This is a genomic window from Streptomyces sp. NPDC088194, from assembly GCF_040702025.1.
Taxonomy (GTDB): domain Bacteria; phylum Actinomycetota; class Actinomycetes; order Streptomycetales; family Streptomycetaceae; genus Actinacidiphila.
Window position 1 is genome coordinate 1 of sequence record NZ_JBFBIV010000067.1, and the last position, 49,787, is coordinate 49,787.

At 72.6% G+C, this 49,787-nt stretch carries 48 protein-coding genes and 2 pseudogenes; 26 read left to right on the top strand and 24 right to left on the bottom strand.

Annotated features, from left to right (window positions below):
* Positions 1 to 420 precede the first annotated feature (420 nt).
* On the top strand, positions 421 to 1,083 hold the full coding sequence (locus AB0399_RS29245; protein ID WP_366413393.1) for a PHB depolymerase family esterase: 663 nt from the start codon (positions 421 to 423) through the stop codon (positions 1,081 to 1,083).
* A gap of 24 nt (positions 1,084 to 1,107) precedes the next feature.
* Here AB0399_RS29245 and AB0399_RS29250 read toward each other — a convergent pair whose 3' ends face one another.
* Together AB0399_RS29250 and AB0399_RS29255 are read right to left on the bottom strand one after the other, a co-directional pair.
* The gene (locus AB0399_RS29250; RefSeq protein ID WP_329373537.1) at positions 1,108 to 1,290 is read right to left on the bottom strand and encodes a hypothetical protein; all 183 of its coding nucleotides are present in this window, start codon (positions 1,288 to 1,290) and stop codon (positions 1,108 to 1,110) included.
* A gap of 784 nt (positions 1,291 to 2,074) precedes the next feature.
* The gene (locus AB0399_RS29255) at positions 2,075 to 2,275 is read right to left on the bottom strand and encodes a hypothetical protein (protein ID WP_329374585.1); all 201 of its coding nucleotides are present in this window, start codon (positions 2,273 to 2,275) and stop codon (positions 2,075 to 2,077) included.
* Positions 2,276 to 2,742: 467 nt separating this feature from the next.
* On the opposite strand from AB0399_RS29255, the gene AB0399_RS29260 reads away from it, so the two are divergent.
* The 5 genes and pseudogenes from AB0399_RS29260 to AB0399_RS29280 all read left to right on the top strand — a co-directional run bounded on the left by AB0399_RS29260 (position 2,743) and on the right by AB0399_RS29280 (position 6,426).
* Complete coding sequence (locus tag AB0399_RS29260; RefSeq protein WP_366413394.1) at positions 2,743 to 3,348, top strand: hypothetical protein; 606 nt, start codon at positions 2,743 to 2,745, stop codon at positions 3,346 to 3,348.
* A gap of 110 nt (positions 3,349 to 3,458) precedes the next feature.
* On the top strand, positions 3,459 to 4,157 hold the full coding sequence (locus AB0399_RS29265) for an HAD family hydrolase (RefSeq protein WP_366413395.1): 699 nt from the start codon (positions 3,459 to 3,461) through the stop codon (positions 4,155 to 4,157).
* Positions 4,158 to 4,383: 226 nt separating this feature from the next.
* Positions 4,384 to 4,596: pseudogene (locus AB0399_RS29270) on the top strand (IS5/IS1182 family transposase); the annotation flags it as partial.
* A gap of 334 nt (positions 4,597 to 4,930) precedes the next feature.
* A complete protein-coding gene (locus AB0399_RS29275; RefSeq protein ID WP_366413396.1) occupies positions 4,931 to 5,854 on the top strand; it encodes a CDP-diacylglycerol diphosphatase in 924 nt (307 codons plus the stop codon).
* 296 nt (positions 5,855 to 6,150) lie between these two features.
* Positions 6,151 to 6,426: a hypothetical protein gene (locus AB0399_RS29280; protein ID WP_366413397.1), complete on the top strand. Its 276-nt coding sequence runs from the start codon at positions 6,151 to 6,153 to the stop codon at positions 6,424 to 6,426.
* Between the two features lie 88 nt (positions 6,427 to 6,514).
* Here AB0399_RS29280 and AB0399_RS29285 read toward each other — a convergent pair whose 3' ends face one another.
* Positions 6,515 to 6,796: a DUF2087 domain-containing protein gene (locus tag AB0399_RS29285; protein WP_366413398.1), complete on the bottom strand. Its 282-nt coding sequence runs from the start codon at positions 6,794 to 6,796 to the stop codon at positions 6,515 to 6,517.
* A gap of 230 nt (positions 6,797 to 7,026) precedes the next feature.
* Here AB0399_RS29285 and AB0399_RS29290 point away from each other — a divergent pair, with 230 nt between their 5' ends.
* Positions 7,027 to 7,416, top strand: a complete 390-nt coding sequence (locus AB0399_RS29290; protein ID WP_329373527.1) for a peptidase inhibitor family I36 protein — start codon at positions 7,027 to 7,029, stop codon at positions 7,414 to 7,416.
* Between the two features lie 43 nt (positions 7,417 to 7,459).
* Here AB0399_RS29290 and AB0399_RS29295 read toward each other — a convergent pair whose 3' ends face one another.
* From AB0399_RS29295 to AB0399_RS29315, 5 genes are all read right to left on the bottom strand, one after another.
* The gene (locus tag AB0399_RS29295; protein WP_329373525.1) at positions 7,460 to 8,014 is read right to left on the bottom strand and encodes a hypothetical protein; all 555 of its coding nucleotides are present in this window, start codon (positions 8,012 to 8,014) and stop codon (positions 7,460 to 7,462) included.
* Between the two features lie 14 nt (positions 8,015 to 8,028).
* Complete coding sequence (locus tag AB0399_RS29300; RefSeq protein WP_366413399.1) at positions 8,029 to 10,605, bottom strand: DNA/RNA non-specific endonuclease; 2,577 nt, start codon at positions 10,603 to 10,605, stop codon at positions 8,029 to 8,031.
* A gap of 411 nt (positions 10,606 to 11,016) precedes the next feature.
* Positions 11,017 to 12,177 carry a bifunctional 2-methylcitrate synthase/citrate synthase gene (locus AB0399_RS29305; protein ID WP_366413400.1) on the bottom strand — a complete coding sequence of 387 codons (1,161 nt, stop codon included), beginning with the start codon at positions 12,175 to 12,177 and terminating at the stop codon, positions 11,017 to 11,019.
* A 33-nt stretch (positions 12,178 to 12,210) separates the two neighbouring features.
* Entirely contained in the window at positions 12,211 to 13,116 is a 906-nt protein-coding gene (gene prpB / locus AB0399_RS29310) for a methylisocitrate lyase (protein WP_329373521.1), read from the bottom strand.
* Positions 13,116 to 14,726 (bottom strand): MmgE/PrpD family protein, encoded by a 1,611-nt coding sequence (locus tag AB0399_RS29315; protein ID WP_366413401.1) that lies wholly within the window; start codon positions 14,724 to 14,726, stop codon positions 13,116 to 13,118. Before AB0399_RS29315 ends, prpB begins: the two co-directional genes overlap by 1 nt.
* Before the next feature lie 284 nt (positions 14,727 to 15,010).
* Between AB0399_RS29315 and AB0399_RS29320 the strand changes: the two genes are divergently transcribed.
* Positions 15,011 to 16,468 carry a short-chain fatty acyl-CoA regulator family protein gene (locus tag AB0399_RS29320; RefSeq protein ID WP_366413402.1) on the top strand — a complete coding sequence of 486 codons (1,458 nt, stop codon included), beginning with the start codon at positions 15,011 to 15,013 and terminating at the stop codon, positions 16,466 to 16,468.
* 61 nt (positions 16,469 to 16,529) lie between these two features.
* Here the strand turns inward: AB0399_RS29320 and AB0399_RS29325 are convergent, their stop codons facing one another.
* A complete protein-coding gene (locus AB0399_RS29325; RefSeq protein WP_366413403.1) occupies positions 16,530 to 16,970 on the bottom strand; it encodes a hypothetical protein in 441 nt (146 codons plus the stop codon).
* 432 nt (positions 16,971 to 17,402) lie between these two features.
* Between AB0399_RS29325 and AB0399_RS29330 the strand changes: the two genes are divergently transcribed.
* Positions 17,403 to 17,759: a hypothetical protein gene (locus AB0399_RS29330; protein WP_366413404.1), complete on the top strand. Its 357-nt coding sequence runs from the start codon at positions 17,403 to 17,405 to the stop codon at positions 17,757 to 17,759.
* On the opposite strand, the gene AB0399_RS29335 is transcribed toward AB0399_RS29330, so the two are convergent.
* Entirely contained in the window at positions 17,743 to 18,594 is an 852-nt protein-coding gene (locus tag AB0399_RS29335) for a mannitol dehydrogenase family protein (RefSeq protein ID WP_366413405.1), read from the bottom strand. The genes AB0399_RS29330 and AB0399_RS29335 overlap by 17 nt on opposite strands.
* A gap of 113 nt (positions 18,595 to 18,707) precedes the next feature.
* On the opposite strand from AB0399_RS29335, the gene AB0399_RS29340 reads away from it, so the two are divergent.
* On the top strand, positions 18,708 to 19,523 hold the full coding sequence (locus tag AB0399_RS29340) for an amidohydrolase family protein (protein WP_366413406.1): 816 nt from the start codon (positions 18,708 to 18,710) through the stop codon (positions 19,521 to 19,523).
* Between the two features lie 295 nt (positions 19,524 to 19,818).
* Positions 19,819 to 20,967: an aminoglycoside phosphotransferase gene (locus tag AB0399_RS29345; RefSeq protein WP_366413407.1), complete on the top strand. Its 1,149-nt coding sequence runs from the start codon at positions 19,819 to 19,821 to the stop codon at positions 20,965 to 20,967.
* A gap of 129 nt (positions 20,968 to 21,096) precedes the next feature.
* Here AB0399_RS29345 and AB0399_RS29350 read toward each other — a convergent pair whose 3' ends face one another.
* The gene (locus AB0399_RS29350; protein WP_366413408.1) at positions 21,097 to 21,696 is read right to left on the bottom strand and encodes a TetR/AcrR family transcriptional regulator; all 600 of its coding nucleotides are present in this window, start codon (positions 21,694 to 21,696) and stop codon (positions 21,097 to 21,099) included.
* Positions 21,697 to 21,754: 58 nt separating this feature from the next.
* On the opposite strand from AB0399_RS29350, the gene AB0399_RS29355 reads away from it, so the two are divergent.
* Entirely contained in the window at positions 21,755 to 22,174 is a 420-nt protein-coding gene (locus AB0399_RS29355) for a VOC family protein (protein ID WP_329373488.1), read from the top strand.
* Here AB0399_RS29355 and AB0399_RS29360 read toward each other — a convergent pair.
* Positions 22,158 to 23,159: a LysR family transcriptional regulator gene (locus AB0399_RS29360; protein ID WP_366413409.1), complete on the bottom strand. Its 1,002-nt coding sequence runs from the start codon at positions 23,157 to 23,159 to the stop codon at positions 22,158 to 22,160. The two genes, AB0399_RS29355 and AB0399_RS29360, sit on opposite strands and share 17 nt — an antisense overlap.
* 242 nt (positions 23,160 to 23,401) lie before the next feature.
* On the opposite strand from AB0399_RS29360, the gene AB0399_RS29365 reads away from it, so the two are divergent.
* Entirely contained in the window at positions 23,402 to 24,154 is a 753-nt protein-coding gene (locus tag AB0399_RS29365; RefSeq protein ID WP_366413410.1) for a hypothetical protein, read from the top strand.
* A gap of 146 nt (positions 24,155 to 24,300) precedes the next feature.
* On the opposite strand, the gene AB0399_RS29370 is transcribed toward AB0399_RS29365, so the two are convergent.
* Positions 24,301 to 25,740: an FG-GAP and VCBS repeat-containing protein gene (locus tag AB0399_RS29370; RefSeq protein ID WP_366413411.1), complete on the bottom strand. Its 1,440-nt coding sequence runs from the start codon at positions 25,738 to 25,740 to the stop codon at positions 24,301 to 24,303.
* Positions 25,741 to 25,875: 135 nt separating this feature from the next.
* Here AB0399_RS29370 and AB0399_RS29375 point away from each other — a divergent pair, with 135 nt between their 5' ends.
* Positions 25,876 to 26,439, top strand: coding sequence for a dihydrofolate reductase family protein (locus tag AB0399_RS29375; protein ID WP_366413412.1), 564 nt, complete (start codon positions 25,876 to 25,878; stop codon positions 26,437 to 26,439).
* On the opposite strand, the gene AB0399_RS29380 is transcribed toward AB0399_RS29375, so the two are convergent.
* On the bottom strand, positions 26,421 to 26,960 hold the full coding sequence (locus tag AB0399_RS29380) for an MATE family efflux transporter (protein ID WP_366413424.1): 540 nt from the start codon (positions 26,958 to 26,960) through the stop codon (positions 26,421 to 26,423). The two genes, AB0399_RS29375 and AB0399_RS29380, sit on opposite strands and share 19 nt — an antisense overlap.
* Positions 26,961 to 26,966: 6 nt before the next feature.
* Here AB0399_RS29380 and AB0399_RS29385 point away from each other — a divergent pair.
* Both AB0399_RS29385 and AB0399_RS29390 read left to right on the top strand, forming a co-directional pair.
* A pseudogene (locus AB0399_RS29385) lies at positions 26,967 to 27,376 on the top strand (transposase family protein); the annotation flags it as partial.
* Between the two features lie 284 nt (positions 27,377 to 27,660).
* The gene (locus AB0399_RS29390; RefSeq protein ID WP_366413413.1) at positions 27,661 to 28,689 is read left to right on the top strand and encodes an aminoglycoside phosphotransferase family protein; all 1,029 of its coding nucleotides are present in this window, start codon (positions 27,661 to 27,663) and stop codon (positions 28,687 to 28,689) included.
* A gap of 169 nt (positions 28,690 to 28,858) precedes the next feature.
* Here the strand turns inward: AB0399_RS29390 and AB0399_RS29395 are convergent, their stop codons facing one another.
* The gene (locus tag AB0399_RS29395; protein ID WP_329373477.1) at positions 28,859 to 29,212 is read right to left on the bottom strand and encodes a hypothetical protein; all 354 of its coding nucleotides are present in this window, start codon (positions 29,210 to 29,212) and stop codon (positions 28,859 to 28,861) included.
* A gap of 350 nt (positions 29,213 to 29,562) precedes the next feature.
* Between AB0399_RS29395 and AB0399_RS29400 the strand changes: the two genes are divergently transcribed.
* Positions 29,563 to 30,270, top strand: a complete 708-nt coding sequence (locus tag AB0399_RS29400) for a 2-phosphosulfolactate phosphatase (RefSeq protein ID WP_366413414.1) — start codon at positions 29,563 to 29,565, stop codon at positions 30,268 to 30,270.
* A 12-nt stretch (positions 30,271 to 30,282) separates the two neighbouring features.
* Here the strand turns inward: AB0399_RS29400 and AB0399_RS29405 are convergent, their stop codons facing one another.
* Positions 30,283 to 30,552: a hypothetical protein gene (locus AB0399_RS29405; protein ID WP_366413415.1), complete on the bottom strand. Its 270-nt coding sequence runs from the start codon at positions 30,550 to 30,552 to the stop codon at positions 30,283 to 30,285.
* Positions 30,553 to 30,802: 250 nt separating this feature from the next.
* Here AB0399_RS29405 and AB0399_RS29410 point away from each other — a divergent pair, with 250 nt between their 5' ends.
* Complete coding sequence (locus AB0399_RS29410; RefSeq protein ID WP_366413416.1) at positions 30,803 to 31,582, top strand: class I SAM-dependent methyltransferase; 780 nt, start codon at positions 30,803 to 30,805, stop codon at positions 31,580 to 31,582.
* Positions 31,583 to 31,705: 123 nt separating this feature from the next.
* Here the strand turns inward: AB0399_RS29410 and AB0399_RS29415 are convergent, their stop codons facing one another.
* The 6 genes from AB0399_RS29415 to AB0399_RS29440 form a co-directional block, all read right to left on the bottom strand.
* Positions 31,706 to 32,242, bottom strand: a complete 537-nt coding sequence (locus AB0399_RS29415; protein ID WP_366413417.1) for a hypothetical protein — start codon at positions 32,240 to 32,242, stop codon at positions 31,706 to 31,708.
* A gap of 90 nt (positions 32,243 to 32,332) precedes the next feature.
* Positions 32,333 to 33,241 (bottom strand): class I SAM-dependent methyltransferase, encoded by a 909-nt coding sequence (locus tag AB0399_RS29420; RefSeq protein WP_329373466.1) that lies wholly within the window; start codon positions 33,239 to 33,241, stop codon positions 32,333 to 32,335.
* A 180-nt stretch (positions 33,242 to 33,421) separates the two neighbouring features.
* Entirely contained in the window at positions 33,422 to 34,522 is a 1,101-nt protein-coding gene (locus AB0399_RS29425; protein WP_366413425.1) for an NAD(P)-dependent alcohol dehydrogenase, read from the bottom strand.
* Between the two features lie 8 nt (positions 34,523 to 34,530).
* The gene (locus AB0399_RS29430) at positions 34,531 to 35,934 is read right to left on the bottom strand and encodes an aldehyde dehydrogenase family protein (protein WP_366413418.1); all 1,404 of its coding nucleotides are present in this window, start codon (positions 35,932 to 35,934) and stop codon (positions 34,531 to 34,533) included.
* A gap of 8 nt (positions 35,935 to 35,942) precedes the next feature.
* The gene (locus tag AB0399_RS29435) at positions 35,943 to 36,704 is read right to left on the bottom strand and encodes a (5-formylfuran-3-yl)methyl phosphate synthase (RefSeq protein ID WP_328459473.1); all 762 of its coding nucleotides are present in this window, start codon (positions 36,702 to 36,704) and stop codon (positions 35,943 to 35,945) included.
* A 282-nt stretch (positions 36,705 to 36,986) separates the two neighbouring features.
* Positions 36,987 to 37,547 carry a hypothetical protein gene (locus AB0399_RS29440; protein ID WP_329373461.1) on the bottom strand — a complete coding sequence of 187 codons (561 nt, stop codon included), beginning with the start codon at positions 37,545 to 37,547 and terminating at the stop codon, positions 36,987 to 36,989.
* 175 nt (positions 37,548 to 37,722) lie between these two features.
* Here AB0399_RS29440 and AB0399_RS29445 point away from each other — a divergent pair, with 175 nt between their 5' ends.
* Complete coding sequence (locus AB0399_RS29445) at positions 37,723 to 38,424, top strand: TetR/AcrR family transcriptional regulator (protein ID WP_329373459.1); 702 nt, start codon at positions 37,723 to 37,725, stop codon at positions 38,422 to 38,424.
* A 16-nt stretch (positions 38,425 to 38,440) separates the two neighbouring features.
* Here AB0399_RS29445 and AB0399_RS29450 read toward each other — a convergent pair whose 3' ends face one another.
* A complete protein-coding gene (locus tag AB0399_RS29450; RefSeq protein ID WP_366413419.1) occupies positions 38,441 to 38,974 on the bottom strand; it encodes a hypothetical protein in 534 nt (177 codons plus the stop codon).
* Between the two features lie 264 nt (positions 38,975 to 39,238).
* A complete protein-coding gene (locus tag AB0399_RS29455) occupies positions 39,239 to 40,336 on the bottom strand; it encodes a lipase (protein ID WP_366413420.1) in 1,098 nt (365 codons plus the stop codon).
* Between the two features lie 494 nt (positions 40,337 to 40,830).
* On the opposite strand from AB0399_RS29455, the gene AB0399_RS29460 reads away from it, so the two are divergent.
* The 7 genes from AB0399_RS29460 (at position 40,831) to AB0399_RS29490 (ending at position 49,752) form a co-directional block, all read left to right on the top strand.
* Positions 40,831 to 41,769 (top strand): sugar ABC transporter permease, encoded by a 939-nt coding sequence (locus AB0399_RS29460; RefSeq protein WP_328459507.1) that lies wholly within the window; start codon positions 40,831 to 40,833, stop codon positions 41,767 to 41,769.
* Between the two features lie 3 nt (positions 41,770 to 41,772).
* On the top strand, positions 41,773 to 42,717 hold the full coding sequence (locus tag AB0399_RS29465; RefSeq protein ID WP_366413421.1) for a carbohydrate ABC transporter permease: 945 nt from the start codon (positions 41,773 to 41,775) through the stop codon (positions 42,715 to 42,717).
* A gap of 97 nt (positions 42,718 to 42,814) precedes the next feature.
* Entirely contained in the window at positions 42,815 to 44,158 is a 1,344-nt protein-coding gene (locus AB0399_RS29470) for a sugar ABC transporter substrate-binding protein (RefSeq protein WP_329373445.1), read from the top strand.
* 387 nt (positions 44,159 to 44,545) lie between these two features.
* Entirely contained in the window at positions 44,546 to 45,541 is a 996-nt protein-coding gene (locus AB0399_RS29475) for a LacI family DNA-binding transcriptional regulator (protein WP_366413426.1), read from the top strand.
* 281 nt (positions 45,542 to 45,822) lie between these two features.
* Positions 45,823 to 47,592, top strand: a complete 1,770-nt coding sequence (locus AB0399_RS29480; protein ID WP_329373443.1) for a beta-galactosidase family protein — start codon at positions 45,823 to 45,825, stop codon at positions 47,590 to 47,592.
* 109 nt (positions 47,593 to 47,701) lie between these two features.
* Positions 47,702 to 48,403, top strand: coding sequence for a hypothetical protein (locus tag AB0399_RS29485; protein WP_366413422.1), 702 nt, complete (start codon positions 47,702 to 47,704; stop codon positions 48,401 to 48,403).
* Positions 48,400 to 49,752, top strand: coding sequence for a nucleotidyl transferase AbiEii/AbiGii toxin family protein (locus AB0399_RS29490; RefSeq protein WP_366413423.1), 1,353 nt, complete (start codon positions 48,400 to 48,402; stop codon positions 49,750 to 49,752). The genes AB0399_RS29485 and AB0399_RS29490 overlap by 4 nt, the downstream gene beginning before the upstream one ends.
* Positions 49,753 to 49,787: the final 35 nt, after the last annotated feature.

Below are 49,787 nucleotides of genomic sequence, written 5' to 3' on the forward strand. Positions count from 1 at the left end.
ATCATCCGACAACACCAACTCGGCCTTCGGCCGACCCGTCCGCACCACAGACACAGCCTACCGTTATGAACAGAACTCCCGACTCAGAACACTAGACGGCGTGCCTCATTCGAGGTCGTGCCCGCATCATGATCGGTCCAGCGTGCCCCCGACTCGTCGTCAGCCCTGACGGCCACGGGGTCGTCGGCCGCGCCGGCTCGCGCCTCCTCGCGGACCTGGCCGACGCCGCCACCTGACCCAGCACGTTCTGCGAGGCCGCGGGCCAGGTACGGCCGTGCGGAACCGGCGCAGTTGACCTGCCCTGCCGAACGGGCACGAGGGGACCGGCCCTGGCCGATTGTCTGAAACGCTGCCACATCAGATTGAGGTGCATGTGATGCGCAGCTCCGAAGCGTCACCCCGGCTGCGCACAAGCCCGAGTTGCTCGACGGCGAGCCCGCCCCGGCCCCCGCTGACGCCCTGCCCTACCTCCTCCACCTGCCGGAGGAGTACGACTCCGACGCCGAGCGCAGGTGGCCGCTGGTGCTGTTCTTGCACGGCGCCGGCGAACGCGGCTCCGATCTGGACTCGGCGATGAGCCACGGCATCCCGAAACTGGCGGAGGCCGGCCACGGGTTCCCCTTCGTGATCGTCACCCCGCAGTGCCCCGAATCCAGCCAATGGGTCGCCGAGGTGGACACACTGGGCGGGCTCCTGGACGACGTCGCCGCCGACTACCGCATCGATCCCTCCCGCATCTACGTCACCGGCCTGAGCATGGGCGGCTTCGGCACCTGGAGCCTGGCCGTCCGCCATCCCGAGCGCTTCGCCGCCATCGTCCCGATCTGCGAAGGTCTGCGGGACCAAGGCGTCGACCGCATTCGTCACCTACCGGTCTGGACCTTTCACGGCGAGGAGGACACGACCGTCCCGATCAGGTTCACCGAGGAGATCGTGGCAGGGCTTGAGGCCCTCGGCTCGGACGTCCGCTTCACCCGGTACCCGGGGGTCGGGCACGACTCCTGGACCCGGACCTACGACGACCCCGATCTCTACGACTGGCTCCTCGCCCATCACCGCACCGACCGGGCTGGTGAGAGCTGACCGCGCGGCCATACGGAACAACCTTCAGGCGTCCACCGACTTGGTGGACGGCCGCACCACCACGGCAGCGATGGTGCGGGTGGCGACGTCGACCAGTCCGTTGTCGAGGTGGCTGGGAGCTGACCGTTGACCGGTGGTCAGGGTCTTCTGGTTGCGGGTAGCCGGGCTGGTGCTGTCATTCCCTGCCGGGCATCCGCTGACTGTCACCGTGAGCCCTGGCATGATGGGTGCCATGACGCTGACCCGAAAGGCCGATGGCGCGTAGGCCGCCCGGCGCCGTCCGCGCTCAGCGGTGGCCGGCCCGCACCAGCATTCGTCCCGTCCGTCAGATTCCGGGCATTCCCCGCCGGACTCAGACAGCCATCAAGCAGATCGAAGCCCGCTATCTGGGGCACGGTGTTGTTGCTGACGCCCTGCACCAGTACGAGAGTTTTCTCCGCAGGCCCGGCCGGCACCTGTATCTGCCCTGGCACGATTGCCCTTGTTGCGACCCGTTGGACGCTCGGGACACCCTCGAAGAAGCGCTCCGTCGGCTCCCGCCCGCAGCGCGGGGAGGGCTGGGCGGTATCGTCGCCCGACTCGATGCGGAGTTCCTGCGTCGCACACTGCCCGATCCAAGGGCTGCTTCCCTGAGTTCATGGCATGCGGCAGCGTGGTGGCGGCAGCGGATTCGGGAAATGTGACCGTCGTTCCATTCCCGGGCGACGTCCTCCTTGCCTGGGACGAGACGGACATCATCGAGCGCGTGCTTGTCATCGCCCTCTATCACCGCCAACGGCCTGCGGACGGGAAGCCGTTGGCGGACACGTGCCGACCTCTCTTCGACGAGCTCCGTCGCGTCAGCTCGACGGAGCAGCCCGCGGTACCCGATCCTCGCGGGCTCGTCGCCGACAGCGTGCGGCTGCGGCCGGGCGGGTAGACCGCGTCCTGGTCTCGGGGCTCTGCACGTCCGCTGCCCGGTCTTCCGCCCGGTTCAGAGCGCTTCCCGTTCCTAGTCACCGCCGCCAGTGGTCCCCTTCAGGCTCCGGCGCCGCTTCCTGTCCGAATCCGAACGACGCACCAGATCGCCCGCAGCAAGCGTCACGGTCGCCACACCGCGGACCCAGCGGGGCCCGCCGCGCTCCGCCCACACCACACATACGCACCCGCCAACGGCAAGCACCAGAACTCCGAGCAGCACCAGACCGACCACGATCTCCCCCTCTGTTGCGGTCATCCGCATGGTCCCGTCCATCGTCTCAGACCGGCCAGGAGACTGGCTGACACGCCGTTCGGGTCGATCGCGCGGAGCGGCCCCTATCCGATCCCAGCCGTTCCGCCGAGCAGGTCCGGAGCGGGTAAGCGAGGTTGTGGAGTTCGTTCACCTGCTCGTAGAAGTTCACGTTCTCCCGCGTCGGGCGGGCTCGCCCCCGGTTGGGCCCGTGGCCGACCACGGCGTACCGAAAGGACTCGACCGTCCGACCGTCGCGTCCTCGCTGTCCGGCCGGTCCAGTTGTCACCAGGAGCCCGGACAGCAGCACGTCACAGGGGTTCGGCTTCTCCTTGCTCGCGCCGGCGCGCTCGATCCGGTTGGTCCAGGCTCCCCTCGTCCGGGTGCACGCAGGCACTCCACCTGAACAGGGAGTGGGTCGGCAGGCAGCCGGTATACGCTCCGGCGTCATGGGGACCGACATCACCGTCATGCTCGTCGACTGGGGCCGGGTGACAGCGGTCCCCGCCGCGGAGCGGCTCAGCCTGCTCAACGACGCCGCGTTGGACGACATCGACTGGCTGCCCGTCCCCGGCACCGGCCTGCTCCTGCCGCCGCAGGGCGCGGACTGGCGGATCGGCTTCGACTTCCGCGGAACCATGTCCCTCTACAAGGCCCACTTCTGGGCCGTGGAACGCTGGGACAAGGTCCGCCGGTACTTCCCCGGGTGGCCGCTGCGCGCGGCCCTGGACGACTTCATGGGGCGGCTGGATCTGCTTTACGACTTCTACGGCCTGCCGGAGAACACCGACGGGGCCCGGCTGCTGGGGACCGACCCCGAAGCTCCCCCGGACTTGCTCACCGCCTGTTCCCCGGACAGTGCCGTAGTCGCAGCCGGTCTCTGGCGCCGGGTATCACCGCGCCTGGAGGAGCTGCGGCCGTGCTTCGACCGTCACGCGGCCGAACCTGGGCGTTGGAGCGGCACCTTCGAGGAGTGGACAGACCTGCTGTCCCAGTGGGGCGAGGCGACCGCCGAGGCCCAGCGCCGCGCCTGGGGCATCATCGGCGTGAGATAGTCCGCCGGCCGTTGAGGATGAGCGCGTCGGGAGACGTCCCGGGATTGACTCGTTGGGGTGCGGGTGGCAGCCTGCCAGCGATCGCAAACCGTCTGGTCAGGGGGGAGACCATGCCCTGCTTCAAAGCCGTCCTCCTCGACTGGGTCGGAACTCTCATCGTCCCGAAGTGGGGTCCGGGCCAGATACGGCCCAGGGGCGCCCAGTGGATCGAGCGGTCACTGCGGCACCTTCAACGCGATGTATCCGAGTCGGAGGTGCAGCGGATCAGCGCAGCCCTGAGTGTGGCGGGCCAGCTGTCGGAGGTCGAGCAAGGCTGGGCCGGAGCGGACCTTTCAGCCGCGGCACACTGCGAGAGCTACCTGCGGTGGGTGGACGCCGCGGGTATCGACTCGGACCTGGCCGACCAGATGTACGCGGCGCTGTCCGACGCCACCGACAACCCCTTTGCGGTCGATGCCGAGCCGACCCTCGCGGCGCTGAAGGCGGCCGGACTGAAGGTGGCGATCGTCAGCGACATCCACTTCGACATCCGCCCCGGCTTCATGAAGGCCGGCCTGGAGGAGTACGTCGACAGCTTCGTCCTCTCCTTCGAGCAAGGCGTGTGCAAACCCGACCCCGCTGTCTTCCGCGTTGCCCTTGACCAGCTTGGGGTGCGACCCGACGAGGCACTGATGGTCGGCGATCGCTCCAGCCATGACGGCGCGGCCGTCGAAGCCGGAATCGCGACGCTCCTGGTCCCGCCCTTGACGCACGTCACCGAGGAGCGGCTGCACCTCGTCCTCGCAGCCTGCGGCCTTCCCGTGCGTTGACGGGGCGTTGCCCGTGGCATGGCATCGAGCGACCCATCGCGGATCGGCTACCGCGGGTCCGGTTGCGATCAGGCGTGAAGCCCCTGGTAGGGCAGGTCTCACCACAAGATCATGTCCGCAACCACCAGAGGCTTCGCGTTGGTCAACTATGGTGCCACGCTCGACGTTCCGCGCCACGTCGTGGAGTACCTGTCCCGCCTGCTGGCAGCGAACCGGCGGCGAATCGGCACTCCGCGCGGCAGTCCTGGAGCGCTGCCGACGCCAGGGCATGGCCCACGTGGTCCTCGACGGCACCCTGATCGAGTCAGACCGCCTCGCTGGGGTCCGCGACAACGGCAACGACCTGTGGTTCAGCCAGAAGCACAAGGCATTCGGTGGCCACGTGCAGTTCCTGGCCGCTCCGGACGGCACCCCGCTGTGGGTCTCCGACGTCGAGCCGTTCCACGCCCGATCGTCGCTGAGAAACCGTCACTGACTACCTGGCTTCCAATCCCAAGAAGCACGAGAACGTACGGCGCTGCTTCCACGTCGAACACGGCTCCCCGAACTCGGTCCGAAAGAGTTTCTCTCGGCGAACCGCCCAGCGTGTCGGCCGCCCTGACGGGCCGACAGTTCGATCGCGTCACGCGAAGCTCACTCATTCAGTCGATGGGCAGATTTCTCCCGGCCGCATATCCTGTGAGCGAATCAGTGCAGGGCAGGTTCCGGCCGGCTGTTCCGTTTCGCTCACCGCCACGAGCGAAATCATCGGCCACCACCAAGGGAGATCGCGCATGAACGACTCCGGCAACGCGCGCGAGGTGCCGCGCCGTCAATTCGTCGCGCTCTCCGGGGCCGTCGGTGCGGCGGCTCTCCTGGCCGGTGCGGGGCCGCTCGGGGGCGCCGCCTCGGCGGCCGACCCGGCGCACGCGGAGTCGCCGGCCGACTCCTGCTCCACTTCCCCTCCCGGGGCAGGTCCGAGCTCCTGCCCTCCGGCCCAGTTCCAGCCCCTCTGCGGTAAGCCCACCGACAAGGACCCGCTGTGGAACGACGTGCAGTTCTGCGTGCACGGGACCGTTCCGCCCCCGCCGCAACTCAAGCCCAACTGCCTCAAGATGAGCGCGGATTACATCATCCTGCACGGCATGCCCGAAACCCGGCACAACTATCTCCTGGTCCCCACGTGCCGGATCACCGGTATCGAATGCCCGTTTCTCGAGACCTCCGGTGCGGCGAACTACTGGGACGACGCGTGGCAGAACGCCCGGAGCGGCGGGAGCGTTCCGGTGCAGTACCCGAATATCGGATTGGGGATCAATTCGGCGCTCTCCCGCCAACTCCAGCAGTTGCACATCCACATGGCCGGCATCCGGCCGAGTACGCAGGCGCGGCTGCAGGACCTGGAAAAGATGTCCCGTATCGCCACTCAACCCTCACACTGGGGTTCCCCGCAGTACCAAGCTGCCATCACCGGGGCCGAGGGCTCCGGAGACCGCACGTACCGGGTGCTCAAACTGCCCGACCTCGGGCAGAACCTCTTCACGCTGCTGTACCGGTACGTGGTGAACCCGGCTGGGCTGGACATGGCGAAGCAGACACTGATCGTGGTGCCGAAGATGACGGCCGCCGGGTTCGCCGGGTCCTTCTACGTCCTCAGCAGCGACGACTCGCTCCACGACGGCACGACCACGTGTGACCACCTGCTCGTGTACCGCTGACGCCGCTTCGGCAACGGCCTGCGGCCGGGCAGCGGCGGCCGTGGCCCTCGGGTCCGTACGGACGTGTGACGATGACGCGTATGTCGCGGTGGTGAGGCGGGCGGGTCGGCGTCGGTCGGTCGGTCGGTCCACCGTACGCTCGGCCGACCGCCCGCGGCCCTACTGCGAGTTGTACGGTTCGACGCTCACGGCGGGACCGACAGCTTCCCCACGTACGGACGCGCGCACGCGAACGCAGGTGCCCCAGCACGCCGATCATCTCGACAAGGGAAACCAGGGTCGCCTACCGTGCGCGCATGGCCCTGCACATCACCGCGGACGACGTACAGCGCCTCATACGGGCCGACCCCGGCGAAGACCCCGGCCTCTACATCGTCACCGACGACGACGGCACCGAACACATCGCGGTATGCCCCTGCGAAGGAACCCACTACGGCGCGATCATCAGCCGGACCGAGCTCATGGACCGCACCTCAGGGCACTCCGACACCACCGCCATCACCCAGTTCCTACCAGAACTACAAAACCGCACTGAAGCGATACACTCCGGCAAGACAGCCGACGCTTGGTGAGCCCACACCCGCAACGCCCCCACCGGAAGCCCTCGTCACCGGCCCATGTCAACGGATGCGGCGGCCGGCTGCTGCCGGCGGGGTTTGCTCAGCGCAGGCGATGGTAGACCGCGCCGTCTTTGGTGCGCCCGAGGAAGCCCGCCTCGATCAGGTAGCGGCGCAGCGCGGAGGTGTCCTCGTGCACGGTGGCGATGGCCTCGTTCACCTCTTGCTCGGTGTAGTCACGGCCGGCCGTGAACAGGCGGGCGGTGAGGTAGTCGAGCAGTTGCTCGCGTCGGACGGGGCGACGCGGGATGGCGGTCAGCCGCCCGTGCGCGAACAGGTCGGCCACGCCGTGGGCCGCTTGGCGGACTTCGTCGTCGGTACTCACCAGGCCACCCTGCTGCCACCCGCCGCCGTCGGCAACGCATTTCCGAGCCGGCTCACGAACCGCGTCCGAACGCACACACGCCGCTCATCCGCCGCAGCCGCATGGGCAGAGCTCGGGGTCGGCAGCCGCACGCTCGTTGCGCTGGGGGCCAAGAGGTGTGCGCTGTCGGCGAATGAGGATTGAGGTGGGGGCGCTCAGAATCGGCTGGTGAGTCGATCGGAAGGAAAGAAATGCGCATTCGATCACGCGCGGCGCGGTGTGCCGCGGCTGCCGCTGTCACCGTCGGGGCAGTGACCGCCGCGACCGTCGCTCCGGCTTCGGCCGCGCCGTCCGGCATCAGCACGGGCGCCTGTCCCAGCAAGTACTTCTGCGCCTATCAATCCAGTGGTGACACCCATCCGTGCAAGTGGGAGGACGACGCCCCCGACTGGGACAACTGCTCCTGGGTGCAGGACGGGAAGTTCACGTACGCCGTCTTCAACAACGGCACCTCGGGCGCGGGTGTCACCCTGTATCGGAACCACAACTACAGCAGTCGCATCGGGAGTTGCGTTCCCCGAGGGAAGGTTGTCTACCTCGCCGACAACTACAGCCCCGGCTCATCGAAGTGGAACTGCTGACCGGCTGCCGAACGGTTGCCGGAGGGGGGACCCGGGGGGCGGATCAGGGTTCGGGGTTCCACAGGGGGTGACCGGGCCTGGGGCCGACCAGTTCGTCGAGGAACGCGTCATGCCCGCTGAGGGCGCGGTTCAGCAGGGCGACCATGCCCATGTCGTAGCGGTGCCAGTCCGCCTTGTCCCAGACCACGACCGGCCAGGTGTCCGGGTCCGCGGGCTGGGTCAGCCAGAAGCACTGCTCGCCGCCGACGCCGCCGCCCCAGGCGAGCAGGCCGCCGGGCTCGGGGTGGAAGGGGTACGGGAACGCGTCCGGGTACTTCTCCCGTAGGCCGCGCAGGAGGGCGCCGATCTCGGCGGCCGCGTCCAGCACGGGTCCCAGGGCGGCGATCCCGGTCCCGGTGCCGCACGGGGGCAGCGGGATCAGGGGGGTGAGCCGGCTGCCCACCGTCCCGGGCCCGTAGGCGTCGACGAACGCCCGGTAGTCGGCGGGCAGGTCGAGGCCGTACGCGGCCCGGGTGTCGGCCCAGGGCAGCGCCGGCCCGGCCGTCCCGGGCGCGGCCCCGGTGATCCGCGCGAACGCGGCGATGTCGTCCCGCACCACCGGACCACCACCTGTCAGGGACTGAGGTTCTTTCCGCCCTTCACATTCTGGACCGTGCCGCCGCCGGGTACCGCGAGCGGGTACGGATTCCCGCGGGAGTCCCAGGCGGTGATCTGGAAGGTGAACGCGTACGGGATCACCGCCGCGGTGTCCTTGTACTGGGCGGTCACCGTCATCCGCACGGTTCCGCGCTTGTTGAGGAAGGCGCGGACCGCTGTCTGGATGTCCGTCATCTCACCGACGTTCACGGGCGTGGCCCAGCACGGCGTGAGGTTGCGTTGGATGCCGCGGCCGCCGAACTCCTTGGGTATCAGGTGGCAGCTGTTGACCAGGACCCCCGGCACTCCTGGGAGCAGTGCCTTCGCGCGGCTGCGGGCCGTGGTCATGCCGGGGCTGTTGGAGTTGGAGGCGGTGCCCGTGCCCAGCGGATTCTTCAGGCACGCGGTGGCCGCGGTGGCCCGCTGGTGCGACCCGGTGGGGGCGTAGTAGATCCAGCCCGCCCCGCTGGACTCGGCGACGCCGGCCGGCGGACGCTGCGTCAGGCAGGTCGGCTTGCTGTCCGGCGTGGTGCTGGTCGACGGGGAGGGCGACGGCGAGGTCCCGCCGGAGCCGCAGCGGGCGCCGACCTGGCTCGGGTCGGTCCACTGGTGGGTGCCGGAGCCGTTGACGATGACGAGTCGGTCGACGCGGGGGCCGCCGCCGTTCGCCTCGCAGAGGCTGTCCCGCAGCTGCTGGAACTGCTGTCCTGTCGACAGGAGATGCTCCAGGTCCTGCGTGGTGGCCAGGTCCAGCAGCGGGCCCACGAACGGTTCGAGGTCGAGGCGCAGCACCCGTTCGTATCCGGACCGTACCCGCTGGCCCCCGCCGGCCGAGGAGTCCGGCTGCTCGCCGTTGAGTTGCGCGGCGCCGATGCGTGCCTGCGATCCGAGTTCGGCCGGGCTGCGGACCGTTTCCGTCTTCACGGCGCGTTTGGCCGGCCGGCCCTGCTCGGTGGTCGTGTAGAGGTAGTCAGCCGGGGGTGCCGCTCCTGCGGTCGTGGACGGCACGCTCCAGGTGACGTGTGCCTGCGGGTCGGCCAGCAGCAGAGCCGCGATCTGCTCCAGCACGCGCTGGTTCTCGACCTTGTCGGTGGTGGGGAGGATCGTCCGCAGGTCCTGCGGGTTGTCCAGCCGGCCGGAGTCGACGATCTCCCCCAGGTCGGGCAACTCGCCCTGGTCGTCGGCCCCTTCGAGCGCGTCGACCGACTTGCTGCCCGCCTCGGTGTCGCTCGTCGGCCGGTCCTTCGTCATCTGGTCCAGCAGTTTCGCCACGGTGGGCTTCAGGGGCGTGCCGACCGAGACGTCGTCCGGCTGGAGGCTGCGTGCGTGCAGCCGGCTGCCGACCTTCGGGTCGGAGCCGTACTCGGCGGCCGAGTACACCCAGGCGTAGTCGGTGTGGGTCACCGTCTTGCCGGGCGGGGCGATGTTGGGGCGGGAGCCGCTGACCGTCTTGGACTGCTTGGGCTGCAAGGTGCCCAGCGGGTGGGGCTGGTCGGGCACCTGCGGAAGGGTCAGGTAGAGCGTGGCCGCGCCCGCCTGGTCACCGCTGTTGGTGACCGTGAAGGAGTACGCGCACGGGTCGGTCGTGCACAGGTACGGCGAGTTGCTGGTGATCGTGAAGTCGGGCCCCATCGTCTTGGACGTCGCCTCGGCCGACGTGGCGGGCGGGACGGCGGTCGCCACGGCCGAGGCGGTGGTGGCGGGGACCGAGCCGGCCTGCTCGGTGGTGGCCGGCTTCGGCTCCAGCAGGAGGTAGCTGCTGTAGTCGCTGTCGTCGGCCGGCACGGCGTCCGTACGGGGGCCCGCCGGCACCGCCGCGTCCCCGGTGCGCCGGGCGGAGTGCCAGGTGGCGGACTTGACGGGGCTGTCGCCGCCGGGGTCGCCGCCGATGGCGAGGACGGAGTAGGGGGCCGCACTGGCGAGGACGACCGTCCAGCCCTGGGAGGTGTACGAGACCGCGTTGCGGCCCTGGAACGTCGCGCCGTCCTCCCGCACCGCCTCGGGGTCGGAGGTGACCTGGCGGACCAGCGCGGCGAGCGAGGCCGGCGTCAGCGAGCCGGCGTCCACCCCGAAGCCGTCGAGCATGTAGTAGCCGGAGCGCTTCTGCGGTGCCACCCAGTGGCCGGTGCTCGTCAGGTCCGTGCCGAACAGGGGTTCCTGCTGTGCCCAGAACGCCGAGTCGCCCTTCAGGTAGAGCTGGTCGCCGGACCACGCGAGGGTGGATTTCCCGGCCACCGGTTCGCTGAGGGTTCCCGACGCCTGTCCTGTGCTGTTGACCGTGAGGTTCGCCCGGGTCATGGACCGGTGCTCGGCCGGGGCGTAGACCATCGACAGGTTCACCGCGGGCAGGGCGCTCAACTCCCGTGCCGCAGACGCGCCCTGCCGGGCCGGTGACACGTGGGGAGCCGATGCCTCGTGCTTGGCGTCCCCGGACCCGCCCGATCCGTTGGACCCGCCCGGCCACAGCACGTAGAGCAGGCTCGCCAGTACGGCCAGCGCGACGCCCGTAGCCGTGAGGGACCGGGCGCGCGACTGCCGTAACCACCCGGCCACCGCGCGCGGGGGCCGAGCCGGCGCGCCCGCCGTGGGCGGCCGGGCCGGCGGTGGAGGTATCGCGGGTGGCTGCGGCGGAAGCGACGGCCAGGGCGGCGTGGTGGCCGACGGCGGGTGCGGCGGGTGGGGCGGCCGGGGTGGCGGCGGAGCAGCGGCGGGCGGCTGGGAGGGGAAGGGCGGCGGAGGTGGGGGCGGCGCACCGGTCTCGTCCCGCGCACCGGACTCCGGCTGCTGCCCATGGTCATCCGTCACAGCGACACCCCCAGTTGCTTCCGCCGACCCTGGAATCCGGGTACTCCACGTTACCGACGGAAGCACCCTTGGGGATGAACTTCCTTATGTTTCAGTTGACGACTTGAGTGACGACTCGCGTGCCGATCCGGCGGGGGCTGCCCCCGTCGTCGTGCCCGGTCAGGAGGCGCTCGGGACGGGGCGCTGGGGGCGGCCATCGTAGGAGGCGAGGGGGCGGATCAGCGCGTTGTGGGCGAGCTGTTCGGTGATGTGGGCGGTCCAGCCGGTGATGCGGCTCATCACGAAGATCGGGGTGAAGGCCGGGATGTCGAAGTCCATGAGGTGGTAGGCGAGTCCGGCCGGGTAGTCCAGGTTGGGGTGGATGCCCTTGCGGTCGGCCATGGCCTGCCGCAGCGCGGCGTGCAGGGCGGCCAGGCGCGCGGCTTCGGGGTCGGTGGTGCGGGCGACGAGACGGTCGGTGGCCTCCTGCATGATCGGGACGCGCGAGTCGCCGCGCTTGTAGACGCGGTGGCCGAATCCCATGATCTTGCGCTTCGAGGCCAGGGCGTCGTCGAGCCAGGCCCCCGCGCGCTGCGGGTCGCCGATCTCGTTGAGCATGTGCATCACCGCTTCGTTGGCGCCGCCGTGCAGCGGCCCCTTGAGGGCGCCGATGGCCGCGGTGACCGCGCTGTAGAGGTCGGAGAGCGTGGAGGTGACGACGCGGGCGGTGAACGTCGAGGCGTTGAAGCTGTGTTCGGCGTAGAGGATGAGGGAGATCTCGAAGCAGCGGACCACTTCCGGCTCCGGTACCCGGCCGAAGCACATGTGGAAGAAGTTCTCGGCGTAGTCGAGAGCCGGGTCGGGCTGGATCGGGTCGAGGCCGCGGCGCCTGCGGTGGTCGGCGGCGACCACGGTCGGCAGTTTCGCCAGCAGGGCCAGGGACTTGGCGCGGTTGGCGGCCGGGCTGCCGTCGTCCTCGGTGGGGTCCTCGGCACCGAAGAAGCTGACGGCGGTGCGCAGGACGTCCATGGGATGGCAGGTCTCGGGCAGCCGGAGCAGGAGTTCGGCGGTGGTGCGGTCCAGCGGGCGCAGGGCACGCTCGCGGGCCCGGAACTCGCGCAGTTGCGCGCTGTCGGGCAGATCGCCGTACCAGAGCAGGTGGGCGACCTCTTCGAAGGAGCGGTTCGCGGCAAGGTCCTGGACCGGATAGCCGCGGTAGGTCAGGGAGTTCGTCTCCTGGATGACCGTGGAGATCTCGGTGGTGTCGACGACGACACCGGCGAGACCGCGGTGGATGTCCGGGACCGCGGACGAGGTCGCGGGCGGTGCGGTGCGGGGCATGGGGCCTCCAACGAGGGTGCGGCCGGGCGGGGTTCAGGTGCCGGGCGGGAGGGTGAAGTCGAAGACGGCCGAGTCGAAGGCCGTGTAGTCCTCGTAGCCGAGGACTTCGTAGAGCCGGGAGCGGGTCTGCATGCGGGGCAGCAGGGACTCCTGGGTGCCCTCGGCGGCCAGCGTGCGCAGGCCGTCCTCGATGGCGCCGCTCGCGAGGCGGAAGAGGGTGACCGGGTAGAGGGCGATGTTGTACCCGAGGTTCTCCAAAGTGGCCGCGGTCAGCAGCGGGCCCTTGCCGAACTCGGTCATGTTGGCGAGCAGCGGCACGTCGAGGGCTTCGCGGAACGCGGCGAACTCCGCCTCGCCGGCGAGGGCTTCGGGGAAGATCGCGTCGGCGCCGGCGTCGACGTACGCCTTCGCCCGGTCGATCGCCGCCTGGATGCCCTCGACGCCACGGGCGTCGGTACGGGCCATCAGCAGGAAGTCGCCGTCCCGCCGGGCGTCGGCGGCGGCCCGTACCCGCTGCACCATCTCCTCGCGCGTCACCAGTGTCTTGCCGTCGAGGTGGCCGCAGCGCTTGACGCTGATCTGGTCCTCCAGGTGCATTCCGGCCAGGCCCGCGTCCTCGAAGAGCTGGATGGTGCGGGCGGCGTTGACCGGCGCGCCGAATCCGGTGTCGGCGTCGATCAGCACCGGCAGGTCGGTGACGCGGGTGACCTGCTGGGCGCGGGCGGCGACTTCGGTCGAGGCGGTCAGGCCGATGTCGGGCAGGCACAGTTCGGCGGCCAGCACAGCGCCGGAGAGGTAGACCGCTTCGAAGCCGTGTTCCTCGATCAGCTTCGCCGAGTAGGGGTTGATCGCGCCCGGCATCCGCAGCAGCCGGCCGGAGGCGAGGTGCTGCCGCAGCGCGCGGCGGCGCTGGGCGGGTGTGGTGCGGGTGTGCAGCATCAGAACAGGCCCTTCGGGAGCTGCGCGTCGTAGGCGGCGACCGCGTCCGTGTCGACCGCCGGGAACAGGCCGGTCAGCCCGGCGCTGTCCAGATCGGCGAGCCGGCCGGCGGCGTCCAGGAACGCCTCCTGCGCGCCCGGCGTGGCCACGCCCTCGGTGAGGGCGCGGAACTTGCCCGTGTAGCCGGCCCGGTCGAAGGGGCGGGCGCCGGCGGGGTGGGCGTCGGCGACGGCGAGTTCGTCCTCGATCACCGTGCCGTCGGTGAGCGTGATCACCATCCGCCCGCCGAACGCCCGGCGCTGCGGGTCGGGGTCGTGGTAGCGGCGGGTCCAGGCCGGGTCCTCCACCGTGGAGACCTTCTGCCACAGCTCGACCGTCTCCGGCCGCCGGGCGCGCTCGGGCGCGTACGAGCGCTCGTGGTGCCAGGTGCCGTCCTCCAGGGCGACCGCGAAGATGTACGGCACGGAGTGGTCGAGGGTCTCGCGGCTGGCGTGCGGGTCGTACTTCTGCGGGTCGCCGGAACCGGAGCCGATCACCTGGTGGGTGTGGTGGCTGGTGTGCAGCACGACGCCGGCCACGTCCCTCGTCGAGCCGATCCGCTCCCGCAGCCGGCGGGCGAGGTCGATGACCGCCTGGGCCTGGTACTCGGCCGAGTGCTCCTTGGTGTAGGTGTCGAGGATCGCCCGGCGCGCCTCGCCGGGCTCCGGCAGGGACACCGTGTACGACGCCTTGGGCCCGTCGAGCATCCAGGCGAGGAAGCCGTCCTCGCCCTCGTAGATCGGGGAAGGGGCGCCCTCGCCGCGCATCGCCCGGTCCACCGCCTCGATCGCGGCCTTGCCGGCGAAGGCCGGCGCGAACGCCTTCCAGCTGGAGATCTCGCCCTTGCGGGACTGCCGGGTCGCGGTCGTGGTGTGCACCGCCTGCCCGACCGCCTGGGACACGACGCCGGTCGGCAGCCGCAGCATCGCGCCGAGGCCGCAGGCGGTGGCGGCGCTGAGGTGCGCCACGTGGTCGATGCGGTGGGCGTGCAGGCAGATGCCCTTCACCAGGGCGACGTGGATCTCGTAGGCGACGATGATCCCGCGCAGCAGGTCGGCGCCGGAGCGTCCGGTGTGCTGGGCGACCGCGAGCAGCGGCGGGATGTTGTCGCCGGGGTGGGAGTACTCGGCGGCGAGGTAGGTGTCGTGGAAGTCCAGCTCGCGCACCGCGGTGCTGTTCGCCCACGCCGCCCACTCGGGTGACACCCGCCGGCCCGGGTCGGTGCCGAAGACGCAGGCGCCGGGCGCCGCCGAACGCGCTGCCGCCCCTGTTCCGGCCGCCGCAGCCGCCGCCACCCCGGTTCCGGCCGCCGCACCCGCTGCCGCCCCCGTTCCGGCCACCGGGTGCGCGGCCGCCTGGGACCGGGCCACCGCAACCGGGCGGCGGCGCAGGGACGCGACCGCGACCGACGCGTTGTCGATCACCCGGTTGACGGCCATGGCCGCGGCCGCCGGGTCCAGGTCGGCGGTCTCCTGGGTGCCGGTCGCGACGGAGGCCAGCTTCCAGGCGAGCTGCTCCTCGCGCGGCAACCGGTCGGCGCTGGGATGGACACGTACCTGATGGTCGATCACGGGACTCCTCACGGTGTTCGTCGGTACGGGACCGACGACGCCCGGGAACTCGCTCGTCCGGCGCGGGTCCCGTCGGCCTCCACCGCCGAGCATTCACCCGGCCCGCGGTCCGGGCGAGCGCTCCACATTGCTGAATCCGTACAGCCGCACCTTGCGGATCTGCGAATTCTGCGAAATGTGCGGATGATATCTTCACAAGGACGACAGGGACGACAGGGACGACAGGGACGGCGCAGCGGCACCCGGCACGCGTCCGCCGCGGCGGAGAAGCGGGCGGAGGGCACATGGCGCGAACGGCCGGACGGAAGATCTACGCGCACGCCAAGCTGCGGCGGCTGCGTGCCGAGCGCGGCATGAACCAGGTCGAACTGGCCCGCGCGCTGGGCATCTCGACCAGCTACCTCAACCAGATCGAGCACAGCCAGCGGCCCCTGACCGCCCCTGTGCTGCTGCGGATCGCCGAAGTCCTGGGCGTGGAGCCGGAGTTCTTCTCCGAAGCCGCCGAGGAGCGGCTCGGCACCGACCTGCGGACCGCGCTCGGCGACGAGGCCACCGATGTGTCCGTCCCCGCCGAGGAGGTCGCCGAGGTCGTGCGCGACCATCCGGAGGTGGCCCGCGCCCTGGTGGCCCTGCACCGCCGCTACCGGGACGCCGCGGAACAGGTCGCCGCCCTCGCCTCCGCCGACGCCCCCGCCTCACGGATCAGCACCCTGCCGCCGGCCGAACCCCACGACGAGGTCCGGGACTTCTTCTACGCGCACCACAACCACTTCGGGCAACTCGACAGTGCAGCCGAACGCGCCGCCCGATCCTGGGGGCTGGACTCCGCGCGTACGGCGGCGGACGTCCTGCGCCGGCGTCTGGCCGAGCGCCATCACGTCACGGTCGTGCAGGCGACCCGCCGGCGGTCGGCGGACGTGCGGCACTTCGACGCGGCCCGCGGCCTGCTGATCCTCTCGCCGTGGCTGACCGACGGCAGGCAGGCGTTCCAACTCGCCACGCAGATCGCGCTGCTCGAACACCGCCCGCTGCTCGACACCCTCATCGACTCCGCCGACCTCACCTCCCCTCAATCCGAGGACCTGGCCCTGATCGGACTGGCCAACTACTTCGCCGGTGCGCTGCTGATGCCGTACACGGCGTTCCGCGCGGCCGCCGAGGAGGTGCGGTACGACATCGAACTGCTCCAAGCACGCTTCGGGGTCGGCTTCGAGACCGTCTGCCACCGGCTCAGCACCCTGCAACGCTCAGGAAACCGCGCCCGCGGAGTGCCGTTCTCCTTCCTCCGCGTCGACCGGGCCGGGAACGTCTCCAAACGCCAGTCCGCCACCGACTTCCACTTCTCCCGCTTCGGCGGCACCTGCCCGCTGTGGACGGTCTACGCGGCGTTCTCCTCCCCCGGCCGCATCCTCACCCAGGTCGCCGAAATGCCTGACGGCAAACGCTACTTCTGGGTCGCCCGCACCGTCTCCCGAGGCGGCGCGGGACACCACGCGCCCCGCGCCGAATTCGCCGTCGCCCTGGGATGCGAGCTACGCCACGCCCACCGGCTGGTCTACGCCGAAGGCATCGCGCTGGACGATCCGCGTGCCGCGACCCCCATCGGACTCGGCTGCCGGATCTGCGAACGCCGCGACTGCGCCCAACGCGCCAGGCCGCCGGCCGGCGGCCGGCTCGCGGTCGACCCCGACCGCCGCACCTACGTCCCCTACCCCGTGGAAAGCTCCGACAGCGCCACCTGACACCGCAAGGGGACGATCTCCGCTTCGCGGTCCTCGCCGTCGCGTCCCGGGTGGGGAGCCCTCAGTAACCGCTGGAGCCGAAGTCGTTCTTGTGGGCCTGGTAGTGAGCGTCGTTCGCGGCGATGACCCGGTCGACGGCCTTGGCCACGTCGCTCTTCTCCGGGGGCTGCCGACGCCGGTCGCTCGCCGGCGCCCCGAACGTCGGCCCCGAACTCCGGCGCCGGCTGCGGGCATTGCGCAGCTCGTCCCACTTGTGTGTCGGCCACCACCAGTCGGTGTTGTCCCAACGCCCCGGCACGCGGACGCGATGGTCGTGCCACTGGAACGGGCGCATCGCGGTGACGCGTCCGTCCGAGGCCATCCGTCGCAGCACGTCGCGGACGGCGTCGGCGGATGTCCTCCCGGCAGCCGGGGCGTCCGCGGCCAGGCCCCGCTCGACGTCGATCGCCGCCGCGATCGCCTCGGCCGACGCGGGTGTCTCCAGCGCCAACACGACGCGCACCACGACGTGTTGCGAGGGCCGATACCGCGGCTGCCGCACCACGGGGTCATCCGGTACCGCCTGCTGCGCGCGAGGCCGCAACCACCTCGGCATCCTCATGGCCCCTCCCCCTCCGGCGAGTCGACACCACTGCGTACCAGCGTAGCCCGCGCGTCTCGCCCGGGGCGGTGTCCGCATGCCCAGGAATCAACCCTGACAGGCCGTGGAGGGGGACACTGGTCTCGTACGCACGGCAGCGCCGGCGTGCCGGGGGAAGGGGAGACGATGGCTCGGGGAACGCGTGCGGACGAGGCCGACCGCGAGGCACTGGCGCGCGCACGGCGGGCGGCCGAAGAGCACCGCCTGGGCGGCCACGTCCTGACAGAGCGACTCGGCAGTCGTACCGGTGGACTCGGATGCGCCTCGACGGCTCTGGCGGTCCCCCTGACGGTGGTGGGTATCGGCTTGCTCCTCGGCCCGTACCCCACGACGGCCCGTACGATCGCGGCCGTGCTGCTCGTCTGCGCGGTGGCGATCCCCGTCATCGGCATCCGGGCCGAAGGCCGGCTCCACCACCGCGACACACGGCTGCACATCTTCGACCACGGCCTCGTGGTCACCAGGTCCGGCCACCACGCCCTGTGCGCCTGGCCGGACCTCCGCATCGAGGAGCGCACGGAGCACGGGACGTACGGCAGCGGCGGACAGCGGTTCACCGCGCACTGGCTCCACCTGTCCGCGCACGGCGACCCCCTGTGCCGGCTCAACACCCGAAGCCCCGCCGCCCGGCACGTCACCACCGAGCACTGACGCCGCGGGCAGCGGCTCGGGCGCCGTCCGCGGTCAGCAGGGTCAGTGCCTCGGTCAGCAGGGCCACGACCACCGGATCGGCGACCAGGTCCGGGCCGAAGACCTCGGTGAACGCGAGGAGCCGGCCGACGACCTGGCCGGCCGAGGTGCAGCCCTGGACGGCGGTGCGCAGCTCGGGGGCGAGCGGGTCGTCCAGGTCGCGCGGGGCCCCGGTGTCGGTGCGGTCGGTCCACACCCAGCGCATCCAGGCCGCCACGGCGAACGCGGTGCGGCGCGGCTCGACACCGGCGGCCCGGCAGGCACGGATCGTGGCGAGCAGCCGCTGCGGGAGCTTCTGCGAACCGTCCATCGCCACCTGCGCCGTCCGGTGCCGCAGCGCGGGGTTGGCGAAGCGCCGCAGCACCCCGTCCGCGTACTCCCGCAGGTCCATACCGGCCGGCGCGTCGAGGGTCGGGATCACCTCCTCGGCCAGCATCCGCTCGACCAGGCCGGCGAAGCCGTCGTCGGCCACGGCCGCCGCGACACTCGTGTCGCCGGCCAGCGCACCCAGATAGGCCAGCGCCGAGTGGGCGCCGTTGAGCATGCGGAGCTTGACCTGCTCGTAGGGGTGGACGTCCGCGGTCAGTTGCGCGCCGACCGCCTCCCATGCCGGGCGCGGGCCGGCGAAGTCGTCCTCGATCACCCACTGGCGGAACGGTTCGGTGACCACGACACCGGCGTCCTCCACGCCCAGCAGCGCGGCCACCCGCTCCCGGTCGGCCTCGGTCGTGGCCGGCACGATCCGGTCCACGACGCCGCTGGGGAACCGGACCTGGGCGGCGATCCACGCCTGCAACCCGGCCGCCTCGGCGGCAGGCAGCAGGTCGACGAACTCCGCGACCAGGCCGCGCAGCGTGGCCCACCCGCGTCACCGAGGCACGTGCGGCCGACGCCGACTTCGCCGCCTGCGTGCCCGGCATCCACCTGGAGGGTCCCTACCTCTCCGCGCACGACGGCTACCGGGGCGCCCACGACCCCGATGTCCTGCGGGACCCGGACATCGCCGAGTTCACGGACTGGCAGCGGGCCGCGGACGGCCTGATCAGGATCGTCACCCTGGCTCCCGAACGCGCGGGGGCCGAGGAGTTCACCCGGTACGTGACGCGGCGCGGGGTGACCGCGTCCATCGGGCACTCGGCCGCCTCCGCGGCGGACGTCGAGTCCTTCTGCCGGGCCGGCGGCCGGCTCTCGACCCATCTCGGCAACGGGCTCCCGGCGACCGTCGAGCGCCACGACAACGTGCTCTGGCCGCAGTTGGCGGCGTCCGGACTGTGGGCGACCTTCATCGCCGACGGCCACCACCTGCCGGCTCCGGTGCTCACCGCGCTCCTGCGCGCGAAGGGGCCCGGTCGCAGCGTCCTGGTCAGCGACGCCGTCACGGTCGCCGGCTGCCCGCCCGGCGACTACCGGACCGCGGTCGGCGGGAACGTCACGGTCGAGGACAGCGGCCGGGTCTCGCTGCGGGGAACGCCCTACCTCGCCGGCAGCGGCGCCTCGTTGGCCCAGTGCGTCAGGTGGGCCTGCGCCGGCGCCGGCCTGCCGACCGCCGATGCCGTCGCCATGGCCACCCGGCACCCGGCGGACCTGCTCGGCCTGGCCGACCGGGGCCGCCTGGCGGTCGGTGCGCGCGCCGACCTCGTCCAGTTCGAGCGCGACGGCGACGGCCGGCCCGGCGCGGTCCGCACCACCGTCGCCGGCGGCGTCGTGCGCTACTCGGCCGCCTGAGGTCCGTCGCGTGCATCTCCGCGGCACCGGCCGCGCCGCCCGGCGCGCCACACGACCACCGCCGGCCGCACGTCACCGCGGCCGGACCGCTCGCCGGGGTCACCGCCCGCCGGGGTCACCGCCCGCTGCCGCGTACCGCGTTCCGGCTCCCGACGCCCAACTGCCCTGCCGTCCCTCCGCGTTCGGCGGCGCGATCAGCGACATCGGGCGCCGCGCACCTGGCAGGATGGCCACCGCGGGGCGCAGGGCCGCAGCACGCCTGACGACCTCCGCACACCTGGGAAGAGGGGACATCGTGCACAGCGCCGACCACCGCAGGACCGATCCCGCATCGGGCGAGGAGGGCGCGGGAGTGGTCCTCGACGCCGGTGACGGCAGGACCGTGGTCACCTCGCCCCCGCCCTCCGTCCTCGGCGACGGCCCCGTGAGCGTGGAGTCGCTGCGGCACAACAAGGTGAACGCCGCCGTCTTCGGCATCTGGCGGGTGCGCGGTCCGCGACGATCGGCGGTGGTCAAGGTCGCCCGCCCGCCCGGCATCGAGACGAGCAGGTACTGGCCCACCAGCGGCGACCCCGCGCACTGGAACTACTGGCGGCGCGAGGTGTCGGCCTACGAGTCGGGCCTCGCCGCCACGGCCTACCGCGACGCCGGCATCGTGGCACCGGAGCCGCTGAAGATCCACGCCCGTGCGGACGGCCTCGTCGAGGTGTGGCTCGCGAACGTCGAGGGCAGCGAGGGTTTCGCGTGGTCGGTGCCCCGGATCGCGCGCTTCGCCCGTGAGTTGGGCGCGGGCCAGGCCCGGTGGGCCGGCCGGGTCCCCGAGACCGCCTGGCTGTCGCGGGGATTCCTGGCGCAGTACCTGGCCGAGGGCCCGGCGCTGTCCGTGGACGTGCGGGACGCCGACTGGGACCACCCGAGCGTGCGGGTGTGGCCGGATCGGCTGCGGGCGGGGCTACGGCGGTTGTGGACCGGGCGGGAGCGGGTGCTCGCGGCGGCGCGGTCGGCGCCGCGCACCCTGTGCCACCTCGACCTGTGGCCGGCCAACCTCATCGACGACGCCGGCCGATCGACCCTGCTGGACTGGTCGTTCACCGGGGAGGGCGCGGTCGGTGAGGACCTGGCGAACCTGGTCGTGGACTCCTTCAGCGACGGGCTGATGGACATCGGCCTGCTGCCCGAGGTCGCGCAGGCCGCCACCGACGGCTACCTCGAAGGGCTGCGCGACGGCGGCTGGTCGGGTTCGGACGCCGATCTGCGCGGCGCCGTCGCGGCGTGCGGCGCGGCGAAGTACAGCTGGCTGGGCCCCGCCGTACTCGGCCGAGCCGTCCGCGACGACCTCGGCACGTCCTCCTACAACAGCGACGGGTCGGCCGCGGAGTCGGCCGCGCGCCTGACGCCGCTGCTCACCCTGATCGCCGAGTGGGCGGAGACTGCGGGCAGTTGAGGCCCCACTCGCTCCCCCGCCCCTCCGCCGTGCACGGCCCGCCGCGGGCCGCTTCGGTGGCCGCCACGATGCGGCGGGCGCGATGACCGGCCGACCCGACGGCACCCGGCCGGCGTTCGTCCGCCCTCGTCAGACGGGTGCGCAGATGTCCCGCGCGGTGCGGGCCGCGCGCTGCGCGGTCAGGTCCAGGGCTTCCGCCGAGACGCCGAACAACCCCTGGCGCAGGAAGACCGCGATCCCGTGGGCCGCGGCGGCGACGCGCAGCAGCAGGTCGTAGGCCGCGTCGTCATCGGGGGCGAGTCGTACGGCGGCCGGCATCAGCGCGGCCAGCAGGTCCTCCCCCGCGGCGGCGAGTTCCGGGTGCTCCGCCTTGTCCAGCCCGGTGGAGAAGGTGACGTCGAACAGGGCGCGGTCCTCCGCCGCGAAACGGACGTAGGCGGCCGCGAAGGCCGCCATCTGCTCGACCGGGTCGTCGGTGCGGGCCATCACCCGGGTGAAGCGCTCGCGCTGTTCGCGGTAGCCGCGCTCCGCCAGCACGGCGAGCAGGGCGTCGCGGTCGGCGAAGTGCTTGTAGGGGGCGGCGGCGCTGACCCCGGCGCGGCGGCTGGCCTCGGCCAGGGTGAAGCCGTGGGGCCCGCGCTCGGCGACCAGGACCAGCGCGGCCTCTTCCAGAGCGCGCCGAAGGTCACCGTGGTGCCGGCCGGTGGGCCGCTTGCCAGGGGGAGCCATGGCGGTAAGGTTAACAGCATTCACCAGGTAAAGAGGATTAACCTCGGAGGTGCCCGCCATGCCGTCCCCCGCAGCCCGCTTCCATCACGTCAGCCTCTCGGTGGCCGACCTGCCCGCCCAGGAGCGCTGGTACGGCGCCGCGTTCGGCCTCGACCAGGTCGAGGAGCGCGTCGACCTGCCCTCCGCCGGGGTGCGTACCGCCGTCCTGTCCGACGGCCGCGGCCTGCGCGTGGAACTGATCGAGCGCAGCGGGTCCCGGCCGGTGTCCCACCCCGATCCGATGGCTGCCGCGGCCGATCGGACCTTCGGCCATCTCGCGCTCCAAGTCCCCGACCTCGACGCGGCGTTCGCCCACCTCACCGGGGACTGCGGGGCGCGGACCGTCTCTCCCCCGGCGCCGGGCGCCACCGCGGGCATGCGCTACGCCTACGTCCACGACCCGGAGGACAACCTGCTCGAACTCATCGAGGTCCGGTAAGGCCGCGCGGGGCCGTCGGGGGCGGGTCGGCCGGGTCGCGCAGGGGGCGGATGATGATGTCGCCGCTGCCCTGGTCGGCCAGGGTGAGGGCCTCGGCGTGGTCGCGGGCCGCCTGCTGGAGCGCGTCGACCGCCGCTTTGGCCGCGGTGGCGCCGTCGCCGTGGCCGGTGCGGTAGAGCGTCCGCGTGATCTGGCTGCCGGTGACGGGCAGTCCGGTCACCGTGACCTGGTCGAGCCGCGCGGCGAGATACGCGGGCAGCACCGCCGCTCCGACCTGCCCCGCCAGCATCGCCTTGACGGCGATCACGTGGTCGGCGAGATGCTCGACCGAGGGTGTGACCCCGTGGGCGGCGGCGAAGCGGGCGAAGGCGCGGCCGCGCGCGGAATGGGCCGGGGCGCTGATCCAGGGGCGGCCGGAGAGCTCGGCGGCGGTGGGCATGCCCCAGGCGGCCGGGACGACCAGCCGGTACTCGTCCTCGCTCAGTACCTGCGCGCGCACCGCCGGCGGCAGCGGCAGCGCCGTGTCCCGGTCGTCCACGACGACCAGGACGTCCAACTCGCCCAGCCGCAGCCGCCGCAGGCCCTCCGGCGGGGAGGTCTCGGTGAACCTCGGCTCGACCTGCGGGAACCACCGTTCGAGCAGCCGCAGCGCGGGCACCGCGATCCGGGCGAGCACTCCCGAGGGGGCGCCGATCTCCACCGGGCCCTGCACGAGCCCGCGGTTCGCCGTACCCAACTGCTGTGCGGCGGAGGTGAGTTCGTGGGCGATGCGCTCACCGGCCGCGGCCAGCAGCCGTCCGGCCGCGGTGAGTTCCAGCCGCGGGCCGGAGCGGTCCACCAGGGCGAGGCCGACCTCCCGTTCCAGGCTGGCCAGTTGCTGCGAGACGGCCGACCGGGTGTGCCCGAGGGCCCGCGCCGCGGGGGCGAGCCCGCCGTGGTGCGTGATCGCGTGCAGGACCAGCAGGCGCCTCGGATCGAGGTCCATCCGCGTTCGCCCTCCTCTGGCCCGGTCGCGTTCCTCCGACCCGGCTCCAACTCCGGCGACATCGTGCCATGGCGTCGCGCCCGGCACCAGTTCCGCTGGCGGGGGGTGGAAAGCGTCGCTGTACGAGGGAGCTGCCCCGCGGGCGTACCGGTGCCAGACTTGCCGGCGACCCCAGGGCTCCGGCCGGCAACCGCCCTGGTTCCGCCCGCCCGGAAACGGGTCCCGCCCTGAGGAGGCCGCACATGGCACGTACCTTTCCGCCGCGCCGACGGACATCGGCCGCTGTCGTACTGGCCGTGGCGTGCGCGCCGTTGTCGGCCTGCGGCCCGGCCCACCACGCGGCCGCCGCCCCCGCCGGCTCCACGGCCCGGCCCAGCGCCGCCGCCAGCGCAGGGGGCTCGACGGGCGCGGGCGGCTCAGGCGGTGGCAGCGCCGGTAGCAAGCCCGGCGCCGACACCAGCGCCGGCGGCACCTCGTACGTGCTCACCGCCCCGCGGACCGCGGCCGGCTACCCGCAGGGGCAACCGTCGGCCGACGTCATCAAGCGGGTGAACAGCGACCTCCAGCAGTCCGCCAAGCAACTCGACGTGTCCGGCACGGCGGTGCACGCCTACTACGACGACCGCGCGGACGGCGCGTGGATCTTCTACAGCGGCGTCAACGGCACCGGCTTCGACCCCGGCCATCTGCACGACGCCCTCGACCGGCCCCCGGCCGTCAAGGAGGACGGCGCGGGCGACCGGGTCACCACCAGCGCCGCCGACGCCGACCCCGGACCGCACGGCGGGCGCGCGATCTGCAACACCTACATGATCGAGAACGCGATGCTCGCCACCGCGGCCACCACGTGCTCCTGGTTCACCCCGACCACGGCCGCCGCCGTCACCCTCGTCATCAAGGGGGACGGCACCAACACCAAGATCGGCTTCACCGCGGCCGACGTCGCCCCCGTCATGCGCGCCATCCGCGCGGCCGTGGAGAAACCCCGGCCCTGACCCGGCGGGTGCGCGGTGATCGAGCCGGCCGGCCAGGAGTGCCGCCGACGACCAAGCGGCGCCCGCCAGTTGTCAGGGGCTGCCCGTGTCAGAGGCCGCCCGTGTCAGGGGCCGCCCGTGTCCGTGGCTGCCCGTGTCCGTCTGTGTCAGTGGCCGAAGTCGAGGCTGTCCCCCGGCGCCGGCTTCAGTCCCAGATCCGCGGGCCCGATGCGCGTCGGCTCTGCGGTGCTGAGGCCGGCGGGTCCGCCGCGCAGCACCCGCACCGCGTCGTCGGCCGCGCTCGCGTACGACGTGCCGATCGCGAGTTCGGCCGCGCCGTCGCCGTTCAGGTCCTGGATCGCCAGCGTGGGCCGCGTCGAGAGGCCGGGCACGCTCATCGCGTTCTCGACGGTCAGGCCCTTCGGTCCGCCGCGCAGCACCAGCGCCACCATCGTGCCGTCCTTGGCCGGGACGGCGAGCGCGACGTCGGCGTAGCCGTCGCCGTTCACGTCACCCGTCGCCGGCGCGTACCCGAAGTCGCAGCGCGAGGAGTCCGGTGCACCGGGCAGCCCTGGTGTCTTCGCGCTGATCGCGGTGGGCTTCAGGCCGGTGCTCTGTCCGCTCTGTCCGCCGTATGCGACCATCAGCCGGCTGCCGCCCTCAGGCGTGGTCTCGTCGCCGATGCTCTCGCAGGTGAGGCCGACGATCACATCGGCGTAGCCGTCGTGGTTCACGTCGGACGTGAGGGTGGACGCGCCGTACAGGTCCTTGCCGTTCGCGTCCTTGAGGCGCGGGCCCTTCTTCAACACGCCGTCGGCCGCCCCGAGGTACACGACGGTGGCGCGGGGGGTCGGGGCCTCGTCCGCGAACACGTGCGACCAGGTGACCACCACATCGTCCTTGCCGTCGCCGTTCACGTCGCCGATCGCGGTGGGCCGGGCGGTGTAGTACGACGGGTTGTCGGGGGTGAGGTCGAGTGTCGTGGTGCGGGCGGGTTTGCCCGCGCGGGTGAACGGGCCGAAGCGGATCGTCACCTGGCGGTCCGTGCCGCCGGTGGTGCCGCCGGTCGTGACGAGGTCCGCGTGACCGTCGCCGTCGAAGTCGCCGACGAGCGGTGCGGCGCCGGTCAGCTCGACCGCTCCGGAGAGTTCCTTCCTTCCGCCCCAGACCACGAAGACCGTACTGCCGCCGGCCTGCGTGATGAGGTCGCTGCGGCCGTCGCCGTCGAGGTCGGCCGTGACCGTGTCTCTGCCGAACCCGCCGCCGGTGCCCGCCTTGCCCAGGCCGAGGCTGTCCTGCGTGATCACCTGGTGGCGCCGGACGTCGGGGCCGGCCGCCGAGCCGTAGACCACGGCCACGTAGCCGGCGGCGTACTTGCCGTTGACCGTGGCGGAGGTGTCGGTGAGGACGAGGTCGGCGTGGCCGTCGCCGTCGAAGTCGGGGTGGAGTCCGGTGGTGGCCGTGGCGGAGGGCGGGGCCGTGACGGCCGTGGTGGCCGTGCCGGTCGGGGACTCGCTCGGTGGGGCGGCGGAGCCGGGCCCGCCACCGGGAGCGCCGCAGGCCGCTGCCGCGGTCAGGGCCAGAACGGCGAGAAGTCGCTTCCGCATGCGGGTTGGACCCGGGCCGGCCCCGAAGGGTTGTGCGGGCGGCCCGGATCAGCCTGGTCGCTACCCGCGCGTCGCGATGAGTTCCGCGGCGTGCGGCAGTCGTACTGTCGAACCCGCTACCTAGGAGGAACCCCGATGCGCAAGGTGACCTATTCGATGGGCGTCTCGCTCGACGGCTACATCGTGGGGCCGGACGGCGACCTCGACTGGGGGGCGCCCGACGGGGAGCTCTTCCGCTTCGTCACCGACGAGTTGCGGGGTATCGGCGTCCACCTGATGGGGCGGCGGCTGTACGAGACGATGCTGTACTGGGAGACCGCCGACCAGGACCCGTCGCTCGACGACTCCATGCTGGAGTGGGCCCGGCTCTGGAAGCCGCTCCCGAAGGTGGTGTTCTCCACCACGCTGTCGGAGGTGCAGGGCAACGCCCGCCTGGCCTCCGGAAGCGTGGCCGAGGAGATCGCGAGGCTGCGGGCCGAGCCGGGGGAAGGCGAGATCGCGATCGGCGGTGCGGCCCTCGCGGCGCAGGCGGCCGCGGCGGGTCTGATCGACGAGTACCGGCCCCGGGTGCACCCGGTGCTGATCGGCGGCGGCACTCCCTACTTCTCCCGGCACGAGCACCGGGTGGACCTCGAACTCCTGGAGACCCGCACGTTCGGCTCGCGCGTCGTCTGCTTCCGCTACCGCGTTCCGCGCTGAGGGCGCTGCCGCGTATCCAGGCGCGGCTCCCCCGTATCCAGACGCGGCTCCCCCGTATCCGGGCGCGGCTGCCGTTGTCGTCCTGGCCGGCGGAGCACCGGCCCCGTACGGCTGTCCGGGCCTGCGTGGAGACAGGTGATGACGCCGGAGTGGACGGCACCGACCAGCCACCCGATCGGCACCACGGCGCGTCCACGGCCGGTGGGACATCCGTGCAGAACGACCATCACCGTGTAGAGGAAGAAGCAGGGACAGGTGAGATGGACGTACCGGGTGATGGCCTCCCGGGTGGCCGGGTCCTGGGTGAACGCCTCGGCGATCGGGCCGGCGGCGGCGACCACCGCGAGCGGGAGCGCGAAGGTGGCGCCCAGCGCGGCGAGCAGCGAGCGGCGCAGCCCCTCGCGCACCCGGGCGTGCAGGCCCGCGGCCCGGTTGCGCGACGAACGTCGTCGGTGCGGACCACAGGTCCAGGAACGCCGTCGCGGTGAACGTCCAGAGCTGCCGATGGCGGGTGCGATGATCTTGCAGTGCCTCGGGGGATCTCGGCGCCGGAGCCGTCCTGGTCAGCCCCGTTCACCGGGCTGAGCCCGCGAGCTTTCGGGAAGCTGCTCGCCCAACTGGGACGCGAGGGGGCCGGACCGGCACGACCGGACAGGCCCCGGTCCCGGCCGCTGGAGGGCCGGGTGCTGCTCGTCGCCGCATACTGGCGCACCCACCGGACTCTACGACAACTCGCCCCGCTGTTCGGGGTGTTGAAGTCGCCGGCGGATCGGATCGTGGACCACACGGGGCCGCTCCTGGCACCGAACCAGCGGCCCGTCACAGCACTGTGCCCATCGTGGACGGGACGCCGGTGCCGGACCGCGACCATCAGGTGGCGGAACAGTCGAAGCATCACCGCTGCTCAACCAAGCACCGGGTGGTCATCGACGCCGACGAGTACGACGCCGAAGTGGCCCGCGCCGAGGCAGATCACGGTGGTGCTTCCCGGCTTGACCTCGCGTCGTGGGCGACAGGTCCGTTTTCCCCCCGGCGACCGGGTCGTCGGGCCGGGTGTGCCGCTGCCCGATACGCGGTGAGCGCGGATCGAGCCGTTGTTGCCGGACCGCGCGCCGAAGAGGGGTGGCCGTCACCGCGTCCGCCGGCGACCGTGACGTGAACGGCCGCCAGTTGTCGGCAGCGGCCGGGGAGTCGCCCGCTCGGGTGGAAGGATGGCGGGTCATGAGGTCGCGGATGCCGTTCGGGGACGAGTTGCGGGCTTCGCTGGGCTCGCCCGGGAGAGTACGGCGGCTGGGCAGCAGTCCGCGCTCGCGTGTGTGGCGGGTGGAGCTGCCCGGGGCGACCGCGGTGGTGAAGCAGATCGTCGGCGGTGCCGACGCCGAGGAGCGGTACGCCCGCGAGGTGGCCGCGCTGCGGCTCGCCGCCCGGGCCGAGCCGCCCGTGGTGCCCGCGCTGCTCGGCATCGATCCCGGCGAGCGGGTGCTGGTTCTGGAACATCTGGACCACCGGCACCCGTCCGGCGACTGGATCGTCGGCTACGCGGCGGCCCTGGCCCGGCTGCACGCCGCCGCCGGCCCCGAGGACGCCGGGGTGCTCCCCCGCTGGTCGGGCCCGGGCGCGGCCGACGTCGCCTCCTTCCTCGGGCTGGCCGAGGCGCTGGAAGCGGCCGTCCCGCCGGGGGTGTCCGGCGAGCTCGACGACCTCGTGCGGCGGCTCGGCCGGGCCTCGGGGCACGCCCTCCTCCACGGGGACCCATGTCCCGGCAACGACCTGCACACCGCCGACGGGATCAGGTTCGTCGACTTCGAACAGGCGTCGACGGGCAGCGGAGTGGTGGAACTCGCCTACCTGCGCGTCGGCTTCCCGACGTGCTGGTGTGTCACCGCGGCGTCCGCCGAGCTGCTGGAGCGGGCCGAGCTCGCCTACCGTACGGCGTGGCGCACCGCGACCGGCACGGAACCGGACGGCGACCTCACCGACGCGTGCGCCGGCTGGCTGCTGCGGGGCGACGCGCTGGTCGAGCGGGCCCGGCGCGGCGCCGCCGACCACCTGGCCCTGATCCCGGACCAGGACTGGACGTGGGGCACCGCGACCGCCCGGCAACGGCTCGTCCACCGGCTCGGTGTCGTCGGCGCGCTGACCGCCGAGCGCGCCGACCTCAGCGGGCTGAGCAGGCTCAGCACGGAGATGCGCCGCCGCATGCTCGCCCGCTGGCCCGCCCTCGCTCCGATCCCGACCCGCCGCCCGTAGGAACCGGGCCCGTAGCCGCCGGCGGTCAGCCGCAAAGGGTTCGACACCCGCGCCAGCGCGGACGGGCGTCGCTCGATGTCTCGCCTGACGCGTCACCCGGCACCTTGTCCGGTGGCCCCTTCTCCGGTGGCACCTTGGCCGGCAGCGCGTCAACGGCCGTGCTCCCGGGTCAGCGGGCCTCGACCGGTCCCTGGGTGTCGAGCCGGTAGTCGGCGGTGCGGCTCGGGGCGTGGGGCGCGCTGATGTGCATCACCGTGTAGCCGCCGTCGAGCAGGCCGCTGACGGTCACCGTGGCCGCGTAGGGGACTTCGGTGCCGCTCGCGCAGTCCGGTACGCAGCCCACGGCCAGGTACTTCCCCGTGGCGCTGGCGGTCGGCCGACCCCAGTCCGACCAGACCAGGCTGCCCAGGCTGATCTTGCCGTCGCCGCACGCGAGGGTGAACGTCGTGGGCGAGGTGACCGGTTGCCCTCCGCAGCCGTGCAGCACCACCGGCGTGGCGGCAGGTCGCGTCGTGGCGGCCACGGTGCGCGGCGCCGTTGCCGGATGCGGTGCCCCGCCGTCGGAGGAGGAACCCGAACCGCCGCAGCCCGACACCGAAGCCAGGGCCACTCCCGCGGCGCCAAGGATGAACGTACGTCGACGCCACCCCTCGGTCATACGCATCATCCGCGCCCATCCCCCGTTGCGATCGCCGATACGGCGCCGAGCGAGAACCAGCCCTCAGGATACGTATTCGGGGCCGCCCGACGTGGCCGCCCTGCCCTGGCGCGGGGCCGGGGCCGGGGCCGAAGCCGAAGCCGAAGCCGAGGCCGTCGATGTGACGTGCGGCACCGTCCGGGTGCTTCGGGTCGGGCATGCGCGATCATGACCGGATGAAGGCGAGTTTCCTCGGTATCCCCGATCTGGTCGAAGTCCCGTCCGTGGCGGTCGTGGTCGACGTCATGCGCGCGTTCACGGTGGCCGCGTGGGCCTTCGCCCGGGGGGCGGAGAAGATCGTTCTCGCCGGGTCGCTGGACGAGGCCCAGGCGCTCAAGGCCCGCCACCCGGACTGGGCGGCGCTCAAGGACGGTCCGCCTGCGCCCGGCTTCGACCTGGTCAACTCGCCGGGCCTGCTGCGCTCCGTCGACCTGGGCGGACGGACCGTCGTGCAGAAGACCACCGCGGGAACGGTCGGCGCCCTCGCGGTCAAGGAGGCGTCGCTGGTGCTGTGCGCCGGGTTCGTGGTGGCGGAGGCGACGGCTCGGCTGCTGCGGGCCCGCGGCTGCGACAGCGTCACCTTCGTGGTCACCGGTGAGGACGGGCGCGCCGACGAGGACCTGGCGTGCGCCCAGTACATCGCCCGGCGGGCGACCGGGGCGGCGACGGACGCGGCCGCGTTCCTGCGCCGCGCCGCCGAGTCGCGCGCCGCCGCCGAACTGGCCGCGGGCGTACGTCAGGGCGTCCATCCCGATGACGTGGCCCTCTGCGTCGAGCTCGACCGGTTCCCCTTCGCCATGGCCGCGACCTCGGAGGACTCGCTGACGGTCCTGCGTCCCCTCCCCGTCCCCGTCCCTTCGCCCACGGACGCGGCCTCGACCTGACCCATCCGCTCGTCAGGGCATGTCGCCCTCCCAGTGCCAACTGCCCTCGCTGCCCGGCCGCGGCCCGTAGTACGCCCGCCCGCCCGGCCCGAACGCGCCGATCTCCGTGGGCAGCGCGACACCGCCGGACCGCTCCGTGTCCGCCAACCCGGTCAGGTCGAACAGCAGCCCGTCCAGCGGGCCGCCCACCAGCTCCACGTACCGACGCCCCGGCCGCGGCCCGGGATCGGGGTCCTCGTGATCGGCGCCGTACACCCGCCGCTGCATCCACCGCGCATCCATACCCACCACCTTCCCACCCACCACCGACAACCCCCGGCCCCCAGCCCGGCCCCGGCGCCCGTCCCGGAGGAACACCGTCGCCGGGTGGAAGCATGAGGGCGACTCACCTTCCGGCGGAGGAGCGCGCATACCCGCAACGGTCGAACTCACGGCCGTCACCGTCGACTGCCAGGCCCCGGGCCCGATCGCGGCCTTCCACACCGGGCTGCGGCCGGCGCCTCCGGGGAACCGGGGACGGTAGTCTCGGGTCATGCCCGGGATGTCGGTGGCGCGTTTCTACGACGAGTTGGCCGATGACTACCACCTGATCTACTCGGACTGGGACGCGAGCATCCGTCGGCAGGGTGCGGCTCTGGACGCCCTGATCGGCCGGGCGGGTGCGGACGTGCTCGACTGTGCGTGCGGGATCGGCACGCAGGCGATCGGGTTGGCCCTGCGCGGGCACCGCGTGACCGGGACGGATATCAGCCCTCGCGCCGCCGCCCGCGCGGCACGGGAGGCCGCGCGCCGGAGCCTGCGGCTGCGCACGGCCGCCGCCGACATGCGGCATCTTCCCTTTGCTGACGGCCGGTTCGACGCCGTCGTCTGCGCCGACAACTCGCTGCCTCACCTGTTGACCGGGCAGGAGGTGCGCGCCGCCCTGGCCGAGATGCGCCGCGTGCTGCGTCCCGGCGGCCTGCTGCTGGTCAGCACGCGCCCGTACGACGAGCTGGTGCGCGAGCGCCCGGCTTCGACTCCCCCGCAGGTCCACCGGATCGCCGAGGGCGACGGCAGCGGCGAGGAGCGGGCCGTCACCTTCCAGCTCTGGCACTGGCACGACGACGGCGAGCGCTACGACTTGGAGCACTTCCAGCTCGTTCCGGCGGGCGGCGAGTGGCGTGTCGAGGTTCGGCGGACCACCTACTGGGCGCTCCCCCGGAACCGGTTGGCCGGCTTCGCTGCCGAGGCGGGGTTCGTCGACGCCGGGTGGCGGTTGCCGCCGCAGGCCGGCTTCTTCCAGCCCCTGCTGGTGGCCCGCGCCGGCGAGTAGGCGGTCCGCCGGGAGCGGGCAGCACGCCGGAAGAGGGCAGTACGCCGCCGGCAGCGAGCCCGCGGCGGTCAACCGGCCGCGGACCGGGGCCCGTTCCATGAACCTCCGGAATCGGACGGCGGCTCAGGGCAGGTGCGTGCGCGCCCGCGTCCAGGTGACAAGCCGGTCCCTGACCGGTCCCGGCGGCAGGAAGTCCACCAGCCGGTCCAGGTGGGCGGTCATGTTCTTGTGCCGTCTCAGCTCATCGATCTGCCCGACCGGGAGGTCACGCCACCGCGCGGCAAGCGCGACGGCCCGGTCGGGGTCGAGCGTGAGCGCCGCCAGCGTGTCGGCGGCGAGGACCGCGGGCTGCCAGTCCGGGTCGGTGTCAGGGCCGAGGTGATCGATGACCCAGGTGCGCAGCGCGAAGTTCTGCCGGGTCTTCCGGGCCCGGCTCCACGAACTGTCGCCGGGGAGGCGTGCGTTGGCGTGCAAGGACAGCTTGGCCCAGCGCAGCCGGGCCCTCCGTGGCTCACCGGATCGGTAGACGTGGGCCTGGGCGACGACCCTGATCCGCTCCAGCTCGTGGCCTTGCCGCGTGGCCGTGAGGGCTTCGAGGCGGCCGACCGTCCAGGTACTGAGGTCCCGGACCGGCCGGTCCGGATCTGCGTCGCTGCTCAACGGTCCCCCGCTTCGGACGGCATCGAGGCCGGGAACCACCGTAGCCCTGTCGAAGATCCGCCGAGCGAACGCGGGGCCGGGGCGGCGGAGTTACCGGCCGGGCTTGTGGGCGAACACCCAGCGGTTGCCCTCCAGCGCGTCGTTCTGCTCGGGCAGCGGGCCGCGGCCGTGCTGGCGGGTGAAGTCGAAGGGGGTGCGGACCGTGGTGGACCAGCCCTTGGCCGCCAGGGCACCCGCGGAGTCGGGTCGCGCCTGGCGGTCGAACAAGGTGAGCAGGTCGATGCCGATCTGCTGACGCGTCGAGAGGTAGATCGGGCTGTCACGGTAGGCCAGCAGGTCCTTCTCCAGTTTGACCTCGAACGCCAGGGCGCTTCCCCCCGTGGTCAGTTGGTCCACCGTGTCGATCAGGTACGTCTCGGCGGCGTGGGGCAGGTAGAAGAGCACGCCCTCGGCCAGCCAGACGCTGGGGGCGGCCGGGTCGAAGCCCGCGTCGGTGAGCGCGGTGACCCAGTCGTCGCGCAGGTCGATCGGGATCGGGACGCGCGTCGCCTTCGGGGCGGCCGACAGTCCGGCGAGGACCTGGTGCTTGAACGCCAGGACGCCGTCCCGGTCGATCTCGTAGACCACGCAGTCGGCCGGCCACTTGAGCCGGAACGCCCGGGTGTCCAACCCCGCACCGAGCAGGACCACTTGGCGGGCGCCGACGGTGTGCACCGTTCGGTGCACGAAGTCGTCGAGGACTCTGGTCCGCAGCCCGAAGTAGCGTGCGAACCGCCCCCACAGCGGGTTCGCGTCCCCGTCCCGAACCTGCTCGATACGCATCGGCCACTCCGCGCAGGCCGGCGCGGCCCGCACGAAGTGCTCCGCGTAGACGTCCTGGGCCAGGCTGTCCGGGCGGTGGGTCTCGATCGCGCGCGCCGCGGCGACCATGAGAGCGGTGAGGCCGACGCCTCCTTCCACGTCCTCCACCCCGGCGTCCTGCCGCGCTGTGCTGACCATGTGTGTGCTCCCTTGGTGTGAGTGAGAGTCCGGCGGACCCGCATGCCGGATGGTGGGCCGGCCACGGCGGCACGGCAGTACGGCACTTCGGCAGCACGGGAGTTCGGTACCTGGTCACCCGAACGTCGCGCCGCGGCAAGCAATGTGATAGGTCGTCAGATATACTGCGGCGCGCCCCCGCTACCCCCGCCCCTCCGGGATCAGCACGGGCTTGACCACCCGCCCGGCGTCGCAGTCGCGTTCGGCCTCGTTGATCGCGCGAAGCGGATACGTACGGATCAGCTCGTCGAACGGGAACCGCCCGGCCCGCCACAACCCGACCAACCGCGGAATCAGCAGCCCCGGCACCGCGTCCCCCTCGCAGATGTGGGAGATCCGCCGGCCCCGGTCCAACGCCCCCACCTCCAGCGGCAGCGCGGTGTGCAGCCGCGCCACCAGCCCGAGGTGCCCGGTGGGGCGCAGCGCCCCCAGCGCGTGGTTGATCAGTCGGGCCGAGCCGGTGGTGTCGAGTGCGAACCGGGCCCCGCCGTCGGTCAGTTTGCGGATGCGGCCGGGCAGGTCGTCCACCTCGGCGTGGACCGGGACGGCGCCCAGCCGCTCCGCCAAGGCCAGCCGTTCGGGGTACCGGTCGACGGCCACGGCCACCGCCCCGGCGGCGGTGGCCGCCATCACTGCCGCCAGGCCCACCGCTCCCGCACCGAAGACCGCGACGCTCTCGCCCGGGCCCGCGCCGAAGGAGTGGAAGACCGCGCCGGCGCCGGTGAGGAACCCGCAGCCGAGCGGCCCGAGCAGCTCGATGGGCAGAGACGGATCGACCCGGACGGCGTTGCGGGCCGGGACCATCGCGTACTCGGCGAACGACGACTGCCCGAACCACCGGGGCGCCAACTCGCCCCCGGCCGCGTCCGTGAACCGTTCCGCGTTCTCCTTGCGCCCGCCGAAGAGGTTGAGCGCGGCGAAGGAGTCGCAGTACGCGGGGGCCGCGCCCTGGCAGTTCCGGCAGCGTCCGCAGGAGTCGAAGCTCAGTACGACGTGGTCGCCGGCGTTCAGGCCGGTGTCGGGACCGCCCGTCTCCAGCACCACCCCGGCCCCCTCGTGGCCGAGCACGGCCGGCAGCGGTGAGCGGCCCGCCGAACGCCGCACCGCGAGATCGGTCCGGCACATCCCGCAGCCCGCGACCCGTACCAGGACCTCGCCGTCGGCCGGCCCCGCGGCCAGGACCACCTCCTCCACGGTGAACGGGCTCTCGTACGAGCGCAGGACCGCCGCGTCGAACCTCAACGCCACGCCTACACCTCCAACGGGCGGTGCACGACGAACGGTTGGAGGTTCCCGTACAGCCCCCACGGCCCGCCCGCGACGCCGACCCCGCTGTCCTTGGTGCCCGCGAAGGGCTGGGCGAGGGAGAGTTCGGCGTGGTGGTTGATCCAGACCGTCCCGCACTCCAGCCGCTCGGCCACCGCCTCGGCCCGGTCGAGGTCGGTCCCCCACACCGAGCCGCCCAGCCCGTAGCCGGTGGCGTTGGCCGCCGCGACGGCGTCGGCGAGGTGGTCGTAGGGCAGCACCGGCAGCAGCGGGCCGAACTGCTCCTCCAGCACCACCGGGCTGCCCGGCGGGACATCGGCCAGCACCGTCGGGGCGAAGAAGTAGCCGGGCCGGTCCAGCCGGTGGCCGCCGGCCACGGCCCGGGCGCCGTCCGCCAGGGCGCGGGCCAGGTAGCCCTCCACCCGGGCCAGTTGGGGCGCGTTGTTCACCGGTCCCAGTTGCGTGCCCGGGTCGAGCCCGGGGCCGACGACGACGGACTTCGCACGCTGTGCGAGCGCCTCGACGACCTGGGGGTAGAGCCGGGCCGGGGCGTAGACGCGTTTGACCGCCATGCAGACCTGGCCGCAGTTGCGGAACGCCGCCCAGAACAGCCGGTCGGCGATCCGTTCGACGTCCACGTCGTCCAGCAGGATGGCGGCGTCGTTGCCGCCCAGTTCCAGGGTGACCCGGGCGAGCGAGGGCGCCGCGCCGGTCGCGACGGCCCGCCCGGTGGGAATCGAGCCGGTGAAGGTCACATGGCGGATGCCCGGGTGGGAGGCGAGGCGGGCGCCCAAGGGTTCGTGGCCGGTGACGACCGTCAGGACGTCCTCGGGCAGGACGGCCGAGACGACCGCGCCCAGCAGCCGGGTGGCCAGGGGCGTGAACGGGGACGGCTTGAGCACCACCGTGTTGCCCGCGGCCAGCGCGGGTGCGAACTTCGCCGACGCGAGCTGGAGCGGGAAGTTCCACGGGACGATCGCGGCGACCGGCCCGAGCGGACGCCAGCGGACTTCGCTGCGCACCGGGCGGCCGTCGGTGATCGGCAGCCGCCCGGGGTCCAGTTCGGCGAAGTAGCGCAGCCGGGCCGCCGCGCGGGCGATCTCGGCGTACGACTCGGCCAGCGGCTTGCCCTGTTCGCGGGTCAGCAGCGGGGCGAGGTCGGCGCCGGCCGCCTCGACCGCGTCGGCCGCCGCGAGCAGCGCGCCGGCCCTGGCCGCGGGGTCGCGCCGCCAGCCGGGCCAGGCCGCGTGCGCCCGGTCGACGGCGGCGTCCAGTGCGTCCGGCCGCTGGTCGGGGGCCTCGTCGAACGCCTCGCCCGTAGCGGGGTCGACGACCGCGAAGCGCTCACCTCGGCCCTCCGGCGCGCGAAGGGGCTGGTATGTCGGCATGCCGGCGGTCAGCTCGCGGCGGCGACAGTGGCGACGGTGCCGTGCTCCCGGGCGTGCCGGTCCATCTCCGCCCGGAACGCGGCCACCAGATGCGGCTGAATCCTGCCGGTGTTGCGGTCGCCGCCCTCGCAGACCGCCCCGCGCACGCCCACGATGTCCGTGCCGATCCGGGTCAGCGCGCCGAGGTCCGCGACCTTGACGCTGCCCGCGAGGGCCGCGAGCAGACCGGCGTCGTGCGCCCGCCGGACGAACTCCCCGCAGACGTCCGGCGGAACGTGGTCGAACAGCCCGCTCCCGTCCTTGATCGCGGTGTCGAGCATGGCCGCGTCGGAGCCGGAGCGGTGCGCGATGTCCGGCAGCGCGAGCGGGTTGACGCAGCCGATCCGGTGCGCGTCGGCGTAACCGGAGGCCACCACGAACGCGTCCGGCCGGTGGTCCTTCACCGCGCGGACGACTCCGCGCATCACCTCGACGGCCTGTGCGGGCGTCGTGCATCCGTAGAGGCCGACCTTGATGTACGACGCCCCGGACACCACCGCGCCGAGCGCCGCCTGGGCCACCGTGCCGGGCTTGTACGGCACGTCGCCCACGGTCGCGGAGACGGGCTTGTCCGCCGGGACCGCGCCGCGGATCTCCCGGATCACCCACGGGTAGTTCGCGCCGAGCGATCCCTCGTCGGGCTTCTTGACGTCGACGATGTCGAGGTGCTCGGCCGCCTTCGCGCAGTCGAGTGCCTCCTCGACGCTGTCCGGGGAGATGAGAAGCAACACCGTGGACTCCTTCTTCCTCGCATGGTCCACCTGCCACACGGCAGTGACGCTGAGCCGCCCGGATCACGTGCGGTCTGCTCATCATTACGGCGGCTCCCGGCCCCCGGCAGAGCGCGCGGAACCCGTACGGGTCACTGCCCGCACCGCCCCGCGCCCTCCAACGCGCCGTCCACGCCGGTCCGAACGGGCGGCGCGCAAACGGCGCTTGGCGACCGGCCCGCGGTCCGCGGCTCGCGGCTCGCGGCTCGCGGTCCCCTGCTCGCGGTCCCCGGCCCGCGCGGGTCAGTCCTTCGGGGTCGAGCGGGGCAGGCGGATCGCCGAGACGAGGAAGAAGATCCCGCCGAGCGCCGCGTAGCCGGCGAGGCTGGTCAGCGAGGGGTCGTCCTTCGAGGCGCTCGCGACGAACGACGCACCGGCCAGCACGGAGATGCCGCCACTGGCGATCATGGCCCACTGGCCGCCCATCGCCCGGCGCGCGACACCCACCAGGAGCTGGACCAGGCCGGAGACGATCGCCCAGGCGCCCCACACGCGCAGCACGTCGGCGACGCCGGAGGCGGTGGCGACCGCGACGCCGACGGCGGCGAGCGAACTGACGGCCATGTTGGCGTACAGGCCCTTGACCGGCCCGGCCTCATGGGCCGAGCGGGCGTCGACGACGGCCGCGACCACGTCGAAGGCGGGGTAGACGAACAGCAGCAGCTTCGCCCCGGCGGTGAGGTCGGAGCCGTACGCCAGAAGGAGCGCCGCCCACGCGGCGGCGAAGACGAAGCGGATGACGTACAGCCGGCGCAGCGCGGGCGTGGCGCCGAGGTGCTGGGCGGCGGAGGCGGCGGATGCCATGGGGTTCTCCAGTGAGTGGGAGGGGCACGGGGAGCGTTCGCCGAGCCTCCCCGCAGTGGTAGAGCGAACGTTCTCTCTATCGAGACGCAGCTTGGCACACCCTCGGCGGCGAACACAAGAGAGAACGTTCTACCTCAGCCCAAGAGAGACCGTTCTACCTGCTACGATGGGCAATATGACGCAGACGGAAACCGGCACCGGCACCGGCCGGAGAGTCTCCGAGGCCCGGGAGCGGCTGCTGAGGACCGCCGGGCAGCTCTTCTACGCGGAGGGCATCCACACGGTCGGGGTCGACCGGCTGGTCGCCGAGGCCAAGGTCACCAACGCCACCTTCTACCGGCACTTCCGCAGCAAGGAGGACCTGGCGGTCGCCTACATCGGAAGCGTCGACCAGGCGATCCGCGCCCAGATCGGCTCCCTGACGGCCGCGGACCTGCCGACCGACGACATCCTGCGGGGCATAGGCGCGTCCCTGGTCGAGCAGATCCGCGCGCCCGGCTACCGCGGCTGCGCGTTCCTCAACGCGGCAGCGGAGTTCCCCGCCCCCGACCACCCGGTGCACCAGGCCGTCGTGCAGCACCGCGAGTGGTTCCTGCAGACGATCACCGGGCTGTTCGCCGAGACCTCCGACGCTCCCGCCGAGCACGCCGGCCGGCACTTCGTCATGCTCCGCGACGGTGCGATGAGCGCCGGCTATCTCGGCGACCCGGTCCTGGCCGGTGAGACCCTGATGCGCGGCATCGCCGGACTGCTGCGGGTGCACACCGGCCGCGCTCGCGACGGCGCCGCCGCCCCCGCGCCCGCGCCCGGCCCCGGCCGGGAACCGTCGGCGGCCACGGCCCTCTCCGGCATCGACTGCGCGCCGCCCGGCCCGTAGCCGGTCGCCGGAACGGTCAGGCGCCCGCGCCGAGCAACTTCCCCAACTCGCCGGCCGAGTCCTCGGTCAGGCGGTAGAAGCCCTGGAGGCTGATCGAGCGTTCGAGGCGGCCGTCGGCCACGTACTTCAGAACGCGGGTCCGGCCGCGCCGATTGCGCCAGGTCAGCCGCTCCAGGAGGTCTCCCGGGACGGCGAGGTCGAAACGTACGGGTGTCGCCTCTACGTGTATCGCCGCCGCACCGCAGCCGTGGGCGCCCAGCATCGCCCAGTCGTCATGTCCGGGGAACGCGGGTTCGTTCCACGCGGCCGGCGCCACCCCGCAGCACTCGCGCCGCTCCAGGTCGACCACGCGCATCCGGCTCACCACGTGCACGACACACCGGTTGACGTGCAGCGCGTACACCTCGTCCCCGGGGCCCGCGCCCGACCAGGCGGGCAGGGACGTGTGCACGCCCCCGAACGCGACCGGCGGCCGCTCCCCCACCCGCCCCGCGCGACGCAACGCGCGGCAGGTGTCGTGGGTCCACAAAACGGTGAAGGCATCAGGCATACCGCCGATGCTACGAACCACCACCGACAGCGCCGCTTCCCCGCAAGTCGGGCCCGGGCAGAACCCGGTTGGCCGGAGCGGGCCCGTCCCGCCACGGTGCGGCACATGGGGTGGAGACCATGGCGCCGCGACGGCCGCGCCACGACCACGAGGTCCGGCCCGCGCTCCCCGCGGCGCGGCCTGACTGGTCGAGCCGCTCGTTCCGCCTTGCCGATCGATCGAGAGGTCGGTGCGCCCCGCGGGCGCGCGGCGCGTCGACCCGGCTCAGTGCAGTTGGCCGAACCAGCGGACGATGGCGGCCGTGCCTGCGACATTGGAGCCCAGGTGCCGGGACCCCTCGTAGTCCGGGCTGCCGAGATCGACGACTGGTGCGTGCGCGCCGTGTGATCGCAGGGCGGCCTCGCAATGACCGGTGTTGGCATTCGCCGCCTGCTCGTCCGCGTCGGCGTCGTACAGGCGGACCGGGACGCGCGGCTTCCAGTCGCACGTGTTGTCAGCCACCCGCAGCGCTGCGGCCAGTTGGCCGGTCGGGTGGCGCAGCATGTCGAGGCCGTGTGGGGTGAGCAGCGGGCCGAGGGTGTCGGGTGTGCCGGCGAGAAGCTGCTGCCCGGTGTGCGCACCGTCGAACAGTGCCTCGATGGTGCTGTCGTACGGAGCTTGGAAGACTTCGTCCGGCGAGTCGTACAGGTGGTGCAGCCGATTCCACGCGACGAGAAGATAGGCGGTGTACAAGACGCTGGATTTCGCGTCGAGGGAGCCGGCGAGCAGTGCCGGCAGTTCGGCGTGCTGGAAGTCGTACGCGCCGCTGATCGGGGCGACGGCTTCGAGCCGGAACCATCGATCGCCACCGGCTTGGAGGGTCCGCGCGAGTGCCATGGCCGCCGAGGCTCCCTGGGAGAACCCGGTGACCAGCACGTCGTGTCCGAGAACCCGGCCGGTGCGTGGCACGAAAGCGCGGGCTGCCCGCAGCATGTCCAACGAGGCGGTCGTCTCGGAGGGCACGTCCATCCAGGGGTGGGGTCCGGGACCGGCGCCGAGGCCGAGGTAGTCCGGGGCGACAGCGGCAAACCCGGCGGACGCGTAGGTGACGGCGGGTGCGGACACGAATCCGACCTCGGTCACCGAGGACGGTGCATCGGACCGGTAGCTGGCCGTGCCGTGGTCGAACGAGACGGTCCGCAAGGCGTGTTCGCGGCTACGGGGGAGCACCAGCAGGCCGCTGGCGGTGGTGGGCCGGCCCTCGGGGTCCACGGTGCGATACACGAGCTGGTAGGCGTCCACCCCGAACCGGATCGTGCCCGTGTCGAATCCGGCAGCGGCCACTGCCGCGGCGACGTCCTGCTTCGTCGCCAGTGTGCTCACCTGCCGAGCGGACACCAACTGGCCGCGATCGCTCGGGGCCGTTCCAGCCGCCGACGCGGTACCGGACGTCAGCGTGGTAGCGGCTGACACCAGCCCGAGCAGGACTGCCACGGCCCTGACCTGACGGAACGCGGAGCGCGAACCGCCTTTCGCATCAACGGATTTCATGTCGCAGACGCTAGTGACGACCGCTCTCGCCCACTGCCCGGCCAGCAGGTGTGTCCGTCCTGGGGCCAGCCCCACCACGCCACCGAGGTCCAGCCTCGCGCCGCCCCCGGCCGACACGCTCGACGGCGCTCCACCGCCCGGCCTCCTCGATCACGTTCCGTCCACAACCACGACTCAGACCTTGACGTCGCCGACCTGCGATGCCAGCATCACGGTAATCCAATGTTTACGTAAACAGGAGCGATTCCGCACCGTCCATGGTTACGTAAACATTCCCTCGCCGCGAGCCCGCGGCGAGGTTGTGACGCCGAGCGAAGGGATGAGCCATGGCGGTCCTCTCGCCCCCATCGGCCGCGGGTCGGCCCGCCACCGGGCGGGGGCGCGGCGGCAGGGGGCGCGTCGGTAGGCGGCGACTGGCCGGGTGGGGCTTCGTCGCCCCGTTCCTGGCGGTCTTCGTCCTCGTGTTCCTGGCCCCGATCGTCTACTCGATCCATCTGAGCCTGTTCCGGGACCAGTTGATCGGCGGCAACCACTTCGTCGGCCTCGACAACTACCGGCAGGCGTTCCAGGACCACGAGTTCTGGTCCGGCCTGGGCCGGGTCGGGCTCTTCCTGGTGGTCCAGGTGCCGATCATGCTCGGCATCGCCCTGCTGGTCGCCCTGGCGCTGGACAGCGGGCGGCTGTACGGGCGCGACTTCTTCCGGATCTCGATCTTCCTGCCGTACGCGGTGCCCGCGGTGGTCGCCACCTTGATGTGGGGCTTCATGTACGGCAAGCAGTTCGGCCTGGTCGCGAGCGTCAACGAGCACCTGCACACGTCGATCCCCGACCCGCTCGCCCCCGGCTGGGTACTGGCGAGCATCGGCAACATCGTCACCTGGGAGTTCGTCGGCTACAACATGCTGATCTTCTACGCCGCGCTGCGGGTCGTCCCGGAGTCGCTGTACGAGGCGGCCGAGATCGACGGCGCCGGCCAGTGGCGGGTCATCCGGTCGATCAAGATCCCGGCGATCCGCGGCGCGCTGGTCATCGCCACGATCTTCTCGGTCATCGGCAGCTTCCAGCTGTTCAACGAGCCGAGCATCCTCAAGAGCCTCGCGCCCAACGCCATCACCACGTACTTCACCCCGAACCTGTACACCTTCTCGCTGTCCTTCTCCGGCCAGCAGCACAACTACGCCGCGACGGTCGCGATCGTCATGGGAGTCGTCACGATGATCGTCGCCTACGTCGTCCAACTGCGCGGCATGCGAAAGGAGGCGTGAGCGATGGCCGCCGACACCGCCACGGCGGGCACCGGACCCGCGCCCCGGACCAGGACCCGCCCGCTGCCGCGCACGTCCCGCTCCGCCCGTCGCCACACCCCCGGCAGACCGCGGCGCAGCGTGCTGCTGACCGTGCTGACCTCGATCGTCGTGCTGTACTCCCTGGTGCCGCTGGCCTGGCTGGTCATCAACGCGTGCAAGACCCAGCCGAAGCTGCTCGACTCCTTCGGCCTGTGGTTCAGCGGCCGCTTCGCGCTGTGGGACAACATCAGGGAGACGCTGACCTACAACGACCACATCTTCGTCCGGTGGCTGCTCAACACCCTGCTGTACGTGGTGCTCGGGGCCGGCGGCGCGACGTTCCTGGCGGTGCTCGGCGGCTACGGGCTGGCGAAGTTCGACTTCGCCGGCCGGCGGGCGGTCTTCGCCATGGTGATCGGCGCGGTGGCGGTGCCGAGCGCGGCGCTGGCGGTGCCGACGTTCCTGATGTTCAGCAAGATGGGGCTGACCAACACCCCCTGGGCGGTGATCATCCCGTCGCTGATCTCGCCCTTCGGCCTCTATCTGATGTGGGTGTTCGCCGCCGAGGCGATCCCCGACGAGCTGCTGGAGGCCGCCCGGATGGACGGCTCCGGCGAGTTGCGCACCTTCTTCCGGATCAGCCTGCCGCTGCTGGCTCCCGGCATCGTCACGGTGCTGCTCTTCACCACGGTCGCGACCTGGAACAACTACTTCCTGCCGCTGATCATGATCAAGAACCCGGACTGGTATCCGCTGACCATCGGCCTGAACTCCTGGAACGCGCAGGCGGCCACGGCCGGCGGCCAGCCGGTCTTCAACCTGGTCATCACCGGGTCGTTGCTGACCATCGTCCCGCTCATCGCGGCCTTCCTGCTGCTCCAGCGCTACTGGCAGTCCGGGCTGGCCGCCGGAAGCGTGAAGGAGTGACCGCCGGCGCTGTCCACGACCGCAGCGCTCTCCCTGTATCCCCCTGACTCCCCCCGCTTCCCTGTTCCGGGACATCACGCACAACGGAGTGAAAGAGATGACGAACACAGCACTTCGCCGCTGGGCGCCCGCGGTCGCGCTCCTCGCCGCCGGCGCACTGGGGCTCACCGCATGCGGCTCCTCCGGTGGCTCCGGGTCGAAGAGCGGCGACACCGGCGCGGGCGCCGTCACGTCCGCGCTGGCCAAGGGCGGCTCGATCACGGTGTGGGCCTGGGAGCCCACCCTCAAGCAGGTGGTCACCGACTTCCAGGCCAAGTACCCCAAGGTGCACGTCAAGCTGGTCAACGCCGGCACCGGCAACACCCAGTACACCGCGCTGCAGAACGCCGTCCAGGCGGGCAAGGGCGTGCCCGACGTCGCGCAGATCGAGTACTACGCGCTCAGCCAGTTCGCGCTCGGCAAGTCCGTGACCGACCTGAGCGCGTACGGCGCCAAGGACCTGGCCAAGGACTACTCCCCCGGCCCGTGGAACTCGGTGAACGTCGACGGCGGCGTCTACGGCCTGCCGATGGACTCCGGCCCGATGGCGCTGTTCTACAACAAGAAGGTCTTCGACAAGTACAAGCTGCCGGTTCCCACCACCTGGGACCAGTACCTCGACGACGCCCGCAAGCTCCACAAGGCCGACCCGAAGGCGTACATCACCAGCGACACCGGTGACGCGGGCATGGCCACCAGCCTGATCTGGCAGGCCGGCGGCAAGCCGTACAAGGTCGACGGCACCAAGGTCTCGGTCGACTTCGGCGCGGACGCGGGCACCGCGGCCTACACCAAGGTGTGGCAGCAGCTGGTCTCCGAGCACCTGCTGTCGCCCGTCTCCGGCTGGAGCGACCAGTGGTACAAGGGCCTGGCCGACGGCACCATCGCCACGCTGGCGACGGGCGCGTGGATGCCCGCCAACTTCAGCTCGGGGGTGGCCTCGGCGTCCGGTGACTGGCGGGCGGCGCCGCTGCCGCAGTGGCAGGCCGGGCAGCACGCCAGCGCCGAGAACGGCGGCAGCTCCCTCGCCGTCACCAAGGCCAGCAGCAAGAAGGCCCTCGCGTACGCGTTCCTGCAGTACGCGAACCAGGGCGCCGGCGTGCAGGCCCGGATCAAGGGCGGCGCGTTCCCGGCGACCACCGCGGACCTGGACTCGCAGGCGTTCCTCGACACGAAGTTCCCGTACTTCGGCGGGCAGCAGGCCAACAAGATCTTCTCGCAGTCGGCCAAGGACGTGGTGCCCGGCTGGTCGTACCTGCCCTACCAGGTCTACGCGAACTCGATCTTCAACGACACCGTCGGCAAGGCGTACGTCTCCTCCACCACGCTGACCTCCGGGCTGAACGCGTGGCAGGACCAGTCCGTCTCCTACGGCAAGCAGCAGGGTTTCAGCGTCAACTGACGCTTCGACAGGTATCAGGTGGACGGCAGGAATTCGGCGGGGGGCGAGTGGCGGGGTCCGGTGGGTTCACGGCCCCGTCGCTCTCCCCCTTCGCGCCCGACACGTCGGGCGGCCGATGCCCGGCGGGTCCGTGCGCGTGGCCCGTATGATTGCGCGATCACACAGCGCCGCCCCCGGCCGCTCGCCGGACCGGGCCGGGCGCGCGAGGACGACGACCAGCACGGCCGCCCGCGCACGGCGGCCGCGGCAGCGAGGTGTACGACCGCGGTGAGCGACAGCACGAAGGCCGGGCGGGGCAAGCGCGTCGCCCGCGATCAGTCCCGGGCGAAGGCCGCCTCCCGTACCGAGCCGGCCGCGGAGGGGGCCCGGCGCAAGCGCGGCGCGTCCATGGGCGACGTGGCGAAGCTCGCCGGGGTGTCGGCGCAGACGGTCTCCCGGGTCTCGAACGGCTTCCCGGGAGTGGTGGACTCCACCCGGCAGCAGGTGCTCGCGGCCATGAAGGAGCTCGGCTACCGGCCGAACAGCGCGGCGCGCGCCCTCAAGCGCGGTGAGTTCCGCACGCTGGGCGTCATCCTGTTCAACATGTCGACCACCGGCAACATGCGCACCCTGGAGGCGGTCGCGAGGTCGGCCGCCGAGGAGGGCTACGCCACCACGCTGCTGCCGGTGACCGTGCCGACGCAGGACGAGGTGCGCGGGGCGTTCACCCGGCTGGGCGAGCTGGCGGTCGACGGCATCGTGATCATCATGGAGGTGCACCTGCTGGACTCGGCGACCGTGGCGCTGCCGCCCCACGCGCAGGTGGTCGTCGTGGACTCCAACGCCGGCGACCGCTACAGCGTGGTCGACACCGACCAGGCGGGCGGCGCCGAGGCCGCGGTGCGGCATCTGCTCGACCTCGGGCACTCCACGGTGTGGCATGTGGCCGGGCCCGAGGAGTCGTTCGCGGCGGAGCGCCGCGTCGGCGCCTGGCGCGCGGTGCTGGGCGCGGCGGGCCGGGCCGAGCCGGAGGTCCTGCGGGGCGACTGGTCGGCGGAGTCGGGGTACCGGGCCGGTCTGCGGCTGGCGGCGGACCCGGAGTGCACCGCGGTGTTCGTGGCCAACGACCAGATGGCGCTGGGCGTGCTGCGGGCGCTGCACGAGGCGGGCCGCCGGGTGCCGGAGGACGTCAGCGTCGTCGGGTTCGACGACATCGCGGAGGCCGCGTCCTACATGCCGCCGCTGACCACGGTCCACCAGGACTTCGCCGAGGTCGGCCGCCGCTGCGTGGCGACGGTGCTGCGGCAGATCCGCGACGACGAGGCGGCGCGCGGCACCGACCTGGTGCCGACCCGGCTGGTCCCGCGCGCCAGCACCGCGCCACCGCCCGCCGGCGCGCGCTGAGCGGACCCCGTCCAGCACCCCGGTTGCGCCCCCACCGGCTCCCGGCCCGCGCGCCGTACCGGCTCCCGGCCCGCGCCGTACCCGCGCCTGCCCGCGGCCGGGCCGGCGCCTGCCAACACCCGTGCCGCCGCACGCCCTTGGGCTGCCGCGCACCCGCCCTCCGGCTGGAGCCTTGACACGGCACTCCGCGCTGGTCAGACTCGCATCAGGTCGATGGTTACGCAAACATCGATCATGCGTGCACCGTTGTTCGAACCACCAAGGCGGAGGACCTGGACCCCATGCCTGTACTGCGGATAGACCGGGAAGGGTTCCGTCTCGACGGCGAACCCTTCCGCATCATCTCCGGGGCCCTGCACTACTTCCGCGTGCATCCCGGCCAGTGGCGGGACCGCCTGCGCAAGGCCCGGCTGCTCGGCCTCAACACCGTGGACACGTACGTGCCGTGGAACCTCCACGAGCCGCGGCCGGGTGAGTTCCGGGCCGACGGCGGCCTGGACCTGGAGCGCTTCCTCGAACTGGCCCGCGACGAGGGCCTGTACGTCCTGCTGCGCCCGGGCCCGTACATCTGCGGCGAGTGGGAGGGCGGCGGGCTGCCGGCCTGGCTGCTGGCCGACCCGGACATCCGGCTGCGCAGCACCGACCCGCGCTTCCTCGGCGCGGTCGAGCGCTTCCTCGCCGAGCTGATGCCGCGGGTGGCGCCGTATCTGGGCAGCCGGGGCGGGCCGGTGCTCGCGGTGCAGGTGGAGAACGAGTTCGGCGCGTACGGCGACGACCAGCCGTATCTGCTGCGGCTGGCGGAGATCCTGCGCGAACAGGGCGTGGACGTCCCGCTGTTCACCTGCGACCAGCCGGGCGACCTGGCCCGCGGCTCGCTGCCGGGGGTGCTGGCGACCGCGAACTTCGGCAGCCGGGTCGCGGAGAACCTCGACCGGTTGCGCGCGCACCAGCCCGAAGGGCCGCTGATGTGCACGGAGTTCTGGAACGGCTGGTTCGACCGCTGGGGCGGGCTGCACGCCGCCAGGCCGGCGGAGAGCGCCGCCGCGGACCTGGACCGGCTGCTGGCGGCCGGCGCGAGCGTCAACCTGTACATGTTCCACGGCGGGACCAACTTCGGCTTCACCAACGGCGCCAACGACAAGCACACCTACCGGCCGACCCTCACCTCCTACGACTACGACGCGCCGCTGGACGAGGCCGGTGATCCGACGCCGAAGTACGCGGCCTTCCGCGAGGTCATCGCCCGCTACGCGCCGGTCCCCGACGCGCCCTTGCCCGAGCCCTCCAAGAAGCTCAGCCAGCTCGGCGTCCGACTCCCCCAGCGCGCACCGCTGTTCAGCCGGCTGCCGGCCCTGGGCACCGCGGTCGCCGCCGACCGTCCGCTGACCATGGAGGAGCTGGCGGCCGGGCACGGCGCGGGCGACGGCCTCGGATTCGTGCTCTACCAGGCGCGGTTGGACGCGGCAGGCCCGGTCCTGCTGCACGTGCCGGCCGTACGCGACCGCGCCCAGGTCTTCCTCGACGGCCAGCCGGTCGGCGTCCTGGAACGCGAGAGCCACGAGCACTCCCTGGCGTTCACCGTGCCCGACGGCGGCGCCGAGCTGTCGCTGCTGGTCGAGAACCAGGGCCGGGTCAACTACGGTCAGGCGGTCCACGACCGCAAGGGCCTGCTCGGGCCCGTCACCGCCAACGGCACGCCGATCACCGGCTGGTCCAGCCGGTCGCTGCCACTGGACGACCTGACCGGGCTGGTCTTCGCGGACGCCGGTCCGGGCCCGGCCGTCGGACCGGCCTTCCACCGCGGCGAGTTCGACCTGGCCGAGCCCGCCGACACCTACCTCGAACTGGACGGCTGGACCAAGGGCTGCGCCTGGGTGAACGGCTTCGCGCTCGGCCGCTACTGGTCCCGCGGCCCGCAGCGCCGCCTCTACGTCCCCGGGACGGCACTGCGCCGGGGCCGCAACGAGATCGTGGTGCTCGAACTCCACGCGGCGCTCCGAAACGTGGTGGACCTGCGCGACACGCCGGACCTGGGACCGACCGAGGAGTGAGCCCGTCCGCGGGGCCCGGGGGCCGGCGGCGCCGCCGCGCCGTCCCCGGTGTTCCGCCCGGCCGCAAAGTCGTTTCCCTCCGCGCGGGGCGGCTTGAAATCATGCGGTCATGACGGATGGCGGGTTCGAGGCGCACCTCACCGTGCGCGGCGCGGACGACCCCGCTTCGGCCGCCCGGCTGGAGCGGTGGTCGGCCGCGCGCGGGTGGAAGTTCACGCACATCGTGCTGGCCCGTGGCCGTACGCCCTCGCAGCCGATGCTCACGCTGCGCGGCCGCGGCCCGTACGAGGAGCAACTGCGCGTCTGCCGCCGGGCGTCGGAGGCACTGCGCGGGGCAGGGTTCCGGCCGGTGCGGGTGAAGATCGAGGTCGCGCCGTGGGAGCCGGTGGTGCCGCGCTCCGACGCGCAGGCGCGGCTGCTGAACGGCCCCGGCGGCGCGGGCGACCCGGGACGCCAGGCCGGCCGCTACTTCGAGCACCACCTGAAGGTGCTGCTCGACCCGCTCGGCCCGGGCGCCGCCGCCACTCTCGACGCGCTCACCGCGGCCGCCGTCGCCCACGACGCGCACGTGTCGTGGAACGCGCGCCGCACCCATGGCGGCACCGGCCGGCAGGAGCGCTTCGTCACCCAACGCTGCCACGGTGTCGGCCTGCCGACCGCCCGGGCACGGCTGGCGGCTCTCACCCGCGCGGTGCGGGAGCTGTCGGTGGAGATCGCCGAGACGGAGGAGGAGTTCGTGGTCTACGACAGCAACGCCGCGATCGACGACGGATGGATCATGGCGGCGCGGGACCGGGAGGCACGGCGATGACCGACCCGTGGGAGTCCCTGGGCATACGCGAGACCGAGATGGCGCGCGGGCGCCCGACCGAGGCCGCGCGCGACCGGCTCGACCTGCCGCTCACCCTCCGCCTGGTCGACGACGAGCGCGCGGTCCAGCAGCCCGTCTTCGACCCGGCGCTCAAGCAGCACACCAGGGCCTACCGGGCGAGCGACCCGGAGTTCGCCGACCCGGCCGCCCGGGCGGCGTGGCTGGCGGCCCGCCGCACCGCGATGGACCTCGTGCTGGCCGCGATCGCCGGCTCGCCATGGCGGGACCACCTCGTGCTGCGCGGCAGCGTGCTGCTCTCCCGGTGGTTCGGCGAGGCCGCGCGTGAGCCCGGTGACCTGGACTTCGTCGTCACGCCCGCGCGGTGGCGGATCGAGGAGGAGCGCACGGGCGCGATGCTGCACGACATCGCGCGCGCGGCCGAAGACGTGGCCGAAGACGCGGCCGATCACGGTCCCGATCACGCCGCCGACCGGACCGCCCCGTCCGGAGCCGTCTCCACCACCGCGCCGCACACGATCCGCTTCCACGCCTCCGACGCCGTGAGCGAGGACATCTGGACCTACGACCGGGTCCCCGGCCGGCGGCTGGTCCTGCCCTGGACCAGCGGCACGACTCCCGGCGGTATCGTCCAACTCGACTTCGTCTTCAACGAGTCGCTGCCGGTTCCGCCCGAGGAGGTGACGATCGGCGGCGCGTGCCTGCTCGGGGCGACGCCCGAACTCTCCCTGGCCTGGAAGCTCGTATGGCTCGTCGACGACATGCACCCCCAGGGCAAGGACCTGTACGACGCCGTGCTCCTCGCCGAGCACTGCACCGTCGACTACGAGACCCTCGCCGCCGTGTTCATCGCGGCCGACCCCGCCAACGTCGCGCACCCGTTGCGTCCCGACATCACCGACGAGCTGCCGCCACCCGCCCACGAGTGGCAGCACTTCGCCGACGAGTACCCCCATCTCGCCGGTGACCCGGCCGAGTTGGCCGACCGGCTCCGCGCCGCCCTGGCGCCCGCCTTCCGCACCGCCGACGGCGACCCGCGCACCCTGCGGCACCGGTGGTCGGCGGACTGGCTCGCCACCTGCCGCGCGAGCCTCGCCGCCGGCGGCCTGCCCGGCCTGCTCACCGACCTCGCGGAGCGACGGACCACGGCGGTCGTGGCGGCAGCCGTGACCCGTGAACTCCTCGGCCCCCACCACTGCGACGCCGCCACCGCGCTGGACCAGGTCCTGGCGCACCCGGCCTGGTCCGCCCTCGGCGAGCAACACCGCGTTCGGCCCGAATACATGCGCCGCCTGGTCGAGGCGGTCGCCGGCATCGACATCGGCGCCTGACCCGCGGCTTCGCGCCGTAGCCCGGACCGGCCTGC

Excerpts from the sequence above, each read along its gene's own strand:
- AB0399_RS29260 (WP_366413394.1), top strand. The coding sequence starts at position 2,743 with ATGGGGACCGACATCACCGTCATGCTCGTCGACTGGGGCCGGGTGACA.
- AB0399_RS29265 (WP_366413395.1), top strand. The coding sequence starts at position 3,459 with ATGCCCTGCTTCAAAGCCGTCCTCCTCGACTGGGTCGGAACTCTCATC.
- AB0399_RS29275 (WP_366413396.1), top strand. The coding sequence starts at position 4,931 with ATGAACGACTCCGGCAACGCGCGCGAGGTGCCGCGCCGTCAATTCGTC.
- AB0399_RS29280 (WP_366413397.1), top strand. The coding sequence starts at position 6,151 with ATGGCCCTGCACATCACCGCGGACGACGTACAGCGCCTCATACGGGCC.
- AB0399_RS29290 (WP_329373527.1), top strand. The coding sequence starts at position 7,027 with ATGCGCATTCGATCACGCGCGGCGCGGTGTGCCGCGGCTGCCGCTGTC.
- AB0399_RS29305 (WP_366413400.1), bottom strand. The coding sequence starts at position 12,177 with ATGCCCCGCACCGCACCGCCCGCGACCTCGTCCGCGGTCCCGGACATC.
- prpB (WP_329373521.1), bottom strand. The coding sequence starts at position 13,116 with ATGCTGCACACCCGCACCACACCCGCCCAGCGCCGCCGCGCGCTGCGG.
- AB0399_RS29320 (WP_366413402.1), top strand. The coding sequence starts at position 15,011 with ATGGCGCGAACGGCCGGACGGAAGATCTACGCGCACGCCAAGCTGCGG.
- AB0399_RS29350 (WP_366413408.1), bottom strand. The coding sequence starts at position 21,696 with ATGGCTCCCCCTGGCAAGCGGCCCACCGGCCGGCACCACGGTGACCTT.
- AB0399_RS29355 (WP_329373488.1), top strand. The coding sequence starts at position 21,755 with ATGCCGTCCCCCGCAGCCCGCTTCCATCACGTCAGCCTCTCGGTGGCC.
- AB0399_RS29360 (WP_366413409.1), bottom strand. The coding sequence starts at position 23,159 with ATGGACCTCGATCCGAGGCGCCTGCTGGTCCTGCACGCGATCACGCAC.
- AB0399_RS29365 (WP_366413410.1), top strand. The coding sequence starts at position 23,402 with ATGGCACGTACCTTTCCGCCGCGCCGACGGACATCGGCCGCTGTCGTA.
- AB0399_RS29370 (WP_366413411.1), bottom strand. The coding sequence starts at position 25,740 with ATGCGGAAGCGACTTCTCGCCGTTCTGGCCCTGACCGCGGCAGCGGCC.
- AB0399_RS29375 (WP_366413412.1), top strand. The coding sequence starts at position 25,876 with ATGCGCAAGGTGACCTATTCGATGGGCGTCTCGCTCGACGGCTACATC.
- AB0399_RS29390 (WP_366413413.1), top strand. The coding sequence starts at position 27,661 with ATGAGGTCGCGGATGCCGTTCGGGGACGAGTTGCGGGCTTCGCTGGGC.
- AB0399_RS29400 (WP_366413414.1), top strand. The coding sequence starts at position 29,563 with ATGAAGGCGAGTTTCCTCGGTATCCCCGATCTGGTCGAAGTCCCGTCC.
- AB0399_RS29405 (WP_366413415.1), bottom strand. The coding sequence starts at position 30,552 with ATGGATGCGCGGTGGATGCAGCGGCGGGTGTACGGCGCCGATCACGAG.
- AB0399_RS29410 (WP_366413416.1), top strand. The coding sequence starts at position 30,803 with ATGCCCGGGATGTCGGTGGCGCGTTTCTACGACGAGTTGGCCGATGAC.
- AB0399_RS29420 (WP_329373466.1), bottom strand. The coding sequence starts at position 33,241 with ATGGTCAGCACAGCGCGGCAGGACGCCGGGGTGGAGGACGTGGAAGGA.
- AB0399_RS29430 (WP_366413418.1), bottom strand. The coding sequence starts at position 35,934 with ATGCCGACATACCAGCCCCTTCGCGCGCCGGAGGGCCGAGGTGAGCGC.
- AB0399_RS29440 (WP_329373461.1), bottom strand. The coding sequence starts at position 37,547 with ATGGCATCCGCCGCCTCCGCCGCCCAGCACCTCGGCGCCACGCCCGCG.
- AB0399_RS29445 (WP_329373459.1), top strand. The coding sequence starts at position 37,723 with ATGACGCAGACGGAAACCGGCACCGGCACCGGCCGGAGAGTCTCCGAG.
- AB0399_RS29450 (WP_366413419.1), bottom strand. The coding sequence starts at position 38,974 with ATGCCTGATGCCTTCACCGTTTTGTGGACCCACGACACCTGCCGCGCG.
- AB0399_RS29460 (WP_328459507.1), top strand. The coding sequence starts at position 40,831 with ATGGCGGTCCTCTCGCCCCCATCGGCCGCGGGTCGGCCCGCCACCGGG.
- AB0399_RS29465 (WP_366413421.1), top strand. The coding sequence starts at position 41,773 with ATGGCCGCCGACACCGCCACGGCGGGCACCGGACCCGCGCCCCGGACC.
- AB0399_RS29470 (WP_329373445.1), top strand. The coding sequence starts at position 42,815 with ATGACGAACACAGCACTTCGCCGCTGGGCGCCCGCGGTCGCGCTCCTC.
- AB0399_RS29475 (WP_366413426.1), top strand. The coding sequence starts at position 44,546 with ATGGGCGACGTGGCGAAGCTCGCCGGGGTGTCGGCGCAGACGGTCTCC.
- AB0399_RS29480 (WP_329373443.1), top strand. The coding sequence starts at position 45,823 with ATGCCTGTACTGCGGATAGACCGGGAAGGGTTCCGTCTCGACGGCGAA.
- AB0399_RS29485 (WP_366413422.1), top strand. The coding sequence starts at position 47,702 with ATGACGGATGGCGGGTTCGAGGCGCACCTCACCGTGCGCGGCGCGGAC.
- AB0399_RS29490 (WP_366413423.1), top strand. The coding sequence starts at position 48,400 with ATGACCGACCCGTGGGAGTCCCTGGGCATACGCGAGACCGAGATGGCG.